The organism is Pseudomonas brassicacearum, from assembly GCF_003732225.1.
Lineage (GTDB): Bacteria > Pseudomonadota > Gammaproteobacteria > Pseudomonadales > Pseudomonadaceae > Aquipseudomonas > Aquipseudomonas brassicacearum_E.
Genome location: NZ_MOBJ01000010.1, coordinates 115,344 through 170,869 on the forward strand (window position 1 = coordinate 115,344; position 55,526 = coordinate 170,869).

General features: G+C 58.8%; 53 protein-coding genes and 3 pseudogenes (2 of these 56 cut by a window edge). 29 read left to right on the forward strand and 27 right to left on the reverse strand.

The window, feature by feature from the left end; all coding sequences use genetic code 11:
• Positions 1-1,288, reverse strand: partial view of a NorM family multidrug efflux MATE transporter gene (locus BK659_RS17145; RefSeq protein WP_123426328.1) — the 5' portion only. Its footprint begins 110 nt before the window's first position; 1,288 of the gene's 1,398 nt are visible here — the first part of the coding sequence; the start codon lies at positions 1,286-1,288; its stop codon lies beyond the left edge, outside the window.
• A 158-nt stretch (positions 1,289-1,446) separates the two neighbouring features.
• Between BK659_RS17145 and BK659_RS17150 the strand changes: the two genes are divergently transcribed.
• Positions 1,447-2,367, forward strand: a complete 921-nt coding sequence (locus BK659_RS17150) for a LysR substrate-binding domain-containing protein (protein WP_123426193.1) — start codon at positions 1,447-1,449, stop codon at positions 2,365-2,367.
• A 153-nt stretch (positions 2,368-2,520) separates the two neighbouring features.
• Entirely contained in the window at positions 2,521-3,735 is a 1,215-nt protein-coding gene (locus BK659_RS17155; protein ID WP_123426194.1) for an aldose 1-epimerase family protein, read from the forward strand.
• Between the two features lie 108 nt (positions 3,736-3,843).
• Here BK659_RS17155 and BK659_RS17160 read toward each other — a convergent pair whose 3' ends face one another.
• Together BK659_RS17160 and BK659_RS17165 are read right to left on the reverse strand one after the other, a co-directional pair.
• On the reverse strand, positions 3,844-5,313 hold the full coding sequence (locus BK659_RS17160; RefSeq protein ID WP_148050441.1) for a DUF2235 domain-containing protein: 1,470 nt from the start codon (positions 5,311-5,313) through the stop codon (positions 3,844-3,846).
• A 114-nt stretch (positions 5,314-5,427) separates the two neighbouring features.
• Positions 5,428-6,138: pseudogene (locus BK659_RS17165) on the reverse strand (ATP-binding protein); the annotation flags it as partial.
• A 256-nt stretch (positions 6,139-6,394) separates the two neighbouring features.
• Here BK659_RS17165 and tcmP point away from each other — a divergent pair.
• From tcmP to BK659_RS17180, 3 genes are all read left to right on the forward strand, one after another.
• On the forward strand, positions 6,395-7,552 hold the full coding sequence (gene tcmP / locus BK659_RS17170; RefSeq protein ID WP_123426196.1) for a three-Cys-motif partner protein TcmP: 1,158 nt from the start codon (positions 6,395-6,397) through the stop codon (positions 7,550-7,552).
• A gap of 240 nt (positions 7,553-7,792) precedes the next feature.
• A complete protein-coding gene (locus BK659_RS17175) occupies positions 7,793-8,536 on the forward strand; it encodes a phage Gp37/Gp68 family protein (RefSeq protein WP_123426197.1) in 744 nt (247 codons plus the stop codon).
• A 17-nt stretch (positions 8,537-8,553) separates the two neighbouring features.
• Entirely contained in the window at positions 8,554-9,870 is a 1,317-nt protein-coding gene (locus tag BK659_RS17180; RefSeq protein WP_123426198.1) for a three-Cys-motif partner protein TcmP, read from the forward strand.
• A 206-nt stretch (positions 9,871-10,076) separates the two neighbouring features.
• Here the strand turns inward: BK659_RS17180 and BK659_RS17185 are convergent, their stop codons facing one another.
• The 3 genes and pseudogenes from BK659_RS17185 to BK659_RS17195 form a co-directional block, all read right to left on the reverse strand.
• A complete protein-coding gene (locus tag BK659_RS17185; protein WP_123426199.1) occupies positions 10,077-11,567 on the reverse strand; it encodes a YifB family Mg chelatase-like AAA ATPase in 1,491 nt (496 codons plus the stop codon).
• A gap of 480 nt (positions 11,568-12,047) precedes the next feature.
• Positions 12,048-12,305, reverse strand: a pseudogene (locus BK659_RS28040) (BRO-N domain-containing protein); the annotation flags it as partial.
• Between the two features lie 379 nt (positions 12,306-12,684).
• A complete protein-coding gene (locus BK659_RS17195; RefSeq protein WP_010465113.1) occupies positions 12,685-12,945 on the reverse strand; it encodes an accessory factor UbiK family protein in 261 nt (86 codons plus the stop codon).
• A 414-nt stretch (positions 12,946-13,359) separates the two neighbouring features.
• Here BK659_RS17195 and glnK point away from each other — a divergent pair, with 414 nt between their 5' ends.
• The 4 genes from glnK (at position 13,360) to sutA (ending at position 16,137) form a co-directional block, all read left to right on the forward strand.
• Entirely contained in the window at positions 13,360-13,698 is a 339-nt protein-coding gene (gene glnK, locus BK659_RS17200; protein WP_002555808.1) for a P-II family nitrogen regulator, read from the forward strand.
• A 33-nt stretch (positions 13,699-13,731) separates the two neighbouring features.
• Positions 13,732-15,069, forward strand: a complete 1,338-nt coding sequence (locus tag BK659_RS17205; protein WP_123426200.1) for an ammonium transporter — start codon at positions 13,732-13,734, stop codon at positions 15,067-15,069.
• Positions 15,070-15,282: 213 nt separating this feature from the next.
• On the forward strand, positions 15,283-15,708 hold the full coding sequence (locus BK659_RS17210) for a secondary thiamine-phosphate synthase enzyme YjbQ (RefSeq protein WP_123426201.1): 426 nt from the start codon (positions 15,283-15,285) through the stop codon (positions 15,706-15,708).
• A 102-nt stretch (positions 15,709-15,810) separates the two neighbouring features.
• The gene (gene sutA / locus BK659_RS17215; protein WP_019694242.1) at positions 15,811-16,137 is read left to right on the forward strand and encodes a transcriptional regulator SutA; all 327 of its coding nucleotides are present in this window, start codon (positions 15,811-15,813) and stop codon (positions 16,135-16,137) included.
• A 147-nt stretch (positions 16,138-16,284) separates the two neighbouring features.
• On the opposite strand, the gene BK659_RS17220 is transcribed toward sutA, so the two are convergent.
• From BK659_RS17220 to lptM, 6 genes are read right to left on the reverse strand one after another with little or no spacing between them, the layout of a single operon-like run.
• Positions 16,285-16,992, reverse strand: a complete 708-nt coding sequence (locus tag BK659_RS17220) for an HAD family hydrolase (RefSeq protein ID WP_123426202.1) — start codon at positions 16,990-16,992, stop codon at positions 16,285-16,287.
• Positions 16,989-17,888, reverse strand: a complete 900-nt coding sequence (gene xerC, locus BK659_RS17225) for a tyrosine recombinase XerC (RefSeq protein WP_123426203.1) — start codon at positions 17,886-17,888, stop codon at positions 16,989-16,991. Before xerC ends, BK659_RS17220 begins: the two co-directional genes overlap by 4 nt.
• A 2-nt stretch (positions 17,889-17,890) precedes the next feature.
• Positions 17,891-18,616: a DUF484 family protein gene (locus BK659_RS17230; protein ID WP_123426204.1), complete on the reverse strand. Its 726-nt coding sequence runs from the start codon at positions 18,614-18,616 to the stop codon at positions 17,891-17,893.
• A 13-nt stretch (positions 18,617-18,629) separates the two neighbouring features.
• On the reverse strand, positions 18,630-19,460 hold the full coding sequence (gene dapF, locus BK659_RS17235; RefSeq protein WP_071552818.1) for a diaminopimelate epimerase: 831 nt from the start codon (positions 19,458-19,460) through the stop codon (positions 18,630-18,632).
• A gap of 4 nt (positions 19,461-19,464) precedes the next feature.
• Entirely contained in the window at positions 19,465-20,712 is a 1,248-nt protein-coding gene (lysA, locus tag BK659_RS17240) for a diaminopimelate decarboxylase (RefSeq protein ID WP_123426205.1), read from the reverse strand.
• A gap of 9 nt (positions 20,713-20,721) precedes the next feature.
• Positions 20,722-20,895: an LPS translocon maturation chaperone LptM gene (gene lptM, locus BK659_RS17245; protein WP_123426206.1), complete on the reverse strand. Its 174-nt coding sequence runs from the start codon at positions 20,893-20,895 to the stop codon at positions 20,722-20,724.
• Between the two features lie 238 nt (positions 20,896-21,133).
• Here lptM and cyaY point away from each other — a divergent pair, with 238 nt between their 5' ends.
• The 3 genes from cyaY to rnk all read left to right on the forward strand — a co-directional run bounded on the left by cyaY (position 21,134) and on the right by rnk (position 22,357).
• Positions 21,134-21,466: an iron donor protein CyaY gene (gene cyaY / locus BK659_RS17250; RefSeq protein ID WP_019694235.1), complete on the forward strand. Its 333-nt coding sequence runs from the start codon at positions 21,134-21,136 to the stop codon at positions 21,464-21,466.
• A gap of 4 nt (positions 21,467-21,470) precedes the next feature.
• A complete protein-coding gene (locus BK659_RS17255) occupies positions 21,471-21,695 on the forward strand; it encodes a DUF1289 domain-containing protein (RefSeq protein WP_123426207.1) in 225 nt (74 codons plus the stop codon).
• A gap of 251 nt (positions 21,696-21,946) precedes the next feature.
• Entirely contained in the window at positions 21,947-22,357 is a 411-nt protein-coding gene (gene rnk, locus BK659_RS17260) for a nucleoside diphosphate kinase regulator (RefSeq protein WP_123426208.1), read from the forward strand.
• Positions 22,358-22,364: 7 nt separating this feature from the next.
• Here rnk and BK659_RS17265 read toward each other — a convergent pair whose 3' ends face one another.
• From BK659_RS17265 to BK659_RS17275, 3 genes are all read right to left on the reverse strand, one after another.
• Positions 22,365-25,214: a class I adenylate cyclase gene (locus BK659_RS17265; RefSeq protein WP_123426209.1), complete on the reverse strand. Its 2,850-nt coding sequence runs from the start codon at positions 25,212-25,214 to the stop codon at positions 22,365-22,367.
• A 187-nt stretch (positions 25,215-25,401) separates the two neighbouring features.
• On the reverse strand, positions 25,402-25,647 hold the full coding sequence (locus tag BK659_RS17270) for a TIGR02647 family protein (RefSeq protein WP_030129110.1): 246 nt from the start codon (positions 25,645-25,647) through the stop codon (positions 25,402-25,404).
• 216 nt (positions 25,648-25,863) lie between these two features.
• Positions 25,864-26,148, reverse strand: coding sequence for a hypothetical protein (locus tag BK659_RS17275; protein WP_123426210.1), 285 nt, complete (start codon positions 26,146-26,148; stop codon positions 25,864-25,866).
• 125 nt (positions 26,149-26,273) lie between these two features.
• Here BK659_RS17275 and BK659_RS17280 point away from each other — a divergent pair, with 125 nt between their 5' ends.
• Complete coding sequence (locus tag BK659_RS17280) at positions 26,274-26,933, forward strand: glutathione S-transferase family protein (protein ID WP_123426211.1); 660 nt, start codon at positions 26,274-26,276, stop codon at positions 26,931-26,933.
• A gap of 82 nt (positions 26,934-27,015) precedes the next feature.
• Here BK659_RS17280 and argH read toward each other — a convergent pair whose 3' ends face one another.
• Positions 27,016-28,410 (reverse strand): argininosuccinate lyase, encoded by a 1,395-nt coding sequence (gene argH / locus BK659_RS17285; RefSeq protein ID WP_123426212.1) that lies wholly within the window; start codon positions 28,408-28,410, stop codon positions 27,016-27,018.
• A gap of 136 nt (positions 28,411-28,546) precedes the next feature.
• Here argH and BK659_RS28045 point away from each other — a divergent pair.
• The 8 genes and pseudogenes from BK659_RS28045 to rsd form a co-directional block, all read left to right on the forward strand.
• Positions 28,547-28,919: pseudogene (locus BK659_RS28045) on the forward strand (sensor histidine kinase); the annotation flags it as partial.
• Positions 28,916-29,662: a LytR/AlgR family response regulator transcription factor gene (locus tag BK659_RS17290; protein WP_123426213.1), complete on the forward strand. Its 747-nt coding sequence runs from the start codon at positions 28,916-28,918 to the stop codon at positions 29,660-29,662. The pseudogene BK659_RS28045 and the gene BK659_RS17290, both read left to right, overlap by 4 nt.
• Before the next feature lie 138 nt (positions 29,663-29,800).
• The gene (gene hemC / locus BK659_RS17295) at positions 29,801-30,742 is read left to right on the forward strand and encodes a hydroxymethylbilane synthase (RefSeq protein ID WP_123426214.1); all 942 of its coding nucleotides are present in this window, start codon (positions 29,801-29,803) and stop codon (positions 30,740-30,742) included.
• Entirely contained in the window at positions 30,739-31,503 is a 765-nt protein-coding gene (locus tag BK659_RS17300) for a uroporphyrinogen-III synthase (protein ID WP_123426215.1), read from the forward strand. The genes hemC and BK659_RS17300 overlap by 4 nt, the downstream gene beginning before the upstream one ends.
• 16 nt (positions 31,504-31,519) lie before the next feature.
• The gene (locus BK659_RS17305; protein ID WP_123426216.1) at positions 31,520-32,656 is read left to right on the forward strand and encodes a uroporphyrinogen-III C-methyltransferase; all 1,137 of its coding nucleotides are present in this window, start codon (positions 31,520-31,522) and stop codon (positions 32,654-32,656) included.
• Positions 32,653-33,891 carry a heme biosynthesis protein HemY gene (locus tag BK659_RS17310; RefSeq protein WP_123426217.1) on the forward strand — a complete coding sequence of 413 codons (1,239 nt, stop codon included), beginning with the start codon at positions 32,653-32,655 and terminating at the stop codon, positions 33,889-33,891. The genes BK659_RS17305 and BK659_RS17310 overlap by 4 nt, the downstream gene beginning before the upstream one ends.
• Before the next feature lie 230 nt (positions 33,892-34,121).
• A complete protein-coding gene (locus BK659_RS17315; protein ID WP_123426218.1) occupies positions 34,122-34,673 on the forward strand; it encodes a disulfide bond formation protein B in 552 nt (183 codons plus the stop codon).
• A gap of 177 nt (positions 34,674-34,850) precedes the next feature.
• Positions 34,851-35,309 carry a sigma D regulator gene (rsd, locus tag BK659_RS17320; protein ID WP_123426219.1) on the forward strand — a complete coding sequence of 153 codons (459 nt, stop codon included), beginning with the start codon at positions 34,851-34,853 and terminating at the stop codon, positions 35,307-35,309.
• A gap of 69 nt (positions 35,310-35,378) precedes the next feature.
• On the opposite strand, the gene BK659_RS17325 is transcribed toward rsd, so the two are convergent.
• Positions 35,379-36,044, reverse strand: coding sequence for an FKBP-type peptidyl-prolyl cis-trans isomerase (locus tag BK659_RS17325; RefSeq protein WP_123426220.1), 666 nt, complete (start codon positions 36,042-36,044; stop codon positions 35,379-35,381).
• Positions 36,045-36,236: 192 nt separating this feature from the next.
• Here BK659_RS17325 and BK659_RS17330 point away from each other — a divergent pair, with 192 nt between their 5' ends.
• A complete protein-coding gene (locus tag BK659_RS17330) occupies positions 36,237-37,325 on the forward strand; it encodes an AlgP family protein (protein WP_123426221.1) in 1,089 nt (362 codons plus the stop codon).
• On the opposite strand, the gene BK659_RS17335 is transcribed toward BK659_RS17330, so the two are convergent.
• Positions 37,322-37,786, reverse strand: coding sequence for a TIGR02444 family protein (locus BK659_RS17335; RefSeq protein WP_123426222.1), 465 nt, complete (start codon positions 37,784-37,786; stop codon positions 37,322-37,324). The two genes, BK659_RS17330 and BK659_RS17335, sit on opposite strands and share 4 nt — an antisense overlap.
• A 50-nt stretch (positions 37,787-37,836) precedes the next feature.
• On the opposite strand from BK659_RS17335, the gene BK659_RS17340 reads away from it, so the two are divergent.
• Both BK659_RS17340 and BK659_RS17345 read left to right on the forward strand, forming a co-directional pair.
• Positions 37,837-39,747, forward strand: coding sequence for an ATP-binding cassette domain-containing protein (locus tag BK659_RS17340; protein WP_123426223.1), 1,911 nt, complete (start codon positions 37,837-37,839; stop codon positions 39,745-39,747).
• Positions 39,748-39,933: 186 nt separating this feature from the next.
• Positions 39,934-40,566, forward strand: coding sequence for a LysE family transporter (locus BK659_RS17345; protein ID WP_103317873.1), 633 nt, complete (start codon positions 39,934-39,936; stop codon positions 40,564-40,566).
• Positions 40,567-40,629: 63 nt separating this feature from the next.
• Here the strand turns inward: BK659_RS17345 and BK659_RS17350 are convergent, their stop codons facing one another.
• The 4 genes from BK659_RS17350 to BK659_RS17365 are packed head-to-tail and all read right to left on the reverse strand — an operon-like array spanning position 40,630 to position 43,782.
• On the reverse strand, positions 40,630-41,373 hold the full coding sequence (locus tag BK659_RS17350) for a penicillin-binding protein activator LpoB (protein ID WP_123426224.1): 744 nt from the start codon (positions 41,371-41,373) through the stop codon (positions 40,630-40,632).
• 3 nt (positions 41,374-41,376) lie between these two features.
• Positions 41,377-41,964 (reverse strand): penicillin-binding protein activator LpoB, encoded by a 588-nt coding sequence (gene lpoB / locus BK659_RS17355; RefSeq protein WP_071552841.1) that lies wholly within the window; start codon positions 41,962-41,964, stop codon positions 41,377-41,379.
• A 35-nt stretch (positions 41,965-41,999) separates the two neighbouring features.
• On the reverse strand, positions 42,000-42,371 hold the full coding sequence (locus BK659_RS17360) for a YcfL family putative periplasmic lipoprotein (RefSeq protein WP_123426225.1): 372 nt from the start codon (positions 42,369-42,371) through the stop codon (positions 42,000-42,002).
• A gap of 13 nt (positions 42,372-42,384) precedes the next feature.
• Positions 42,385-43,782, reverse strand: a complete 1,398-nt coding sequence (locus BK659_RS17365; RefSeq protein WP_123426226.1) for a COG3014 family protein — start codon at positions 43,780-43,782, stop codon at positions 42,385-42,387.
• A gap of 308 nt (positions 43,783-44,090) precedes the next feature.
• Here BK659_RS17365 and BK659_RS17370 point away from each other — a divergent pair, with 308 nt between their 5' ends.
• Positions 44,091-45,989, forward strand: coding sequence for an FTR1 family protein (locus tag BK659_RS17370; RefSeq protein ID WP_123426227.1), 1,899 nt, complete (start codon positions 44,091-44,093; stop codon positions 45,987-45,989).
• A 105-nt stretch (positions 45,990-46,094) separates the two neighbouring features.
• Positions 46,095-46,550, forward strand: coding sequence for a YaiI/YqxD family protein (locus BK659_RS17375; RefSeq protein ID WP_123426228.1), 456 nt, complete (start codon positions 46,095-46,097; stop codon positions 46,548-46,550).
• 117 nt (positions 46,551-46,667) lie between these two features.
• Here BK659_RS17375 and elbB read toward each other — a convergent pair whose 3' ends face one another.
• Positions 46,668-47,336, reverse strand: coding sequence for an isoprenoid biosynthesis glyoxalase ElbB (gene elbB, locus BK659_RS17380; RefSeq protein ID WP_123426229.1), 669 nt, complete (start codon positions 47,334-47,336; stop codon positions 46,668-46,670).
• A 114-nt stretch (positions 47,337-47,450) separates the two neighbouring features.
• Between elbB and BK659_RS17385 the strand changes: the two genes are divergently transcribed.
• A complete protein-coding gene (locus BK659_RS17385; protein WP_123426230.1) occupies positions 47,451-48,686 on the forward strand; it encodes a sterol desaturase family protein in 1,236 nt (411 codons plus the stop codon).
• Here BK659_RS17385 and BK659_RS17390 read toward each other — a convergent pair.
• Entirely contained in the window at positions 48,667-49,299 is a 633-nt protein-coding gene (locus BK659_RS17390; protein ID WP_123426231.1) for a DedA family protein, read from the reverse strand. The genes BK659_RS17385 and BK659_RS17390 overlap by 20 nt on opposite strands.
• A gap of 207 nt (positions 49,300-49,506) precedes the next feature.
• Between BK659_RS17390 and hemB the strand changes: the two genes are divergently transcribed.
• Together hemB and ppk1 are read left to right on the forward strand one after the other, a co-directional pair.
• A complete protein-coding gene (hemB, locus tag BK659_RS17395; RefSeq protein WP_123426232.1) occupies positions 49,507-50,520 on the forward strand; it encodes a porphobilinogen synthase in 1,014 nt (337 codons plus the stop codon).
• Positions 50,521-50,538: 18 nt separating this feature from the next.
• The gene (gene ppk1, locus BK659_RS17400; protein ID WP_123426233.1) at positions 50,539-52,761 is read left to right on the forward strand and encodes a polyphosphate kinase 1; all 2,223 of its coding nucleotides are present in this window, start codon (positions 50,539-50,541) and stop codon (positions 52,759-52,761) included.
• Between the two features lie 192 nt (positions 52,762-52,953).
• Here the strand turns inward: ppk1 and ppx are convergent, their stop codons facing one another.
• From ppx to BK659_RS17415, 3 genes are all read right to left on the reverse strand, one after another.
• Entirely contained in the window at positions 52,954-54,456 is a 1,503-nt protein-coding gene (ppx, locus tag BK659_RS17405) for an exopolyphosphatase (protein ID WP_123426234.1), read from the reverse strand.
• A gap of 198 nt (positions 54,457-54,654) precedes the next feature.
• Positions 54,655-55,392, reverse strand: a complete 738-nt coding sequence (locus BK659_RS17410) for an amino acid ABC transporter ATP-binding protein (RefSeq protein ID WP_123426235.1) — start codon at positions 55,390-55,392, stop codon at positions 54,655-54,657.
• A protein-coding gene (locus tag BK659_RS17415) for an amino acid ABC transporter permease (protein ID WP_123426236.1) crosses the window boundary here: on the reverse strand, positions 55,379-55,526 show its end. It continues 503 nt past the right edge of the window; only the last 148 of its 651 coding nucleotides appear in the window; its start codon lies beyond the right edge, outside the window; the stop codon is at positions 55,379-55,381. The genes BK659_RS17410 and BK659_RS17415 overlap by 14 nt, the downstream gene beginning before the upstream one ends.

The following is a 55,526-nucleotide window of genomic DNA, read 5'->3' on the forward strand; positions in this document are numbered from 1 at the left end:
GCCCCAGCGCCAGACCCCACCAGACGCCGGTCGGCCCCCAATTGAGGTGGAAAGCCATCCACCACGCAGCCGGTGCGCCGATCAGCCAATAGCAGGCGAGGCCGACCAGGAAAGTGGTCTTGGCGTCCTTAAGCCCACGAATACAGCCCATGGCGATGGTTTGCGTGCCGTCGAAAAATTCGAACCATGCCGCCACCATCAACAGGCTCACCGCAAGGTTGATCACCTCGCGAAACGCCGGGTCGTTTTGGTCCAGGAATAGCCCCACCAGTTGATTGGGCAGCAGCCAGAAGACCATGGCAAACCCGAGCATCGCCGCGCCACCAAAGGCAATCCCGACCCGCCCGGCCAAGCGTGCATCGAGCAATTGCCCGGCACCGTAATGCTGGCCGATGCGCATGGTGATCGCATACGACAATCCCGCCGGAATCATGAACGCCACCGAGACGATTTGCAGGGCGATCTGATGCGCCGCCAATTGCGTGCTGCCCATGGTGCCCATGCACAACGCAGCGAATGCAAACAGGCCGACCTCTACCGCGTAGGTGCCGCCAATCGGCAGGCCCAGACGCCACAGTTCGCGCAGGTACTGGCGATTGGGCCGTGACAGGCCTTTGCGCAGCGGAAACGCGTCATAAGCCGGGTGCCGGCGAATATGCCAGGCCAGGCCCAGTGCCATGCAGTTGGCGACGATGGCCGTGACCAGGCCGATCCCCATCAAACCCATTTTCGGCAGGCCGAACATACCGGTGATCAACGCATAGTTGAGCAGGAAATTGGCCACGGTCCCGATAAGGCTGATGACCATCACCGGCGTCGTCCGGCCGATGGCGCTGGTAAAGCCGCGCAAGGCCATGAAACTCAGGTAGCCGGGCAGGGCGAACGGCAGAATCAACAGGAACTGGCCGGCCGCGTGTACGTTGCTTTCGGTCTGGCCGAACAGCAGCAACACCGGTTTGAGGTTCCACAACAGCAAACCCGCCACCAAGGCCATCAACCACGCCAGCCAGAGCCCGGCCTGGGTCAGCCGCGTGGCGCCTTCGATGTCGCCGGCACCCTGACGGATCGCCACCAGCGTGCCGACCGCGGCAATCACGCCGAGGCAGAAAATCGACACGAACGAATAGCTCGCCGCGCCCAGACCGCCACCGGCCAATGCCTCCGGACTGAGCCTGGCCATCATCAAGGTATCGGTGAGGATCATCAGCATGTGCGCCAACTGTGAGGCAATCAACGGCCCCGCCAGCCGCAGGATGGCCCAGAGTTCGGTACGTGCTGGATGCTGCATGATCATCACGCTCATTTAGTCAGACAAATCGGGAAGGGTTGATTCTCGGCGCTCGCAAGCGTTTGCACAAAGGGATAAAAACGATTGCTCGCATGATTAAAACTCATGCTAGAGAGTTTCTGATAAGGTTTCAGGGTCGCGCTATAGGAGCTTTCCTGATGTCTCGTCGTCTTCCTCCGCTTTATGCCCTTCGCGCTTTCGAGGCCGCGGCGCGGCACAGTTCGTTTACCCGTGCGGCTGAAGAACTGTCGATTACCCAAAGTGCCGTCAGCCGACATGTGCGTACGCTGGAGGAGCATTTTGCCTGTCGGCTGTTTCAGCGCAGCGGGCGTAATCTGCAACTGACCGAGGCCGCGCGTTTGCTGCTGCCGGGCGTGCGTGAAGGCTTTGGCGCGCTGGAGCGGGCCTGCAATACCCTGCGCGCCGAAGATGACGTCTTGCGCATGAAAGCCCCTTCGACCCTGACCATGCGCTGGCTGCTGGCGCGACTCAGCCGCTTCCGGCATTTGCAGCCGGGCAACGAGGTGCAGCTGACCAGCGCCTGGATGGACGTCGATTCGGTGGACTTCAATCACGAACCGTTTGATTGCGCCGTGTTGCTGAGCAACGGGCACTTTCCACCGGACTGGGAAGCCAGTTATCTGTTCCCGGAGCTGCTGATCCCGGTCGGTTCGCCGAATCTGTTGAATGATCAGCCGTGGGATGTCGAGCGGCTGGCCAGCACTGAATTGCTCCACCCGACTCCCGACCGGCGTGACTGGCGCAGTTGGCTGGAGCGCATGGGCCTGTCCGAGCAGGTATCGCTCAAGGGCGGGCAGGTGTTCGATACGCTGGAACTGGGGATGATCGCCGCCGCCCGAGGTTACGGGGTGTCGATGGGCGACTTGCTGATGGTGGCCGAAGATGTGGCTCAGGGGCGTCTGAGTTTGCCGTGGCCAACCGCCGTTGCGAGCGGTCTGAATTATTACCTGGTCTGGCCGAAAACCCGCCCTGGCGGTGAACGTTTGCGCCGCCTCAGCGATTTTCTCCAGGGCGAGGTCCAGGCCATGGAATTGCCGGATGTCGAGCGCCTCGGCTGAATCAATATGGTCGCCACAATGGCGGCGTTGCTAGCTGCTGATCGAGTGGGAGTGAGCCAAGTGATGGTTTGCGGTAGTTATGCCGTTTTTAAGCTTGCTGAAACGTTTCATCAGCGCTATAAAAACTGCACAACTCCAAGAAAGGCGCTTCTCATGATCCCGCTCAAACTGCTCGTCACTCTCGGCGCAATGACTGCTGCCTCCCACGTCATGGCTTGGGATTACGTGCTGCTCGACACCGACAAGGCTGCCCAGAACCAGCAGATCACCAGCCAGCAGCTCGGTGTTAAAACCGACAAACCCTTCTCCGTGACCCTGCGCACCCTGCACGGCGGTCGGCAGGAGGGCGTTAGCATCGTCGACATTGATAACGGCACGATGAAACTCTCGGTGGTGCCGACCCGTGGGATGAACGTCCTGCAGGCGTCGGTAGGTAATGTGCGCATGGGTTGGGATTCGCCGGTCAAGGATGTGGTCAATCCATCCTTCATCGAACTCAACGGCCGCGGCGGACTGGGCTGGCTGGAAGGCTTCAACGAACTGGTCGCGCGCTGTGGCTACGAATGGGTCGGCCATCCCGGCATGGACAACGGCGAACTGCTGACTCTTCATGGGCGCGCCGCCAACATCCCGGCCAGCAAAGTCACTTTGCACATCGATGAAAAGCCACCCTATGCCATCAGCCTGCGCGGCGAGCTGAAAGAACAGGCGTTCAAGAAAGTCGACTTCTCGGTGATGACTGAACTGGTCACCGAACCCGGCAGCGTGCGCTTCGCCCTCAACGACACCCTGACCAACAACGGCGACTATCCGAAGGAATACCAGGCGCTCTACCACAGCAACTTCAGCACCCCGTTCCTGGAACAGGGCGCCCGCTTCGCCGCGCCGGTGAAACAGGTGTCACCGTTCAATGACAAGGCCAAAGGGGATTTGCCCGACTGGCAAACCTACCGCGCGCCGACCAAGGACTACGACGAGACGGTTTACAACGTCGTGCCGTATGCCGATACCAAGGGCGACACGCTGGCGGTGCTGCATAACAAGGCGGGCAACCTCGGGGTGTCGGTTGGCTTTAACACCTGGCAATTGCCGGTGTTCTCCCTGTGGAAAAACACTGATACCCAAGGGCAGGGGTATGTCACGGGGCTGGAGCCGGGGACGAGTTTTTCCTACAACCGCCGGTATCAGCGGCCACTGAACCTGGTGCCGATGATTGCGGCCAAGGAACAGAAGCAGTTCCAGATCAGCTACAGCTTGCTGGCGGATAAAGCGGCTGTGGATAAAGCGTTGGCGCGGGTGAGCGAGATTCAGGGGACGCGGGAGACTGAGGTGCGGCAAGCGCCGTTGGTGGATCTCACAGATAAATAGGTAAGGGACTGATAGATTTAGTGATTCGGTTGTTGGCGAGGGTGCGGCAAACCGATGTGCGCAGAACCGCTTTTAAACGGTCTCTGCGCCAGCTTTAACGGCCAGTGGTTATCGGAAAGACGAACAGCCCACAAACTCATTGACTTTGGTTATCTTTGTGAGCGGAAAGTCGATGCTATCGACCCATACATTATCGACAAAAAAATTGTAGCGCCTGCCAGTTTTGATATTCATGTACGTCACGTCAACGCTGGTCTCATTGCGCTTGATTTTTTTAGCAACCTGCTTGGGGAGTATCAGAGTATTTTTTCCACCAGCAACATATTCAAATTTGAATACTGTTTCGCCCTTGTTATTTTTTTCAAGAAACGAAACGGAAGAACGTAGTGTGTCCGAGACGCTCATTAATTTCAGGTTTTCATCACCAAGTTTTCGAGCTTTAAAACCAAATGTTGGATATTCCGTCGTGCTGGTAACCCACCATTGATTATTGTTGCGCTCGGCCAATCGATTGTTGCTGTCCCTGATATCCCGATACTCCGATGGCTCTAGCTCCGCGGAAGTGACGGACCTAGTTTTCCTTACGATTTTAGGCACCGTACCCGCGCCGGAAATTTGCAGCAGTTTGTCGAGAAGGCCACGTGAGTCATGCTTACCGTCAAGCATGGGGTTATTCGAATTTTCAAAACATCTGTCGGACGTGAAACCCAGCTGCGCCAGTAGGATGTCGTTCATCATTCTGTACGAGTCCCCTACACCTCCGAGGTAGGACATGCCTATGTCGGAATGAGCTCCTGGTAAATAAATAGTTTTGATTCGTGATACATAATAATCAGCCGTATTGTCCAGCGCAGTGACGGCATCTACGTCCACAGGAAACAGGCCGCGTGGTTCATCCATCGCCACGAAATGCAGCGAGTAATTTACGCTTTTCGGTAAACCAAGTTTCATCCTGCGGCCGATGTTGGTAGAAACCGTGTCGTACAGTAACGTATAAAATCGCAGTTTGGGTGGCTGATGACCATCCACACCCGGATACCGGTGAGCCCACTCTTCATCAACGATGTTCATGAAGTGCCGGGCGCTTGCCGCTCCCCTGCTGAAGCCAGTCACAAACACTCGTAACTCAACTTCTGGGGTTGTCTGTATGATTTCATCGGTCTTGGAAAACAGATCTCCTTTTGCCTCTTCGGCGATTTTTTCCATACTCAGACCCAACGCGGCATCCAGGTTGTCTACGTCTTTTGCCTGCATCCCCACACCACGGTAATAGTGACGCGGCCCGGAAGTCTTTCCTGCGATATAAGCAACAATGGTTGGTCGTTCGTCGCTGGGTACTCTGTTTAAATCGTTTAATGTTCCGTCAAAAGCGAAGCTAATAATCTTTGAAGGCGGTGAGTCGCCAGCTTCCGGCTGGATGTTAGGCGCGACCATGTCTCTTTGCGCTTTGTCGATCAGACCTGTATCTGTCGGGGCTATGGGGATTTGCGTGCTGCCAGAGAAGAATTGGGCTGTGCTGCAACCGGTAAGCCCTGCTATGAAAACTAGTGATGCTCTAAAAAGCCATTTTGATAACATGTTCTTCCCTGAGAGTCAGACGAATAGACTTGATGGCCATTATTATGCCTTCAAAAAAAGGCCGACGGCTGTCTTCTTTAATAGGATTTTTTTTGATGGAGTGGGCGTCGAATATCATGGGCGATATTGCAATGCCTCAGCCAAGTGCTCCCGACTGGTTCGATCGAGCTGTTGAAGGTCCGCTAGGGGGCGCGCGACCTTGAACAGTCGGGGGGCCGCTCGTAGTGACAAGGTTAATCGTTCGCGCGCGGTTTCCAGCCAGTTTTCGTCGGCTGTGGATAACGTGCATTGTCGGCGCAAACCCGGCAGGTCGAGGAAGGCATTGGCACAGCCTTGGCGTTGTTGCTGGCGGTCCCGGGCTTTGGCGACGATGAGCGCCGCGCTGGCTGTGTCATCGCCAACTTGCTGCGCGGGGTTGAGCGCGGAGGCTTCGCGGGCGACGGTCAGGTGCAAGTCGATACGGTCAAGCAGCGGTCTGGAGAGCTTGTTGCGGTAGCGCTGGATCTGACCCGGTGAGCAACGACATCGACCGCTGGGTTCGCCAAGATATCCACAGGGGCAGGGTTTCATTGCAGCGACCAAATGGAAGTGTGCAGGGAAACGCACACGGTTGCGGGCTCGGGATATGACGATCTAGCCAGACTCCAGCGGCTCTCTCAATACTTCCAGAACCTTGCGATCAAATTCCGGGAGCTTATCGAGGAGCAGCGCGTCATGGTTGGCGAGAGTGATTTCACCGGGATGTGGTTTCGAGCCTCTGTAGGTTTCGGAAATAAATGCGATTGAGTTAGCTGATAGCCCGAGCTCTTCGGGAGGTCTGTACGGAATTAGATGCGACTAATTGTGCAAATAGCTGCGAGCAAGTCCATTTCTATACGCAATTGATGCGAATGTCCTCGGTGCTCCCAGTTCAGTTATGACCTACAGGAAAATCCCTTTGAAGGCTCAACTCGCAGTGCCACAAGACGGTCGGTAGGTGGGACACAAAAAAGAAGGTCGCCCACCATATGGGTTCTCCTATTCGCGCAGTGGGTTTTCTAGGGTAGTGTTCGCTCCAGGGCACAAACAAGGGAGCAATATTTTGCCTATACCAAAGGAATACCACGGTCGCGAACAGGCGTACGTTAAACATACAATTTTGCAGACGTACCTTCAGCGCCTGTTCATGATTATTGGGCGCAAGGAGTCCGTCATCAACTATGTTGATTGCTTCGCCGGCCCTTGGTCTGAGGAGTCAGACGATCTAAAGGATACGTCTATTGGAATCTCCCTTCGTCAGATGAAGGAGTGTGCGGACGCACTAAAAAGTCAGTTTGGAAAAGATATAAAATTCCGAGCGCTATACATTGAGAAAGATAAAAAAGCATTTGGAAAGCTCGATAGCTTTTTAGCTGGGAAGAAACACGTACCCGTTGAAGCCTCATGCATTTATGGTGACTACACCACAAAAATTGACGAGATCGTTCGATGGGCATCAGGAAACTTTACCTTTTTCTTTATTGACCCAAAAGGTTGGAAGACGGTTGTAAGTGCGCCTGTACTGGCTCCGCTCCTGGCTCTGAATAAGGTCGAGTTTCTGATTAACTTAATGTACGATTTTTTTAATCGTGCACTGTCAATGAAACCACATCAGTCCGATGTTGAGGCGTTGTTAGGAAGGCGTATCGATCTAACGGGGTCAGAAACCTCATCCGAGCGTCAGGCTCTTGTGATTTCTCAGTATCGAAAAGTTGTCGGCGAGCTATACGGCGGAAAAACAACGTATGTCTCTGTTGAACGCCCAGGCATGGAGCGCGTGCTGTATTTTCTCGTATACCTGACTCGTCACCCTCTCGGAATTATTGTATTTAAACAAGCTGCCGAACAAATGGAGATGGTACAGCGTGTTAGCCATTTCGAAGCCAGGTTAAGGGCGCAGATAAATAAATCGCCCATAGGTGATCTCTTTGGTTCGGATCAGGATATTTTTACTGTTGATAAGCCAGAGGATAATCGGCTGGCAGCTAGAGACTTCTTATTAAGCAGGCTTTCTTCTACTCCTCTTCTGATTGATTTTGAATGTTGGTCTGACTTTCTGGAGCAAACAGACTTGTATCCTACGGATCTGCAACTGGCTTTTAAGGAGCTAGCGAAGGAAGGGCGAATTAAGAATCTAGACGCCGATGTTAGCAGGCGAAGTAAATACCCAGTTAAGCCCAACTGGTCTCGGAAAAGCGAACGCTGGTCAATTACTGGCTGACCGCTTTTGGAGCGGATTGGCGATAATTAAGGTATTTTTACTGCAAAAATACGCTGGCAAGGTTGTCAACGAGTCAGCGTCACCATGGCACCTTCCGAATTTGTTTATGGCTACGATTTTCCCTGACTATATGAGTCGAGAGGACAACAATAGGGTGAACTCGGTGAGTCTCATACGATGGCAATTTGACGTGCTTTGTAGCATCTTACTAATATCGCGCACGAAAGGAGTGGCAGTGCAATGAGTACCCAAACGAGCATTGAGTGGACCGAGATGACTTGGAACCCGGTGGTGGGGTGCACCAAGGTGTCGCCGGGCTGCAAACACTGCTACGCGGAGAACATGGCCCACCGCCTGCAGGCTATGGGCACGCCTGGCTATGAGAATGGCTTTCGCCTGAGCTTACGTCCGGAGAAGCTCCAGGAACCGCTGCAGCGTAAGAAGCCGACTATTTATTTCGTTAACTCGATGTCCGATCTGTTCCACGAACAGGTGCCTGACGCGTACATCGACCAAGTTTTCGACGTTATCCGGCTGGCTTCCCAGCATACCTTCCAGATTTTGACCAAGCGCGCCGAACGACTTGCCGACTATTTCAGTACTCGGGCTACACCAGACAACGCTTGGTTGGGCGTGTCTGTGGAGGATCAAGCCTACGGCGTGCCGCGTATTGATTGCCTGCGCAGGGTCGATGCGACTATTCGTTTTCTCTCGGCTGAGCCTCTTCTGGAAGACTTGGGTGAGATAGACCTCACTGACATTCATTGGGTGATAGTCGGCGGCGAGTCAGGTGCGAAGGCCCGTCCTATGCAGCAGGAATGGGTCGACAACATACACCGTCAGTGCGATGCGTCCGGCTCGGCGTTCTTCTTCAAACAGTGGGGAGGCTGGGGTGCTGACGGGGTAAAACGCTCCAAGAAAGCCAATGGTCGCCTCTTGAACGGCCAGACCTGGGATGAGATTCCCTTGTTAAACCTAGCCTGAGCTAGAAAGGATTTCGAGTGGCCAAGGAAGAAAAGTACAAGTGGGATCTCTCGGCTGGAATCTATCCACGTATAGATCCTCATAGCAAAATTAAACACCAGATTATTCAGGACTACATTCGCTCTTATATCACTGTTGTCATGAGTAATCAGCAGATTCCGCGGATCGGCATAAATATTGTTGATGGCTTTTGTGGTGGTGGTATTTATAAAGATGATGGCGGGCGTGGTGATCACTTCGGATCACCCATTATTGCTTTGGATGCGGTTCGGGAGACTGTCGCTGAAATCAATATCCAGAGAAATATGCCGCGGGAGGTGCTCGCGCAGAATTTTTTCATCGATATAAAAAAGGACAATATCGATTACTTGAATGCTGTACTCGCTACTAAGGGCCATGGGCACCGCTTGGGCAGTGATATTTTTACGCTGAAATCAAGGTTCACTGATGCACTTCCTAGCGTTATTAAGAAAATTCAGGAATTTAAGTTCTCAGAGCGATCTTTATTTTTACTCGATCAATATGCTTATAAGGATGTTCCGTTTTCGAGTATCCGGACGATCTTTAAGAGCCTAGCCAATGCGGAAGTGTTGTTGACGTTCAACGTGGATAGCTTGATTGACTACCTGTCGGAGCGTGAAGAAAATAAGAAGGCGCTGCAAAATATTGATCTTGAAAAATACATTCCTTGGGAGAAATTACGCTCGCTCAAGGCGACGATGCGGCATGAGTGGCAGCATCTTATTCAACGCTTTCTGGCTGAGGGTATTTTAAAAGAAAGTGGCGCTGACTTTATGACCGTTTTCTTTATTACACCTGGTGGCCATAACCCACGAACCTACTGGTTTATCCATTTGGCAAAAAGTTATCGTGCCAATGCGGTGATGAAACAAATACATTGGAAGTATGGCAATAATTTTTCGCACTCAATGACGCCTGCATTATTTGTTGGGTATGACGCCAATAAAGATATACATGTCACGGATCAATATGCGCTTGGTTTTGGGCAGGAACACCACTTTAGCGGCGTTACGGGGAAACGCATAGAGGCTGAACTTTCTGAGTTTTTACCCAAGAAAATATATGATCAGCCGCAACTATCTTTTTCTCAGATGATGATCGGCATGGCTAATAATACAATGGCCGATGAAAAAATAGTAAAGCAGTCGCTGCACGGCCCGATCATGAATGGCGATATCGAGGTTTACGATAAAGACAGTCGTACAAGGCGGCGCAAAGGAAGCAGCATCAAATCGAGCGACATTATTATTCCATCACCTCAGAGAACGATTTTTTTCATTCCCTCAGCACCTTATTTAAAGCTTGACGTATAGCCAGTTGCTTTCTGTTCTTTCCGAGCTTTTTGGGTCTTGAGTCTGTTCATGCGGGTTAAGTCGAACCATCTGTCACCTAGGAATACACTTTAGAGCTCAGGGGCGAGCTAACGTCTAGTCCTCATTCTTTACATAAATAATTTATAACCGTTTTTCGGCATAATTTTGACAGGGAGGGAGGTGTTTCATAGAAATCAAAGAGATTTCTATGACTGTGGCCGATACTGTAACGCCTCGGCCAGATGCTCGCGGGTGATGCCATCGACCTGCTCAAGGTCCGCCAGTGTTCGCGCTATCTTGAGCAGCCGATGGGCCGCCCTCAGCGACAAGGTCAATCGTTCGCACGCGGTTTCCAGCCAGGTTTCGTCGGCTGTGGATAACTTGCAGTGTCGGCGCAGGCCCGGCAAATCGAGGAAGGCATTGGCGCAGCCCTGGCGTTTGTGTTGCCGCTCCCTTGCGTCCGCGACCAGGGCTGCGGCGGTTACGGTGTCATCGCCGGGTTTTGGTGCCGGATTCAACGCCGTGACTTCGCGGGCAACCGTCAGGTGCAGATCAATTCGGTCCAGCAGCGGTCCCGACAGCTTGTTGCGATAACGCTGGATTTGGTCCGGAGAACAGCAGCAGCGTCCGCTCGGCTCGCCAAGATATCCACAGGGGCACGGGTTCATTGCGGCCACCAGTTGAAAGCGCGCGGGAAAACGTACGCGGTCACGGGCTCGGGAAATCACGATACACCCCGACTCCAACGGTTCCCTCAACACCTCCAGCACCTTGCGATCAAACTCCGGCAACTCGTCGAGGAATAGAACGCCATGGTGGGCGAGGGTGATTTCACCGGGCTGTGGTTTCGAGCCTCCGCCCACCAGTGCCGGGCCGGATGCTGAATGGTGTGGCTGGCGGAACGGTCGTTGAGGCCAATGGCTCAACGGCACACAACTGGTGACCGATTGAATCGCCGCGACTTCCAGCGCTTCGCTCTCGGCCAGTGGCGGCAGCAGCCCAGGCAAACGACTCGCCAGCAGGGTTTTCCCCGTTCCCGGTGGCCCGCTGAACAGCAGGTTATGAGCCCCCGCAGCAGCAATCAGTAATGCACGCTTGGCCGCAATCTGGCCCTGCACTTCATTTAAATCGGGGTAGGGTTTGCTGGCGTGGAGCAAACCGTTGGATACATACGGTTCTACGGGCGTGTGGCCATTGAAATGCGCGACCGCCTCCAGCAGATGATCCACTGCAATGACCTTTAATCCTGACGCCAGGCACGCTTCCTCGGCATTTGCCCGCGGCACCATCAACGATCGTCCGGCCTTGCGCGCCGCGAGTGCCGCCGGCAAGACACCACGAACCGCCCGCACCGCGCCTGACAGCGCCAGCTCTCCCAGACACTCCACATCATCCAGCGTCAGAGTCGGCACCTGCACACTGGCAGCCAGAATCCCAAGGGCGATCGCCAGATCGAAGCGTCCACCGTCCTTCGGTAAATCGGCCGGGGCGAGATTCAAGGTGATGCGCCGAGCCGGAAATTGCAGCCCGGAATTGATGATCGCACTGCGCACCCGATCCTTGCTTTCTTTCACCGCTGCCTCCGGCAAACCCACCATCGTCAGCGACGGCAAGCCGTTGGCCAGATGGACTTCTACGGTGACGGCGGGCGCTTCCACACCGACCTGGGCGCGGCTGTGGACGATGGCCAGAGACATGATCATTCCTTGAGCTGACGAGAACCGCTTCCTGCGGTGTTTTGAAGGGTAGTTGCGGCGTAGTGTTTTAGCGCGGCGGCTGAGGAGCGAAACCTTCGCAGGATGTTGCGGATGTCGGCGTATAGAGTGCGAGAGCGAAAAAAAACCGCCGTTTAGGCTAATGCCAGTCAGTTAAGAGAAATGCACAGCACTTTGACGTAATCCGGAGATGTTCGGCGCGTGCAGGATCGCCAAGATCGCGGCCTGCGGCAGCTCCTACGCCGAACAGTTGAATCCGTACGCAAATCCGTAGGAGCTGCCGCAGGCTGCGATCTTTTGGGGTAACCAACGCTTAACTGACTGGCATTAGCCATTTAGGCAGTTTCTTTGGATGGAGGACTCAAGCTCGTATACCTGCAAGCAGGCCAGTCGGCTCAAGTTCTTTGCCGCGAGTTGCACCGACTTCAAGGAATCGGCGCTGACTGGCAGAAACGTTGTCGGTTAAAGCGATTGCAGCATTCTCGAAGCCCGCTTCCACCACGGGGCATTGACCACACTTCGTGGCCGCTTCCCCTCCGGCAACATGTGTGGAACATCTTGCAACCGGATCCACGGCTGGTTGTTCCAGTGCAGCAAGCTCAGCGACATTCCTGGCCAGTTCAGCAGGCTCAGTATCGGGCGTTCGGTTGTGGCGGGTTGTTGGGCATCTCTGAGGGCTGGGACCACGTCGTGGGTCAGCCATTCCCGTAGGCCCCGGTAAGTCTGGATTTACCGGGGTTCCCGTCTCGGGCTGACCATCTCATTAGAGTGGCAGCTATACGCGGGTTGGCGAACCGGAGCAAAAGGAACCCGGCAGACCCGAAGATCTCCCACGCACAGCCGCCATGACTCGAGTCGACGGACAAAAAGAGCCCGCCATCGGATGGTCGTCGTGCACCTTAAGCTTTCCAGGTCGCCAAACCCAGTGGTGAACATTCAGCTGACGTGAGCTTAGGAACCGGGGCTTGGTGGTGCAATCGGAAAGCAGTGGTGGTTTTTGTAGGACTCAGCCTGGAAGTGGAGCTGAATCCGGAAATAGCAGGAGGGTCGTGCCGACCCTAATCGCGAGCAAGCTCGCTCCCACAGGGGATTTGTGGGGTCATTCAGCCGGTGGATTCAGCTTCGCTTCCAACTCGGCGACTTTTGCCTCAAGGCTCTCAAGGCGTGCCCGGGTGCGCGCCAGGACGACCATCTGGCTGTCGAATTCTTCTCTGCTCACTAGATCAAGCTTGCTGAAGCCGCTTTGCAGCAGGGCTTTGAACTGGCTTTCGATTTCGCTTTTTGGCAGCGGGGTTTCGCCGCTGAACAGGCGGGAGGCGGTGCCGCTCAGGGCATCGAGGAAGTCTTTGGGCGCGAGCATGGGAAATGTCCTGGAAACAATGGCCGGCAGTGTATCACGCAGTGTCTATAGTCAATGGCGCGGGCACGGGTGCACGCTTTTCGCGCATGTTGCCGGGCGTTGTCGCACCGTTGTTGTGCGTATTGGTGGTGGCGATTGGGCATTGGCGCCCGCGGTATCGACCAAGTGATTGAAATCAGTGGTTTTTCACGAGATGGCAAGCTTTCTGCTTAGTCCCTTGTGACCCATGCACTGATGCAGTCGCTGTGACGAATGCAGTGTGGCAGGCGGAGCGGGGAGTTTCGTCAGGAGCGGTTAACTGGCGTCAGTCGGAAGAGTAGGGCCGACGATGCGTTACAAAGCCAGGCACTGCGCTTAGACTTGAGTCGGGTTTGTTTTCCTGGGGCAAGTCCACCAATTCGGGAGAGAGTTTTCATGAAGCTAGTCACTGCCATCATCAAGCCGTTCAAACTGGATGACGTACGCGAGTCGTTGTCCGAAATCGGCGTGCAGGGCATTACCGTTACTGAGGTCAAAGGCTTCGGTCGGCAGAAGGGTCACACCGAGCTGTATCGCGGCGCGGAGTACGTGGTCGATTTCCTGCCCAAGGTGAAGATTGATGTCGCCATTGACGACAAGGATCTTGACCGGGTTATCGAGGCGATAACCAAGGCGGCCAACACCGGCAAGATTGGTGACGGCAAGATCTTCGTAGTCAATCTGGAACAGGCTATTCGCATCCGTACCGGCGAAACCGATACCGACGCAATCTAAGCCGCCAAACCCAACGCCCCAGGAGAAAACAAAATGACTCTGCGTAAATTCGCAGGGCTAGGAGCCCTGTTGTCCATCGTAATGCCCGGCCTGGCCATGGCGGCAGATCCGGTGGCTCCTCCAGTCCTCAATTCCGGCGATACCGCCTGGATGTTGACCTCTACTGCCCTCGTGCTGTTCATGACGATTCCGGGCCTCGCGCTGTTCTACGGCGGCATGGTTCGCTCCAAAAACGTTCTTTCGTTGATGATGCAGTGCTTCGCCATTACCGGCCTGGTCACCATCCTGTGGTTCCTTTATGGCTACAGCATGGCGTTTGACACGACTGGCATGGAAGCAAACGTCGTCAACCTCAATTCCTTTGTCGGCAGCTTCGCCAAGGCGTTCCTCGCCGGCATCACGCCCGCCAGTATTACTGGCCCTACGGCGCTGTTTCCCGAGGCAGTGTTTGTCACCTATCAGATGACCTTCGCGATCATCACCCCGGCGCTGATCGTCGGTGCCTTCGCCGAGCGGATGAAGTTCTCCGCAATGCTGGTGTTCATGGGCCTCTGGTTCACCGTGGTTTACGCGCCGATCGCGCACATGGTCTGGAGCGGTCCGGGTTCGCTGTTGGGCGACTGGGGCGTGCTCGACTTCGCGGGCGGCACCGTGGTCCACATCAACGCCGGTGTCGCAGGTCTGGTGGCGTGCCTGGTACTGGGCAAGCGCAAAGGCTTCCCGACCACGCCGATGGCTCCGCACAACCTCGGTTACACCCTGATGGGCGCCGCGATGTTGTGGGTCGGCTGGTTCGGTTTCAACGCCGGTTCCGCTTCAGCCGCCAACGGCACTGCCGGTATGGCCATGCTGGTGACTCAGATCGCTACCGCCGCAGCGGCCCTGGGCTGGATGTTCGCCGAGTGGCTGACCCATGGCAAACCTAGCGCACTGGGTATCGCTTCGGGCGTGGTTGCCGGTCTGGTTGCGATCACTCCGGCTGCGGGCACCGTTGGCCCGATGGGGTCGCTGATCATCGGTCTGGCAGCGGGCGTGGTGTGCTTCTTCTGTGCCACGACGCTGAAACGCAAACTGGGTTACGACGATTCCCTCGACGCCTTCGGCGTACACGGTATCGGCGGTATCCTCGGCGCGATTCTCACAGGTGTATTCGCGGCTCCGTCGCTGGGTGGCTTCGGCACCGTGACCGACATCGCGGCACAAGTCTGGATTCAGTGCAAAGGCGTGGGTTTCACGGTGATCTACACCGCGATAGCCACCTTCATCATTCTCAAGGTGCTGGACGCCGTCATGGGTCTGCGCATTTCCGAGGAAGAAGAGTCGGTGGGCATCGATCTGGCACTTCACAACGAGCGCGGCTACAACATGTAAGCAAGCGCATAAAAATTTGCCCGGCTTGCCGGGCATTTTTTTGTCTGGATTTTGTCTCTGAAAGTACGGCTGAAAGGTTTTTTCGTACACGTTTAGTGGTGTTTGTGGCGAGCGTTTTTCCGCGGCCAATGGCTTACATGATTGAAGGAATATTAGGGCCTTTGTTTTTTCCCAGAGCGCGCTAGAATGCGCCCCGAACGTGCGGAGAACTGTATGTGGCAACAGACTCTGATAACCCTGCAGGCACGGCCCCGGGGTTTTCATCTGGTAACGGACGAGTTACTCGCTGGCCTGCCTGAAATCAAGGCATGTCGGGTCGGTCTGTTGCATCTGTGGCTGCAGCATACCTCGGCGTCGTTGACCATCAACGAGAACGCCGATCCGGCGGTACGTCGCGACTTCGAACGGTTTTTCAATCGGCTGATCCCACAAGGAACAGCCGGCTATGAGCATAACGACGAAGGCCTGGACGACCTCCCGGCGCACTTCAAGGCCAGTTTGCTAGGCTGTCAGTTGAGTTTGCCGATAATGGCGGGCCGATTGGCGTTAGGTAGCTGGCAAGGTGTTTATCTGGGCGAACACCGCGATCATGGCGGTGCTCGCAAAGTCCTCGCCACCGTGCACGGTGAAGAGGCATAAACCGCTGGTTACCAGTGGATGTTGATTTTTTTCCGGCGGTCGTCGACAGACGACGAAGCTGGGCTATAACTAATCTGCTTTTCGCAAGTCATGAGGTAGAACATGAGCGACGATGATCTGGAAAACGACGACCTCGAAGTAGGCGACGAAGACGAGACCGAAGAAGGCCTGGAAGCAGCGGCGGAAGACGTTGCTGACGACGATGGCGGTGATGACACGCCGGTCCCGACCGCCAAAGGCAAGGCCAAGGCTGCGGTGTCGGTAGACGAGCTGCCGAGTGTCGAAGCCAAGAACAAAGAGCGTGATGCTCTGGCACGCGCGATGGAAGAGTTCCTTGCCAAAGGCGGCAAGGTTCAGGAAGTCGAGGCCAACGTGGTGGCGGATCCGCCAAAGAAGCCTGATAACAAGTACGGCAGCCGGCCTATCTAAGCGCCTGCTACGTGCTTGCTGAAAAAGCCCGCCGTCGCTGCGGGCTTTTTCATGGGTGAAACAAAAATCAAAAGATCGCAGCCTTCGGCAGCTCCTACGCCGATCAATGTAGGAACTGCCGCAGGCTGCGATCTTTTCAGGCACCACTCAAATCTTGGCCGTGTTCCACCGCGCCAGCAACGCTGGCAGCTCGGTCAAACTGCGAATCTCGGCATCTGGCGCCTTGTCGGCTTCCCACACCTTGCCCGCCGGGTTGAACCAGATCGCCCGCAACCCTGCCTGCTGAGCGCCGGCAATGTCATCGCCCGGATGATCGCCGATATGCACCGCGCTTTCTGCGGTCGCACCGCCGCGTTTCAGGGCTTCGTGGAACAGTCGGGCATCGGGTTTGGCGATGCCGATATCCTCAGCGCACAGGATGAACTTGAAGTAATCCGCCAGCCCCAGCCGCCGCACATCCGCATTGCCGTTGGTGACCACGCCCAAGGCGTAATGATTGGCCAGAATCTCCAGGGTCGGTTGCACCTCGGGGAAGATTTCCAGCTGATGCCGAGCATGCAAAAACACTTCGAAGCCTTGATCCGCCAGTTCGATAGCGTGCTCATGGGCGTAACCGGCTTCTTCCAGGGCATGGAACAGCACCCGGCGACGCAGGGCGCTGATGCGGTGCTTGAGGTTTGGTTCGTGACTCAATACCCGCTCACGAATGCTCCACAAGTGATCTACCGGCAAGGCACCGAGGTTCGGCGTGTGCTCGGCCAGCCACTGGCGCAGCACCGCTTCAGCGCTGTTGATCACTGGGGCGGTGTCCCACAGGGTGTCGTCGAGGTCGAAGGTGATCAGTTGGATTGTCATTGCTCATCGCCTTTGATGCGTTTGGCCCGTGGATGGGCGCTGTCGTAGACCGTGGCCAAATGCTGGAAGTCCAGGTGGGTATAGATCTGCGTGGTTTTGATGTCCGAGTGGCCGAGCAATTCCTGCACCGCGCGCAGGTCTTGCGAGGACTCCAGCAAGTGGCTGGCAAAGGAGTGTCGCAGCATGTGCGGGTGCAGGTTTTGCCCCAGTTCGCGCTCGCCGACGGCTTTGACCCGTGCCTGAACGGCCCGTGAGCCGAGGCGTCGGCCCTTCTGGCTGACGAATACCGCATCGTCCGCCGGGTTCGCCATGGCCCGTAGCGGCAGCCACAATTCCAGGGCTTCGCGGGCCTTCTTGCCGACCGGCAGCACTCGGGTCTTGCTGCCCTTGCCGAGCACTTGCACCAGACCATCCGCCAGATCCAGCTGTTCAAGGTTGAGCCCGGTCAGCTCCGACAGACGCAAGCCGGACGAGTAAAACAGTTCAAGAATCGCCTGGTCGCGGCGGGCCATGAAGTCGTCTTCAACGGCGCCATCGAGCAGTTGCAGCGCACGGTCGGTGTCGAGGGTTTTCGGCAGTCGGCGCTCGCCTTTGGGGGGCGCCAGGCCGTTGGCCGGATCGTGGTCGCAGAGGCCTTCGCGGTTCAGGTAGTTATAAAGCCCGCGTACCGCCGAGAGCAGCCGCGCCAGGCTGCGCGAGGATTGCCCTTGCGAGTGCAAGCGGGCGATCAGGCTGCGCAGGCGCTGGATGTCCAGCGAGGCCCAGCTGTCGATGTTCTGTTTCTTGCAGTGCGCCAGGACCTTGTTCAGGTCGCGCCGGTAGGCTTCAAGCGTGTGAGGCGACACCTGACGCTCACTGCGCAGGTGCTCGCAGTAGGCGTCCAGTTGTCGTTCCATGGTCAGCGTACCGAGCGTAGCGAAGTGTTGACCCGTGGCAGCACGCGGCCCATGACTTCAGCGATGTAGCTGAGGAACAACGTGCCCACCGAACTTTTATAGTGCTGCGGATCGCGACTGGCGATCGCCAGGACGCCATGCAGGCCTTGATGACTGATGGTGACCACCGCAGTGGAACCGATCTGCTTGCGCTGTTCTTCGCCAAACAGGAAGTCCAGCTCGTGTTCGCGCAGGCTGCCGCTGACGCATTTGTTTTCCGACAGCAAGCCACCAATCGCCTTTTGCGCTTCGGCGCCGGTCACCCAGCGGCCGACCGGCAAGGGCTCGTCGCTGAACAGGATCAGGCTGACAAAGGGCACCTGGAAGTCCTGGCGCAGGCTGTCTTCGACGCTGATGACCACGTCGTCCAGGCTGCTGGCGTCCATCAAGGCGAGTGTCAGGCGGCGGGTCTTGTCGAACAGCCGATCGTTGTCGCGGGCGACATCCATCAGTTGCGAGAGGCGATGGCGCATTTCGATGTTGCGTTCGCGCAGGATTTTCATCTGGCGTTCGACCAGCGAAATGGTGTCGCCGCGCTGGTGCGGAATGCGCAGCGCCGGGAGCAATTCTTCATGCTCGACGAAGAAATCCGGATGAGCCTCCAGGTACGCGGCAATCGCCGCCGCCTCCAGGCTTTCGGAAGGGGATTCGTCGGGCTGTGGGGCTGGAACCTGAGGCTGATCAGTCATGTATTTCGCTCACTCAAAGACGCACTTGTCCTTCGTATACGCGCACTGCCGGGCCGGTCATCATCACCGGTTGGCCAGGGCCTGCCCACTCAATGGACAAGCGCCCGCCGGGCAGGTCGATCAATAGCGGCGAATCCATCCACCCCTGGCTGATCGCGGCCACTGCGGCAGCGCAGGCACCGGTCCCGCAGGCCTGGGTTTCCCCGGCGCCGCGTTCCCAGACGCGCAACTGCGCACGGCTCCGGTCGATGACCTGGAGAAAACCGACATTGACCCGTGCCGGGAAGCGCGGGTGGTTTTCGATCTTCGGTCCCAGCTCATGCACCGGTGCGTTGTTGATGTCACTGACCCGCACTACGGCGTGGGGGTTACCCATGGATACTGCGGCGAGCTCGACAGTTTGACCATCGACTTCGACCTGATAACTCAAGGCCTGAGCCGGCGCCTGGAACGGAATGTCAGCCGGCACCAGGCGCGGTGCGCCCATGTTGACGCCGATCTGGCCGTCGCTGCGGATATCCAGTTCAATAATGCCGCTTTTGGTCTCGACGCGAATCTGCCGCTTGGCGGTCAGGCGCTTGTCCAGAACGAAGCGCGCGAAGCAGCGCGCACCGTTGCCGCATTGCTCCACTTCGGAACCATCGGCGTTGAAAATCCGGTAACGGAAATCCACGTCCGGGTTGCTCGGCGCTTCGACGATCAGCAACTGGTCGAAACCGACACCGGTATGCCGGTCGCCCCATTGTTTGGCGTGCTTGGGCAGAATATGCGCGTGCTGGCTGACCAGGTCGAGGACCATGAAGTCGTTGCCCAGGCCATGCATCTTGGTAAAACGCAGCAGCATGGGTTTACTCCGGCAGCAGGCTTTCGCCAGCAAACAACTCGGCTACCGTCTCGCGGCGACGCACTTCAACGGCCTGATCACCGTCCACCAGCACTTCGGCGGCGCGGCCGCGAGTGTTGTAGTTGGAGCTCATGACAAACCCGTAGGCGCCGGCCGAATGCACGGCGAGCAAATCGCCTTCTTCCAGCGCCAGCTGACGATCCTTGGCGAGGAAGTCGCCGGTTTCGCAGATCGGTCCGACGATGTCGTAGGCGCGCGCCGGGGTTGCACGCGGGCGCACGGCCGTGACGTCCATCCAGGCCTGATACAGCGCTGGGCGGATCAGGTCGTTCATGGCCGCGTCGACGATGGCGAAGTCTTTGTGTTCGGTGTGCTTGAGGTACTCGACCTGGGTCAGCAACACGCCAGCGTTGGCGACGATGAAGCGGCCCGGTTCGAACACCAGCGTCAGGTCGCGGCCGTCGATGCGTTCGCGAACGGCTTTGATGTAATCGGCAGCCAATGGCGGCTCTTCATCGCGATAACGCACGCCCAAACCACCACCGAGGTCGATGTGGCGCAGGTAGATCCCGCAATCGCTCAGACGGTCGATCAGCGCCAGCAGGCGGTCGAGGGCATCGATGAAGGGCGGCAGCGTCGTCAGTTGCGAACCGATGTGGCAATCGACACCGACCACTTCCAGGTTCGGCAGTTGTGCGGCGCGGACGTACACGTCTTCGGCGTCGGCAATGGCGATGCCGAACTTGTTTTCCTTGAGACCGGTAGAAATGTACGGGTGCGTACCGGCATCGACGTCCGGGTTGACCCGCAGCGAGATCGGCGCGCGAACGCCAAGTTCGGCAGCGACGACTTGCAGGCGTTCGAGTTCGTCGGTGGACTCGACGTTGAAGCAGTGCACGCCGACTTCCAGGGCGCGACGCATGTCGTCACGGGTCTTGCCGACGCCGGAGAAAACGATCTTGTCAGGCTGGCCACCGGCGGCCAGAACACGTTCCAGCTCACCACGGGAGACGATGTCGAAACCAGCGCCCAAACGCGCCAGGACATTCAGTACGCCCAGGTTGGAGTTGGCCTTGACCGCAAAGCAGACCAGGTGCGGCGTGCCGGCCAGGGCGTCGGCGAACGCCAGGTACTGGGCTTCGATGTGTGCACGGGAGTAGACGTAGGTGGGTGTGCCAAAGCGCTCGGCGATGGCGGACAGGGCAACACCTTCCGCGAACAGCTCCCCGTCACGGTAGTTAAAAGCGTCCATGATGTTCCCTTAGTAAGTGCTGGTACCGGTGCTGTGCTGGTGCGCTTTGGACTGCGACGACTTCGCCTGTTCTTCAGGGGATTTGCTGTCATCGGGCAGATACAGCGGACCTTTTTGACCACAGGCAGTGACAAGGCAGGCAACCGCGACGAGCGCAGCAAGGGAAGAGATCAGGCGCTTCATGGCGAAATCCTTGAAAATGCGTTAATTGCGCCGGAGTATACCGGCCACCCGGCAGCTTGCCTATGCGACGGACCACCCGTCTGGCGGGCCTTTGCCCGGGCAAGCGATCAAGCGGCGCAAGGCGTGCCGATATTTTCTACTCTTGTCCGATGCCTGGTCGGTATCCTTTGCAATCGCTGGGGCTCGGCCGTATCTTGCGGCGCTTGAGCGTGAGTAGACACTTTTTGAGGTTCCTGCAATGAGTTTGACTGAAGCCCGTTTCCACGACCTGGTCGATGCCACCCAGCAAACGCTGGAGGATATTTTCGATGAGAGTGGCCTGGATGTTGATCTGGAAAGCTCGGCCGGTGTGCTCACCGTCAAGTTCGAAAGCGGCAGCCAGTTGATCTTCAGTCGCCAGGAGCCGCTGCGTCAGCTGTGGCTGGCGGCCGTGTCTGGCGGCTTCCACTTCGACTATGACGAAGAAAGCGAACGCTGGATGTGTGACAAGAGCGAAGAGCAGCTCGGCGAGATGCTTGAGCGCATTGTCGGCGAGCAGGCCGGCGCCAAGCTTGATTTCGAAGGGCTGTGATCTTGTGACCGAGGCAGCGCCCGCCCGTCCGCCGAAGCCGCTGTACAGCAACGTCAGCACGGCGGTGCCGTCGCCGTGCACCAGTGTCTGTCGGCTGGACGAGCAGAAAGTCTGCCTGGGTTGTTTTCGCCATGTCGAAGATATCCGCGAATGGCGCTCGGCCGACGATGATCGACGCCGGGTGATTTGCGCCCAGGCTCAACAGCGCAAGAACTCAAGCCACCCGTAGGAGCTGCCGCAGGCTGCGATCTTTTGATCTTGCCCTTTACAGACGTCTGCACCAATCGCGACGCGCCGGAAAGATCGCAGCCTTCGGCAGCTCCTACAGGGATCGTGCGGGCTGTCCGGTGCTGGCTTGTATATTTTTTGAGCTGTGATAGTGTCCGGATACGCCTCAACTCATCGAGGCTCGTGAAAACCCCGCCTATTTCTGGCGGGGTTTTGCTTTTGTCGTGCAGAAAAAAGGAGTCTGCCTCAATCATGACCGCACCTTCCATCATCCTTACCCGCCTGGACGTGCAACGTCTGGAGCGTTTGATCGACAGCCTGGATGACTCGCTGCCAGGTGTTATCGCGCTGCAAACCGAACTGGATCGCGCCGACACGCTGGTCGGTCACGATGAAGTGCCAGCCGATGTCGTGACCATGAACTCGCGTGTGCATTGCCGTGAGGAAAGCAGCGGCAAGGACTATCACCTGACCCTGGTTTATCCACAGGACGCCAATGCCGACGAAGGCAGGATTTCCATTCTTGCGCCGGTAGGCAGCGCCTTGCTCGGTTTGAAGGTTGGCCAGCACATCGATTGGCCGGCACCCGGCGGCAAGACCCTGAAGCTCACACTGCTTGAGGTTGAGTCGCAGCCAAAGAATGGCGGTGACTGCTCATTCTGACAATACCTCAGACCTGTTCGAGCGCCTTGTTCAATGCGCGCTCCAGGTCTGCCTTGTAGCGCAGGTAAAGATTGCTTGAGCTCTGACCATCACCGAGCAGGCCGGACAGGTCCAGGTCGGTGATGTAGCAGCGATACTGTTGCGCCTCTCGACGCTGCCCGACGATCTCCTGCGCAACCACGGCAAATAGCTGGTCGCCATGCTCCAGCTCGGAAAACTCTCGCTGATTGCAATACAAGGTGACCTGTCCTTGGCCCGGTACGGCTTTGCCGATAATCGCCTGGACGTCGTAGAACGGCTTGTTCACCGGAGTCTGCGGCGCCGGCCGTGGTTCGACCCGGCGTGCACGGTTGGTGCCCGACGGCAGCAGTTGGTAGTACAGGGTTTCCAGCACCGTCATCGGTTGAGCGGCATCCATCGGCAGCAGCGCGTCACGGCGATACAGGATCGATTGCAGGAAACGTTGCAGTGGCACCAGCAGGCTTTGTTCGTCGTGATACGGCTGGCGCTGTTGCCACAGGGCATTGAATTCATCCAGCACGTACAACTCGGCGTGGGCATCGTTGATGCGGTAAAACACCTGAATGCAGTCGGGCTGGCCCATCGGCAGGATCAGCGCCAGGTCGTGATCCGCCAGCGCCATCGGGTCCAGTTGCAGCGGGCTATAGCGTGTCAGGTCTTCACTCAGGTAATCGAGCAGCGCCGGCAGGCTGGCCAGCGCGACATGCTTGACCTGGCCGGGCACCAGTTCCAGCACGTGGTAATGCTGCTGGACCTGAATCAGGTAGCGATGATTGAGCTGGCTGAGCAGCAGGTTCTGCGCGGTATCGAGGACTTCTTCGACACGTTGGGCGATGAATTGCGCACGGTTATGGCAGAAACAGCGCACTCGCAGTCGAGGTTGCTGCGGGCCGCCCGGCAGGTTGTTGAGGTAATCGCGCAGGCAATCGAGCAGGGCGTGGGCGCCGTCATAGCGGCTGACCAGCACTTCGTTCCAGCTGTTGAGCGTGACCTGGTCGAGGGTCAGCACCAGATTTTCGCGGACCCCGGCGTAGCTCAGCGAGTCTGTGCGCTCGGTGGTCATCAGAATGTTCAGGTCGCGGTGATGCTTGAGCGGGTCGACGCCAACGTTCACCAGAATCAGCACCTCGCTCGGCACGCTGGCGCGCAGCAGCTGTTCTTCGCTGACGCTGGTCAGGGGCAGGGCGATGGTCTGTTGCAGGCTGCCCAGCAGGTTGAACAGCTCGAACTCACTCAGGTCGCTGCTGCCGGGGTGTAAGGCCAGGCGCGTGCTGCTGTCGATAACGCCGTTGCGGTGGCACCAGGTCAGGAGTTCCAGCAGTTCGCGGCTGCGCTTGATCGGCGCGAAATGCTCCCATTCCTGCGCGGACAGGTTGCCATTGTACAAACCCCAATGGGTCTGCCCGGATTCTTTCTTGTTCGCTGACTGGACGAGTGTCAGTGTGTCTTCAGCCAGGTCTGGCGCAATGCCCGGGTTGATGAACTCGATCTTGTCGGCCTTGCGTTCGAAAGCGGCATACAGCCTGCGACCCAGCACATTGAGGTCGCGCTTGTTGATCAGGCTGACGCTCTGCTCGGTACGGGCGAATTGGGTCAGGAAGCGGTAGCTGTAGTTCAGCTCGTTGACCAGTGCGCGGCGCTCGGAACTGACCTGACGGACCTTCCATTGACTACGGCTGTCGAGCATCGCCAATTGCCGATGATCCCAGCCCCATTCTTGAGCCAGCCGCTCCAGCAGCAACCGCTGCCAGCTTTTGCTGCGCTGGCCGCTGTTGCCGGTCAGCTTGCGATTGACCTTGAGGTACAAGGCGCGCCGAACCAGCTCCAGCCGTTCTGGCTCGCCTCGGGTCGTGAGGTACTCCTCGATGCGCCGATAGACCACGATGTACGGGTCGAGCTCATCCAGATCGAGGCGGTTGGCGAACACTGCGTGCTTGAAGCGCAGGCTCAGGCATTCGACCTTCGGGTGTTCGCTGGCGTAGACCTCGGTCAGCAGCAGTTTGAGCACCGATTTGTAGGGTGATTCGATGCCTTTGAACAACTGCCAGAGCCCGGCCCCGATGAATTCGCCGGGCGGAATGTGTGCCAGGTGGCCGAGATCGAGGGTTTCGTCGGCGCGGATAAAGCGCTTGGATAGCAGCGTATGGGTGTACTGATCGTAACCGGCCTCTTCGTATACCGGCACCAGCCACCAGATCGGCGTGCGCCCGGCGAGCCAGATGGCGGTGCGATAGAACTCATCGAGCAGCAAGTAATGCTGGGTAGTGCCGCAGTTGTCGGAGCTCAATTGGCTGTCGCGTTCGCCGCGGACGAAACGTTGCGGGTCGATCAGAAAGAAATGCGCCTCGGCGCCCTGACTGGCGGCCCAGACTTCCAGCAACTGGCACTTTTTACGCAGCTCAGTGAGTTCGTTTTCGCTCAAGTCCGAGGCATGACAGACCCACACGTCCATGTCGCTCTGATCGGCCTGAGCGAGGGTGCCGAGGCTGCCCATCAGGAACAAACCATGAATCGGTCGCGGCGGATTGCCGTGGCGGGGCTTGTAGGAGAATGAGCGGGTCAGGCGTTGCGCTTCGGCAAGCGCCGTGGCGTCAGGCTCGAAATTTGACAGCCCGGCCGGCGTGCTGCCCGAGACGTAACCCGGCAATAGCGGGTGATTGACGTGGAAGAACAGCGGCAACAAGGTCAAAACCCCTTGCTGGCGGGGCGACAACCCTTCCATGGCGCGGGCCAACCGGCCGTCATTGAGCTTCAGAAAGCGCGCGCGCAACTGGCTGAGAACCTTGCGATCGATTCCTTCGTCCAGATCGGGGCGAATTTCATGGGTGCGGGTCATGTCAGCTCAAACCGGCTCGCAGTGCTCGAACGAGGGAAAGTCTCAGGGCGGTGGGCAGTTTACAGCCTGACGCTCAGGACTTTTAAGCTGATTTTTGGTTTCTGGCGTCAAATTTCTTTCGATGGGCGACAGTCTGCCCGCGGAAATCCCGTAGCAGGGGTTTCCGTGGGCGATAGGGCGGCAACGGTCAGGCGGTTTCTTGGACAGACAGAATGGTCAGAACTGTCTGAACATTCTGTGCAGCGTCACGGCCCAGGCTGGTCAGATAACCGCCATCGGGCTGGGTGATCAGCTCTTTGTCGAACAGACGTTGTGCGGCGGCAATGGCTTTCGGGGCAGCGGTCTGATGGATTTTCAAACCTTCCTGGGAACTGTCCAGGTTGAAGAGTGCAAGGATTTCCAGTTCGGCAACCAGCTCAGGGGTAAGCGACATAAGGACTCCAGACTTTCTAGGAATTAGACGATAGCGTCCCTAAGGTGAACGCACTCGGGCGAGCTGTCCAGTGTCGGCTGAGGGCTTTTCGCCGCTGGCGGAGTGCCGCGATAGTCGTGGGGTGTTGTTGGGGGGCGAAAAGATCGCAGCCTTCGGCAGCTCCTACGGAGTACACCGCTCGTCGTAGGAGCTGCCGAAGGCTGCGATCTTTTGATTTTATTTCTTTTCTGGCGGCAGCTCTGGCAGTGCGCGCAGCGCAGTTTCATACCATTCGGTATTGAATGCGCGGTCTTCTTCGAGGATTGCGTCGATTTCAACGGCCAAAACGTGGGCCATCAATTGCAGGATTTCTTCACGCTCGTAACCGACCAGGGTCAGTTTGTTGAACGTCGCCTTGGCTGCTGGCGGGTTGTCGCTTTCGATCTGGTTTTCGATCGCTTCGATCAGGGTGGTTTCGGCGAACTCTTCTTCGTCGTTATCGATATCGGCTGGCTCGCTCATGGCAGGCTCCTCAAGAATAGGTCGCCAGTTTACCTGCATTCAGCCGTGTGATGCTGCTGGCGAGAGTGCTCCCGACGTTCTATAACAGTCGCTGCCAACCCCCTGCACGGCCTGGAGGCCATGTGATGCTCAAACTTTATGGATTTTCCGTCAGCAACTACTACAACATGGTCAAACACGCGTTGCTGGAGAAGGGCCTGCCCTTTGAGGAAGTAGCGTTTTACGCCGGTCAAAGCCCTGAAGCGCTGGCCATCAGCCCGCGCGGCAAGGTTCCGGTGCTGGGTGTCGAACAGGGTTTCATCAACGAGACCAGCGTGATTCTTCAGTACCTCGAAGACACGCAATCGGGTCCTGCGCTGCTGCCCAAAACAGCCTTCGAGCGGGCTCAGGTTCTGGCGCTGGCCAAGGAAATCGAGCTGTACATCGAGCTGCCGGCTCGCGCCTGTTTCGCTGAGGCCTTTTTCGGCATGCCGGTGCCGGAAGCGATCAAGGAAAAAGCCAAGGCCGAGCTGCTGCTGGGGGTTGCGTCGCTGGGACGTCACGGCAAGTTCGCGCCGTATGTGGCGGGCGAGACGCTGAGCGTGGCGGATCTGTACTTCCTGTACAGCGTCAGCATTGCCTGCGCGGTCGGCAAAAAGCTCTTCGATCTGGATCTGTTGGCCGAGCTGCCGGCGGCCAGGGCATTGCTTGAGCAGCTGGAACAAACACCGCATGCCAAGCGGATTGCGGCGGACAAGGAAGCGGCGATGCCAGGGTTTTTGGCGATGATCGCTTCCAGGAAATAAAAAAGATCGCAGCCTGCGGCAGCTCCTACACCGACTCGCGTAGGAGCTGCCGCAGGCTGCGATCTTTTGGGACCGCGAAAGCTTAGCGGCTGGCCAGCAACGCCTGGCCGCGAACCACAGCTGCCTTCACCTGCACCGGCGCGGTGCCGCCGATGTGGTTACGGGCATTCACCGAGCCTTCCAGAGTCAGAACGGCAAACACGTCCTGCTCGATCTGATCGCTGAATTTGCGCAGTTCTTCCAGGCTCATCTCTGCCAGATCCTTGCCGCTTTCCACGCCGTACTTCACGGCGTGACCGACGATTTCGTGGCAGTCACGGAACGGCAGGCCGCGGCGCACCAGGTAGTCGGCCAGATCGGTAGCCGTGGAGAAACCGCGTAGCGCCGCTTCACGCATGATGGCGTGTTTTGGCTTGATCGCCGGGATCATGTCGGCAAAGGCCCGCAGCGAGTCGCGCAAGGTGTCGGCGGCGTCGAACAACGGCTCTTTGTCTTCCTGGTTGTCCTTGTTGTAGGCCAGTGGCTGGCCTTTCATCAGGGTCAGCAGGCCCATCAGCGCACCGAACACCCGGCCGCTTTTGCCGCGCACCAGTTCCGGGACGTCAGGGTTTTTCTTTTGCGGCATGATCGAGCTGCCGGTGCAGAAGCGGTCAGGCAGATCGATGAACTGGAACTGCGCGCTGGTCCACAACACCAGCTCTTCGGAGAAGCGCGACAGGTGCATCATCGCGATGCTCGCTGCCGAGCAGAACTCGATGGCGAAGTCGCGATCCGAGACGTTGTCCAGCGAGTTGCCGCCAACAGCGTCGAAGCCCAGCAATTGGGCAGTCAGTTCGCGGTCGATCGGGTACGTGGTACCGGCCAGTGCGGCGCTGCCGAGCGGCATGCGGTTGGTGCGCTTGCGGCAATCGACCAGGCGCTCGTAGTCGCGGCTGAGCATTTCGAACCAGGCCAGCATGTGGTGACCGAAAGTCACCGGCTGTGCGGTTTGCAGGTGGGTGAAGCCGGGCATGATGGTGCCGGATTCGCGCTCTGCCTGTTCCAGCAGACCTTTTTGCAAGCGGGTGATTTCGCTCAGGATCAGGTCGATCTCGTCACGCAGCCACAGGCGGATATCGGTCGCCACCTGGTCGTTGCGGCTGCGGCCGGTGTGCAGTTTCTTGCCGGTGACGCCGATGCGGTCGGTCAGACGCGCTTCGATGTTCATGTGCACGTCTTCGAGATCGATGCGCCAGTCGAAGGTGCCGGCCTCGATTTCGCTCTGGATGGTCTTCAGGCCGTCGATGATGCTGTCGCGCTCGGCATCGGTCAGCACGCCGACCTTGGCCAGCATGGTGGCGTGGGCGACGGAGCCCATGATGTCGTGACGATAGAGGCGCTGGTCGAAAGTGACGGAGGCGGTGAAGCGGGCGACGAAGGCGTCGACGGGCTCACTGAAGCGGCCGCCCCAGGACTGATTGGTCTTGTCAGTGCTCATGAATTCGCTCGTGATCGGCTGAAGGAAAATGGCGTAAAACCTGCCGCGGATAATAACAGGGTTGCCAATCCTGTCGGTGACACTGGTCGATACGTTTTTTTCTTATTTGACCGGCCATACTCAAAGGGCCGCCTCTGCGATTACGCAACGATATTTGTCAAATGAGCACTTTCGTCGTGGCAAACGTCTACAGTTGGACTTGAGGGTCAGCGCAATTGCCGATCGTCTGGTGGGCCTCATCCGCATTGCTGCAAAGCGCGCTACGGCCAGCGTCGAAGCCGACTATAAAAGAAGGGGTGTTCATATTGTGTATCAGCAAACCCTATGGTGACGCCACGCCGCGGCAGGCTTCGAACGGAACTGCGCAGGCACCGGTAAATATTGCAACCCGACGTGCGGCACTTTTTGGCGCTCGCGCTAGTCTTAGCGTGGATCGCGGTGACGGACGTCACTTCACCTGTCTACGCTATCCTTGTGCGAGACTCACGCAGGAATCCAGCGCAATATGAATGTCCTGATCGTTGATGACGAACCCCAAGCCCGCGAGCGCCTGAGCCGTATGGTCGGCGAGCTCGAGGGATACAGTGTCCTGGAGCCCAGCGCCACCAATGGCGATGAGGCGTTGACCCTGATCGACAGCCTGAAGCCCGATATCGTGCTGCTCGACATCCGCATGTCTGGCCTCGACGGTTTGCAAGTCGCTGCAAGGTTGTGCGAACGCGAGACGCCACCGGCGGTGGTGTTTTGTACGGCCCAGGATGAATTTGCCATAGACGCCTTGCAAACCAGCGAGGTGGGTTACCTGGTCAAACCGGTGCGTTCGGAGCTGCTGCTCGATGCCTTGAAAAAAGCCGAGCGTCCCAACCGCGTTCAGCTCGCGGCGCTGACCCGGCCAGCGGCAGAAAGCGGCAGTGGCCCACGCAGCCATATCAGTGCGCGAACCCGCAAAGGCATCGAGCTGATCCCGTTGGCTCAAGTCGTCTATTTTATCGCCGACCACAAATACGTGACCTTGCGCCACGAAGCGGGCGAGGTGTTGCTGGACGAGCCGTTGAAAGCCCTCGAAGATGAATTTGGCGACCGCTTTGTGCGTATTCACCGCAATGCGCTGGTGGCACGCGAGCGTATCGAGCGGTTACAACGCACGCCGCTTGGGCACTTCCAGCTGTTTCTCAAGGGGCTTAACGGTGACGCGCTGATTGTCAGTCGACGTCATGTCGCGGGTGTGCGCAAAATGATGCAACAGCTTTAGCCTGCTGTTTGCGCACGGATTTCACTCCCCTTTGCCGGGCAGGTGAGGCCAGGGAGGCTGCGCTGTTTCTGATACAAGTCAAAGCGGATTTGGCTGAGCTGTTATTATCCGCCGTATCTATTCAGTACGGATTGATCCATGTCCCCTCGCGAAATCCGCATCGCTACCCGCAAAAGTGCCTTGGCCTTGTGGCAGGCCGAATACGTCAAAGCCCGTCTGGAGCAGGCTCACCCTGGCCTGCTCGTGACGCTGGTGCCTATGGTCAGTCGCGGTGACAAGTTGCTCGACTCGCCATTGTCGAAAATCGGCGGCAAGGGCCTGTTCGTCAAAGAACTGGAAACCGCGTTGCTCGACAATGAAGCCGACATTGCCGTGCACTCGATGAAAGACGTGCCGATGGACTTCCCTGAAGGTCTGGGTCTGTTTTGCATCTGCGAGCGCGAAGATCCGCGTGATGCCTTTGTTTCCAACACCTATGCCAGCCTCGACGAACTGCCTCAGGGCAGCGTGGTCGGCACCTCGAGCCTGCGTCGCCAGGCGCAGTTGCTGACCCGTCGACCGGACCTGCAAATCCGCTTCCTGCGCGGCAACGTCAACACCCGCCTGGCCAAGCTCGATGCCGGAGAGTACGACGCGATCATCCTCGCGGCAGCCGGTTTGATTCGCCTGGGCTTCGAAGATCGCATCGCCTCTTCGATCAGCGTCGATGACAGTCTTCCAGCCGGTGGTCAGGGCGCGGTCGGTATCGAGTGCCGCAGCGCTGACACTGAAATTCACACACTGCTTGCCCCTCTGCATCACCAGGACACCGCCACCCGCGTCACTGCCGAACGTGCGCTGAACAAGCACTTGAACGGCGGCTGTCAGGTACCGATCGCCTGCTATGCGGTGCTCGAAGGCGAGCAGATCTGGCTGCGTGGTCTGGTGGGTGATCCGAAGGGTGGCCTGCTGCTGACTGCCGAGGCTCGTGCGCCACGCAGTGATGCCGAAGCTCTGGGTGTGCAAGTTGCCGAAGACCTTCTTGGCCAGGGCGCCAACGACATTCTGAAGGCGGTCTATGGCGAGGCGGGTCACGAGTGACGGGTTGGCGCCTGCTGTTGACGCGTCCCGCGGATGATTCGGCGGCGCTGACCCGTGTTCTGGCCGAAGAGGGGATTTTCAGCAGCAGTTTGCCGCTTTTGGAAATAGAGCCGATTCCTGTCTCTGAGACAATGCGCGAAGTGATTCAGGGTATGGATCGCTATTGCGCAGTGATCGTGGTCAGCAAGCCGGCCGCCCGAATCGGTGTGGATCTGGTCGACCGGTACTGGCCGCAATCACCGCGCTTGAAGTGGTTCAGCGTGGGTGCGGCGACCGCGCAGGTCCTCCTGGATCACGGGTTGGACGTCAGCTTCCCGGTGGATGGCGATGACAGCGAATCCTTGCTTGAGCTTCCGTTGTTGCGCGAGGCTATCGCCCGGCCCGACGCCCGTGTGTTGATCATGCGCGGCGAGGGTGGGCGTGAACTGCTCGCAGAGCGTTTACGCGAGCAAGGTGCTAGTGTCGATTATCTGGAGTTGTACCGTCGCGGCTTGCCGCGGTATGTCGAGGGCGCGTTGCCTGAGCGGATTCAATCGGAACACCTGAACGGTCTGGTGGTCAGCAGTGGACAGGGTTTTGAGCACCTGTACCAATTGGCGGGCAGTGCCTGGCCTGAGTTGGCGCGGTTGCCATTGTTTGTTCCAAGCCCTCGGGTGGCCGAGATGGCGCGGGCCGCAGGGGCCCAAACAGTTGTGGATTGTCGTGGCGCCAGTGCCACGGCTTTGCTAACGGCGTTGCGGGAAACCCGGCCCGTTTTCTAATGCAAAGGATGGATACGTGAGCGAAACAGCCTTGCCTAAAGATGACGTCCAGCCTGCGCTCGATGCGTCGGTTGAAACTGTGAAGAGTCCTGAGCCGCGTCGTGGCAACGGGCTGGTGATCCTGGCATTGCTGCTGGGTGCCGCGGGTGTTGCCGCTGGCGGTTGGGGGATCTGGCAGGTGCGCAGCCTGCAAACCAACAATCAGCAACAGCTGGGGCAGTTGCAGGCCCTGAATGATCAGGCGCAAAGCCTCAAGCTCAATGAGCAGCGCCTGACAGCCCGACTTGAGCAATTACCTCCCGCCGATGAACTGGAAGACCGCAGACGCCTGGTGACCCAGTTGCAGGGCGATCAGCAGCGCTTGAATCAGCGTCTGGAAACGGTTCTGGGCGCCAGCCGCAAGGATTGGCGATTGGCCGAGGCCGAGCATTTGCTGCGTCTGGCCAGTTTGCGTCTGTCTGCCTTGCAGGACATCAGCAGCGCTCAGGCGCTGGTGCAAGGTGCTGATGAAATCCTGCGCGAGCAGAATGATCCGGGATCTTTCGCTGCCCGCGAGCAGATTGCGAAGAGTCTTGCGGCACTGCGCAGTACCGAGCAACCGGATCGCACCGGGTTGTTCCTGCAACTGGGAGCCCTGCGCGATCAAGTGGTCGAACTCAGCGAACTGGCCCCCGAGTTTCATGAGCGCGATTCTCTATCGAGCCTGACCTCCGATGGCGATGGAGCCAGTCGCTGGGCGCAATGGTGGGACCAGATCTCGCGCTACATCCGGATTGATTTCAACGCCGATAAAAACATTCGTCCATTGCTCGCCGGGCAAAGCCTGAGTCAGGTCCGCCTGGCTTTGAGCCTGGCGCTTGAGCAAGCGCAATGGGCTGCGCTCAACGGCCAGGCGCCGGTGTATACCCAGGCGCTGGTTGAGGCGCGGGATGTGCTCAAGGGCAGCTTCAATCAGGATAATCCGCAAAGCAAAGTGATGCTCGAGCGGGTTGTCGAATTGAGCAAACAACCGGTAACGGTCATCACGCCTGACCTGACGACCACCCTGAGCACGGTGCAGGTATACCTGGAGCGCCGTAATGTCAGTGCAGAGGACTCGGTGAAAGCCGTCGCCAAGCCTGCTGCGAGCGCCACGCCGGGGACCAGCCCATGAAGCGACTTTATGTGATTGTGTTTTTGGTCATCGCTGCCGCCGGGGCCCTGGGGTTGGCGATTGCTCAGCACTCTGGTTATGTGCTGATCGCTTACAGGACCTTTCGCTATGAGTCGAGCCTGTGGGCGACCCTGCTGCTGGTGGCGGTGATCTGGCTGGTGCTATGGGGCATCAAGATGCTGATCGAGTTGGTGACCACCTCCAGTGGTGTGGTCAACCCCTGGTCGAACCGCAACCGCAGTCGTCGTGTACAAGTGGCGATCGAGCACGGTCAGTTGGACCTCGCTGAAGGTCGGTGGGCCAGCGCCCAGCGTCATTTGTATCGCGCCGCTGAAGCCGAACGCCAGCCGCTGCTCTATTACCTGGGGGCCGCGCGAGCGGCGAACGAGCAGGGTCACTATGACGAAAGTGACAGCTTGCTGGAGCGTGCGCTGGAGCGTCAGCCTCAGGCCGAGTTGGCGATTGCCTTGAGTCACGCGCAGTTGCAGACCGACCGTGGCGATACCGAAGGTGCGCTGACAACACTGCAGGCCATGCACGAGCGTCATCCTCACAGCGTTCAGGTCTTGCGTCAGTTGCAACGTTTGCTGCAGCAGCGCGGCGACTGGTCGGCGGTCATCCGTCTGTTACCGGAATTGCGCAAGGACAAGGTTTTGCCGGCCAGCGAGCTGGCGGAGCTGGAGCGTCGGGCATGGGGTGAAAACCTCACCTTGGCCGCTCGCCGGGAGGAAGACGGCGCCGTGGGTTTGCAGGCGCTCAATCGCGCCTGGCAACAGCTGACGTCCGCTCAGCGCCAGGAACCGCAGCTGGTGCTTGCCTATGCCGAACAATTGCGGCAACTGGGCGCTGAGGTCGAGGCAGAGGAAGTTCTGCGCGGGGCGCTCAAGCGTAAATATGACAGCCATCTGGCGCGACTGTATGGCTTGCTGCGTGGCAGCGACCCAGCGCGGCAACTGCAAACGGCCGAGGGTTGGTTGAAGGACCATCCTGGTGACCCAAGCTTGCTGCTGACGTTGGGGCGGTTGTGTTTGCAAAGCAGCCTGTGGGGCAAGGCGCGGGACTATCTGGAAAGCAGCCTGCGGGTTCAGCGTAACCCCGAGGCCTGTGCCGAGCTCGCCCGCCTGCTGGCTCAGCTGGGTGATACCGAGCGTAGTAATCAGCTCTTCCAGGAAGGCCTGGGTCTGCTGGACAAACGCCTGCTGGCTTCGCCTTTGCCGGTGCCTGCGCGCGCGTAAAATGCGCGGCGGCCGGGTCGCCCAGGCAGGCGATCCGGCCATTGGCAAATCGAGAATTCTTCCCTGTCATGCTGGCTATAGGCAGAGTCTTACAAGAGACTACATTTGATCCTGTCTCTTCTGTCGGGAATTCCCTACACCTGTGGCGAAGTGTCCACGCTGCCTTGCCTTGAAAGGCCAGAGGGCTTTCCTCTACCGTAACTGCCTGTCTCTTCTGTTACGGATAAGCCATGTCTTTGGCCAGCACACGCTCATTGTTTTTCATGGCCTTCATCGCGGGAGCCCTGGCCTTGGGCGCTTCGTACTATCTCGAATACGCCATCGGGCTCAAGCCGTGTGGGCTGTGCCTGTTGCAGCGGCTTTTTTTGGCCCTGTTCACGACTGTCTGCCTGGTTGCCGCGCTGCACGGGCCCAGGCGTCTGGGCTGTTTACTGTATTGGTTGCTCAGCCTGTTCAGCAGCCTGGCGGGGATTGTTACGGCGTGGCGTCAGGTGGTATTGCAAAGCGATCCGGCTCAACAGGTGTCGGAGTGCTCTACCAGCCTGGAAGGTCTGTTCGCAGACATGCCCTGGCTGTGCGTTGTGAAACGGGTATTCAGCGGAACCGCTGACTGCGCGGAAATTTCCTGGACGCTGTTCGACCTGAGTATCCCTGAATGGAGTTTGTTGTTTTTTGTCGGAATGACGATTCTCGGGGCTTATCAGATCTTGCGGCTGGTCTGGTACGCGTATCAGCGACCGCCCAGCGGCGAGTCGTCGCATGGGGACCGGGTGGGTGATTAAACACTTGTATGAACTTTATCTCCTGCGTACCTTGAAGGTGTTGTCGTGCGGGCATAATCTGGCCCGCACGTATCATTGGAATTATGTTGCTCGATGATGCTCTGCCTGGCCAAATCTTGATCTTCAAGTCTTGCGGCGAGTGCGGGCGGCATTACCCATAAGGGAAGAGAGATCACCATGCTCGAAAGTTGTCAGAATGCTCAGGAACGCTGGGGTGGAGTGCATCTGCTGATCGATCGTTGGTTGCAGGAGCGTCACGAACTGGTTCGAGCCTATGATGCTCTCGGCGCCAAGCCTGAGGCTCTGGGCGAGAATCGCAAACCGTTGCAGGAGTTCTGTGGTGTCCTGGTCGATTACGTCTCTGCCGGCCACTTCGAAATCTACGAACAGCTGACGGGCGAAGCCAAGGCATTCGGTGACACGCGCGGGCTTGAATTGGCCGAAACCATTTATCCGCGCATTGATGTGATCACCGAGAAGCTGCTGGCTTTCAACGATCTCTGCGATCAAGGCAAGTGCGTTGCGGAGAAATTCAAGGAGCTCGGTGGTCTGTTGCACGAGCGCTTCGAACTGGAAGATTGCCTGATCGAAGTGCTGCACACGGCTCACAAGGAAGAAACTCCAGAGCAAGCCTGAGTTCTCACGTGTTGTAAAAGATCCCTTGAACGGTGCGCTCTGCGCGCCGTTTTTCGTTTGGGCGATTGCTCAGCCAGTCGCGCCGAGCAGTTCGATTTCAAACACCAGAGGCGTGAACGGCGCGATCAGGTCCCCTGCGCCATCGGCTCCGTAGGCTTGCGCGGATGGAATCACCAGGCGCCATTTCGCACCTACTGGCATCTGTTGCAACGCACTGCGCCAGCCACTGATCACACTGTCGAGGCTGAACCACTGCGCCTGAGTGTTCTGATCGAACACCGTGCCGTCGGGCAGCTTGCCGATGTAGCGAACCTGCACCTTGCCACTGGGTCCGGCCTTGGCGCCGTTACCTGCGACCAGTTCGGTCAGCAGGATGCCATCTGCCAGTTCGCGAACCCCGGGTTTTGCCTTCTCGGCTGTCAGGAAGCGTTGTTCCTTGTCCAGGGCTACTTCGCTTTGCGGTATCGCTGGCTGCTCGGCAATTTGCGCTTCGTGCTCGGCCAGGATTTTTTCGATCTGCTGATCTTTCAGCGCCAGTGGCTTGCCTTGATAGGCCTGCTGCAAGCCTTCGACCAGTGCCTGAATTTGCAGATCTGGAACCTCTTGGCGCAGACGTTCACCCAGACTTGCACCCAGGCTGTAAGCGAGATCGTGGGCGTCATTTTCCGTGGCTTTTTCCGCAGCATGAGCCAACGAAAAAAACACGCACAAGGGTAAAAAAAGGTAACGCGACATGGGCGCTCTCCAGCCTGAGATGCGCAGGATTATGCCAGTGAGAATGCCGTGAGCGGTGAACTGCTTTGAGGTGTCTGCAGAACATTTTAAAATTGGTGCAACGCACAGCAATCGATACTGTCAACATGCCCTAGCGGCGGTAGCAGCAGAGGTCTAGTATGAGCCGCATTCACGTCAGCCAGGAGGTAAATCATGTCGGCCAATAAGAAGCCTGTAAATACTCCGTTGCACTTACTCCATCAGCTTTCGGGCAGCTTGCTCGAGCATTTGGAAAACGCTTGTTCCCAAGCCTTGGCTGATGCTGAAAAACTGCTCGCCAAACTGGAAAAGCAGCGCGGAAAAGCACAGGAAAAATTGCACAAATCTCGCACCAAATTGCAGGACGCTGCGGCGGCCGGCAAAGCCAAGGCACAAGCCAAGGCCAAAGATGCGGTACAAGAACTTGAAGATCTGCTTGATGCGCTCAAGGATCGTCAGTCCGAAACTCGCGGCTACATTCTGCAACTCAAGCGCGATGCCCAGGAAAGCCTGAAACTGGCCCAGGGTATTGGTCGCGTGAAAGAGGCCGTCGGCAAAACGCTGACCCTGCGTTCGGCCAAGCCAGCCGCCGCTGCTGGCGCCGCGAAAAAACCAGCTGCCAAACCGGCAGCCGCCAAGGCACCGGCCAAGGCTCCAGCGAAAGCAGCCGCCAAACCTGCGACAAAACCTGCAGTGAAAAAACCAGTCGCAGCCAGCGCGGCTAAACCGGCCGCTGCCAAAGCCGCTGCCAAACCTGCTGCCGCTAAACCAGCAGCAAAGCCAGCTGCTAAAACTGCCGCCGCCAAACCAGCAGTAGCGAAAGCCACCGCGGCCAAACCTGCTGCCAAACCAGCAGCAAAAACCGCAGCGGCCAAACCGGCTGCCAAGCCAGCCGCTAAACCGGTAGCTGCAAAACCTGCCGCCAAGCCAGCGGCCAAACCCGCAGCTGCCAAAGCGCCGGCCAAGCCTGCCGCTAAACCAGCAGCCGCTGCCAAGCCTGCAGTGTCCAGTGCTGCCAAACCTGCTGCCGCCAAACCGGTTGCTGCAAAACCAGCCGCCAAGCCTGCGGTGAAAAAGCCAGTCGTGGCCAAACCTGCTGCCGCCAAACCAGCGGCTGCAAAACCGGCAACCGCACCAGCGGCCGCCAAGCCTGCGACGTCTGCACCGGCTGCTGCACCTGCGCCAGCCGCGAGCACGCCAGCCGCTTCGCCTGCACCGGCAGCTGCTGCAAGCACTACCAGCACCCCGACCAGCGCTTCCTAAGTGCCGGTCACCGCGACGCGCAGCTGATGCAGCGCGTCGCGGTTCAGGTTGGCGGCGCCCGCCGCCAATCCTTCCAGCCACACGGCCAGGTCTTTGGCTTGACCCTGCGGCCATGTTTGCGCCGCATTCTCCAGACGCAACAACAGTTGCCGCTCCGCTTCCAGCTCCAGAGCTTTGACTTGCGCTCGTAACGTGTTCAGTTCTTCGTCGGCGAGGGCTGCGGCCTTCCACTGCGTACGCAGTTGTCGAAGCGGTTGCACGACTTCCGTATGCCACGGGCCGGCCAGGTGCTGGAGTTGTTGCAGGCGTTGCGCATTGCATCGCACGCCGTGCTGTCCGAGCCAGGCTGCGCACAACAGCAGGCAAACGTTGGCCCCGGCTGCTTGCAGCTTCAGGCAGGCGTCTTCAACACCCGGTCGGGTGTAGAGGGTGAGGGAAAAGCTCCACAGGTCAGAGGACATAGTGCTACTCGCGCCAGTTGCGAGCGAAGCTGGTAGACTCCGCCGCCATTATGATTCGACTTCAGAACCTGACTTTACAACGTGGCCCGCAACGTCTGCTAGAAGACGCCGAGCTGACCCTGCACGCCGGTCACAAAGCCGGCCTGATCGGTGCCAACGGCGCCGGCAAATCGAGCCTGTTCGCCTTGCTTCTGGGTGACCTGCACCCGGACTCGGGTGACTGCTTCTTGCCGGCCGACTGGCGCATCGCCCACATGCGCCAAGAGATCGACACCCTCGATCGCATCGCGGTCGACTATGTGCTTGATGGTGACCTGCGTCTGCGCGAGGTGCAACGCGACCTCGCCGCAGCCGAAGCGGCCCATGACGGTGCTGCTCAGGCCCGTCTGCACGCAGAGCTCGACAGCGCCGATGGCTACACCGCCGACGCCCGGGCGCGCAAGTTGCTCGCAGGCCTGGGCTTCACCAATGAACAGATGGATCGGCAGGTCGGAGATTTCTCCGGTGGTTGGCGGATGCGTCTGAACCTGGCGCAGGCGCTGATGTGCCCGTCGGACCTGTTGTTGCTCGACGAACCGACCAACCACTTGGACCTCGACGCGATTATCTGGCTGGAAGAGTGGCTCAAGAGCTACCCCGGCACCTTGCTGCTGATTTCCCACGACCGCGACTTCCTCGACGCCGTGGTCGATCACGTGGCTCACGTCGATCAGCGCAAAATTACCCTCTATCGCGGTGGCTACTCGGCGTTCGAACGTGCCCGCGCCGAACGTCTGGCCCAGCAGCAACAGGCCTACGAGAAGCAACAGGCGCAACGTGCGCACATGGAAAGCTACATCGCCCGCTTCAAGGCCCAGGCCACCAAGGCCCGTCAGGCCCAGAGCCGGATCAAGGCGCTGGAGCGGATGGAAGAGTTGTCCGCCGCCCACGTCGATTCGCCGTTCGACTTCGTCTTCCGCGAGTCGGCGAAGATTTCCAGCCCGTTGATCGACCTCTCCGACGCCCGTCTGGGTTATGGCGAGCGAACCGTGCTGGAGAAGGTCAAGCTGCAACTGACGCCAGGTGCGCGGATCGGCTTGCTCGGCCCCAACGGTGCGGGTAAATCGACGCTGATCAAAAACCTCGCCGGTGAACTCGAGCCATTGTCCGGCCGACTGACCCGTGGCGAGAACACGGTCGTCGGTTACTTCGCCCAGCATCAGCTGGACTCGCTGGATTCCAAGGCCAGCCCGTTGCTGCACTTGCAGCGTCTGGCGCCGACCGAGCGTGAGCAGACCCTGCGCGACTTCCTCGGTGGTTTCGACTTCCGTGGTGCGCGGATCGACGAGCCGGTGCTGAATTTCTCCGGCGGCGAAAAGGCCCGACTGGCACTGGCGTTGATTGCCTGGGACCGGCCGAACCTGTTGCTGCTCGACGAACCGACCAACCACCTGGACCTGGAAATGCGCCTGGCGCTGACCATGGCCCTGCAAGAATTCAGTGGCGCAGTGCTGGTGGTCTCCCACGATCGTCATCTGCTGAAAAGCACCACGGATAACTTCTTCCTGGTGGCCGATGGCAAGGTCGAAGAGTTCGACGGCGATCTGGAAGACTACGCCCGCTGGCTGGTCGATTATCGCCAGCGCAATGCGCCGGTGAACAACTCGCCGGTCAATCCGGACAAGACCGACAAGAAAGCCCAGCGTCAGGCCGCTGCTGCGTTGCGGCAGCAACTGGCACCGCACAAGCGCGAAGCCGACAAGCTCGAAGCCGAGTTGGGCAAGTTGCACGAGAAGCTGGCGAAGATCGAAACCAGCCTCGGCGACAGCGCCGTCTACGAAGCCGCCCGCAAGGACGAGCTGCGCGATCTGCTGGCCGAACAGGCCAAGCTGAAAGTTCGCGAAGCCGAGCTTGAAGAAACCTGGATGGAAGCCCTGGAGCTGCTCGAAAGCATGCAGGCAGAGCTGGAAGCGCTGTCCTGATAGAGGCCAGCCAGCGCTCGGTACGACGCTGGCGCGGCAACGACGTGTTGTCGAGCGGCTTCGAAAAGTAGCCGGACTGCCGGTAACGCTGGTCGGCAGGGCGATTTTTCTGCAAAAAATCGATAGTCATTCACAAGCCAGCACATTAGCTTAGACGTCTATAACGAGTCTGAGTCGAGGTGTGCGATGGTGCTTGAGACATGGCTGGCGTTTTTTGCCGCCTGTTGGGTGATCAGTCTTTCCCCGGGCGCCGGCGCCATTGCGTCGATGTCCTGCGGTTTGCAGTACGGTTTCTGGCGTGGCTACTGGAACGCCCTTGGCCTGCAGCTGGGGCTGGCGATGCAGATTGCGATTGTCGCCGCCGGTGTGGGCGCAATTCTCGCCACGTCGGCCACGGCCTTCTACGCGATCAAATGGTTTGGCGTGGCTTATCTAGTGTATCTGGCGGTCAAGCAATGGCGCGCACTGCCCAGCAACATGAGCGATGACGCGGCCATTCGGCAGATTGGCAAACCGCTGGCGCTGGTATTTCGCGGTTTCCTGGTGAATGTCAGCAACCCCAAGGCGCTGGTGTTCATGCTCGCGGTGCTGCCGCAGTTCATCGACCCGCATGCGCCACTGGTGGCGCAGTACCTGATTCTTGGCGTGACCATGATCTGTGTCGATCTGATCGTGATGGCCGGCTACACCGGCCTCGCTTCCAAGGTTCTGCGACTGCTGCGCACACCCAAGCAACAACGACGGATGAACCGCACGTTTGCCGGGCTGTTCATTGGTGCTGCCGGGCTGCTGGCGACCATTCGTAGAGCTGCGGTGTAAAACCCGCAAGGCACAAAAAAGGCGACCTCAAGAGGTCGCCTTTTTCGTTCCCGCATGGATGACTCAGCGCAGAATGACCGGCGCCGTATCACGTGGCAGGTTATTGCGCAGTGGTGCTTGCCCCGGCTGTTGCTGAGTGCCGCGACCGAGTTGTTCGCCCAACTGACGGGCCACGTCCTCGCCCAGCGACTTGGACACGTCACGCACCACCCGTGGGCGGTTCAGCGAAACCTTGACGTCTTCGCCGTTCACCAGCTTGGTGTCCTGGCCGTCACCCATGGCGGTGAATGCCGACGTGATTTCAAACGTCCGGGTGTTGATCAGGCTGAAGTCCGCCACCAGGCTCAGGCCGAGAATCGCCGAGTAGCTGTCGGTGTTGGCCAGCGAGGTGATGTCGCGGGTGAAGTCGATGTCCGACAGGGTGCCGAACAACACATAGTCGGCGCCCTTGTAGTTACCGGCCTTGATCCGTTTGATCACGTCGTAGACGTCTTCCTTGGACTTGGCAGTGTACGGCGTGCCTTGCACCAGCTGGAACATCCCGGACTTGAGAATCTCGCCCTTGATGTCGCCGCTGAACTTGCGAAGCTCGCCTTGCTCGATGTAGCTGCTGCTGGCCTCGATCTCGTTGTAGCTCGACGAGCCACTGGCGTGATACATGCCCGCCTGCATATTGCTCTGTGCGGAGACGATGTGGATGTACTGCTCCACCCGCTCTTGGTAGGCGAGGTCGGTGACCGCGATTTTCGGGGCCGCCTGCGCGCCAAACGCGCAGGCCAGGGCCATGATGCCAATCCATGCACGCATTGCTTAACGCTCCGTGGTTTTGCGGATCTCTTTCTCGTCCATCCACTCGGCCAGACCGCTTTCAACGTCGATCAGTTGCAGGCTGAACTTGTAGAAAACGTCTTTGTAATCGCTGCTGCGCTTGACGATCGAGCTGATCGAGCCTTCAAGACGGTATTTGGCAGCGACCATATTGCCGGTCTTGGCCACGGTGCCTTTCTTGTACAGGCCGCTCTGGTTTTGCAGTTTGAGCTGGTCGACCTGGCTCTGCATCGCGGTGTTATCGCTGGCAAAACGGGCGGTGCCGGACTTCATCAGTTGAGTCTTGATGCTGGTGGTGATTTCGCGGGTATCGATGTATTCGCTGGTCTTGTTCTTCACGTCGTAGACCTGTACGACCGGGCGGCCTTGCAAGATGCCGGATTGGGCCAGGGAACGGGTCATGGATTCCGCAATCATCTGCAGGTCAGTGGAACCGAACTCGTTGGTCACCAGCTCAACAGCCTTGCTGTCGCCGTAACCGATGTTTTTCCCGCCCAGAACCGGCGAGTTGTTGGCGCAGCCGCTGGCCAGAAGGGCGACCACGGCGAGGAACGAAAAGCGTACAAACATGGGAATGTCTCTCTGTCACGAAATAGGGGGAGTGCTTAAGGGGTTTTGACTTCAAGGCGGAAGTCAGTGGCCTTGGGCACCGGCGCAATGGCCGGCAGGAACGTGGCCTGCGCGGCATACAGGTTCAGGGTTTTCCAGCTTTCTTCATCGGCCACCGGGAAGCCGTCGTCGCCCAGCCAGACGAAGCGGTAGTACATCGTCATGTTCGTGTGGCTGGTGTTGTTCAGCGCGACCTTGACGGTCAGGAAGCCGTTTTCACGGGCGACCCGCATCGCGCCAATCGCGATGTTTTTGAACTTGTTCATCACCACGACTTTGCTCTCGGCACTGCCAGGCGCAGGTGGCGGCGGGGTGGCGCAACCGGCCAGCAGAGCCAGGGCGGCAACAGCAATCAGTTTGAAACGCATGGAGAAGCTCCGCTTAAGGTTGTTTGACGCTGGCCACGACTTGCGGGGTGGTGCTTGGGATCACGTGGGCGGCGACGCCACTGGCGAACACCTGATTGCCCACCGTACGCAGGCTGATCACCTGGTAACGCTGATCGACCTTGACGGTGATTCGCGAACCGCCCAGAGCGTTCGGCAGGCTCAGTTGGTGCTCGCCTTTGGCCAGGCGCAGGCGCACAACCTGGGTGTTGTCGGGCAGGGTGCGCCAGGTGCGGGTATCCGCCCCTTCCATCACCGCCGACGTGATGCCTACGGCCAGACCGGCCAGAGGGTTGGTTTCGTTGATCTTCTTTTGCGCCACGGCGCGAGTCACGGCTCGTACAGTGGTGCGCAGAATGATCCCGGGCATATCGTCACGCAGGGCGCGGCGGGACATGGCGGTGGTGCTGTTGAGCTGGGTCAGGTTCTGTTGCTGGCCGTCGACACCGATCTGCGCATACGTCACGGTCGAGGTGTCAGGCTTGATTACCGGGAACGACAGCGGGGTGATCACCACGTTATTGCTGATTGGCAGTGGCAAGGGAATGCGAATGGAATCACGACTCGGCGCAAGGCCGCTTTGCACGACGATCAGGATGTCGCTTTCTTCGTTTTTGCCGGCCGGCTTGTCCAGGTTGAGCAGCGCTTGTTCGAGCAACGGAGTGTTGGGGCGCAGTTCGGCGGCTTTGCGATAACCCGGCGCGGCCAGGTCTTTTTCACCCAGGGCTTCGTAGACGAAACCGGCCAGGTAATGACTGAACGCACTCTGATAGCTGTTCTTCAGGCCGACCACGTCAGGCGCGTCGAGGCTCGCCACCGGGTAACCCTTCAGGTCCTTGTATTGAGTCTTGACGCCTTGCTTCTCGGCTTCGTCTTCGCGCTTGAGGTATTCCTTGTCCCGCAGTTCGGCGATCACCGCTTCGCGTTCGTGGGTCTTCTTGATTTCGGTGCGGGCACCGTCGAAATCGTTCACTGCCAGCAGGTTCAAGGCCATTTGCGTGGTCAGCATGACTTTTTCGTAGTCATACCCTTCGTAGCGGCGGACCTTGTCATTGACCAGAAAGCTGCCGAACTGAGCCAGGTACTTGTCGGTGTCCAGCTTGACCGACTCTTCCCAGGTACCGACGACCTGGTCCGCGCTTCTCCAGGCGGTCTGGCTGCCGGTCAGGTCGCCCTTGGCGCGCAGCAGTTCACCTTTCTCGAAGTAATAGAGCAGGTCTTTGTTTTCACCGGTGTTGTTTTTTTCCAGCAGCGTCAGTGCGGCGTCGACGTTACCGCTGGCCAACTGCTGGTTGGTTTCTTGCAGTTCTGTGTCGTAGCTGCGAAAGGCCGAACAACCGGCAAGCAAAGTGACTGCGCTGAGCGCGATCGAGGTGAGGGCGCGGGATGCCATGGGTACTTCTTCCCTGAGTTTAAACAGCCGAGCGTGCTGGTCGGGCTGGGTGAACCAATCGACAGGGAAGATGGCTATCCATGCCAATTCCTCATAAAAAGAGGAGCTTAAATACCCGATCGCAATAACGAGGGCGCGGCATTATAAGCGCGGATACTGGCCATGTAATGGCTTTTTAATTTCATTTTTTCTTTGGGTGCCACCATGTGGGAGGTGTCTGAATCCACGAACAATGGACGACAAAGCTTGAGCGGAAAGCATTGAGAGTGAACAATGTGTTACTTCGTATTATCAATTGAGATTCATTCATGACTGCCCCGTCCCGTTTCCTGGCCTGGCTAGTGTTCCCTTTGTTTGCCCTGTGTAGTTTCAACCTGCTGGCCGACACGGTGGAAGGTGCGCCACAGGCACTGCATTTGCTCGATTACATTGGTGCCGATTATCCGGCGACTGTGGAGGCGGGACAGGTCATCGATGATGGCGAATACCGCGAGCAGCTGGAGTTTCTCGGTGTCTTGCAGGGGCTGATCGTTGCGCTACCGGCAAAACCCGAGCGCGCGGAGCTTGAGCAGGGTGTGAGCAATCTGCGTAACGCTGTAACCCTGCGTCAAGACGGTGCGGAGGTGGCCCGTCTGGCGCGGCAACTGGGCGCGAAACTGGCAGTGGCCTATGAAGTCAGTCAGGCACCGATCATTACGCCGGACCCCACACGCGGTGCGCCGTTGTATGCCCAGCATTGCTCGGTGTGCCATGGCGACGCCGGTGCCGGTGATGGTCCCGCAGGTGTCGGCCTGACGCCGCCACCCGCCAATCTGCGCGATGCCACGCGGCTGGACCGCCTGAGCCTGTACGCGATCTACAGCACGTTGGGGCAGGGTATCGAGGGCACTGACATGCCGGCCTTCGCCGATCAACTCGACGAGCGTCAGCGCTGGGATCTGGCGACCTATATCGCCGCGTTCAGCGCCGATCCGACTGCGGCGAAAAGCGAAAAGAACTTCAACCTCGCCGACCTGGCCCGACAGACCCCGGCTGAAGTGCTGACGGCCGAAGGCCCTCAGGCAGCTGCTACGTTCCGCGCCCAGCGTGCGCAGCCGCCGCAAGTCAAACGCGGTCCGGCGCAGTTGCTCGATTACACCGCGGCGACCCTCGACAAGAGCATCGCCGCGTACCGTGCCGGCGCGCACGATCAGGCCTATGACCTGTCGGTGGCGGCGTATCTGGAGGGCTTCGAACTGGTCGAAAGCTCGCTGGATAACGTCAACGCCGTGGTGCGCAAAGACACTGAAAAATCCCTGATGGCTTACCGTCAGTCGTTGCAGGACGGGCTGCCGATCGAGCAAGCCGAGCAACGTCTGGCGTTTGCCAAGGCCAAGTTGAAAGAGTCAGCCGACCTGCTGGGCAGCGATGGATTGAGCTGGTCGTTGAGCTACGTATCGGGTCTGCTGATTCTGTTGCGCGAAGGATTGGAAGCGATTCTGGTACTGGCTGCGGTGCTGGCATTCCTGCGCAACACCGGTCAACAGTCGGCAATTCGCAGCGTCAACATCGGCTGGGGCTTGGCGCTGATAGCGGGTCTGGCGACCTGGGCGCTGGCGGCGTATGTGATCGATGTCAGTGGTGCCCAACGTGAGTTGCTCGAAGGCTGCACCGCGCTGTTCGCCAGTGTCATGGTGCTCTGGCTCGGGGTCTGGATGCACGACCGTCGTCACGCGGCCGCCTGGCAGGACTACATCAAGAGCAGCCTGGTCAGCGGCGGGGGGCGTTTCGGTTTTGCGGCGCTGGCATTTTTCTCGGTCTATCGCGAGCTGTTCGAAGTGGTGCTGTTTTACGAGACCCTGTGGCTGCAAGCCGGCCCGGCCGGGCATAACGCGGTACTGGCGGGTGGCGCCACGGCGTTGGTGTTGTTGGTCGGTCTGGCCTGGGTGATCCTGCGCGGCTCGGCGAAACTGCCGTTGGCGCTGTTCTTCGGGATCAACGCCGGTTTGCTCTGCGCGTTGTCGGTGGTGTTCGCCGGGCATGGCGTCAAAGCCTTGCAGGAGGCCGGGATCTTTGGCACTCGTCCGGTGGCATTCTTTGACTTCGACTGGCTGGGGATTCACGCTGATGCCTATTCGCTGAGCGCGCAGGCGGTGGCGATTCTGGCGATTGTCGTGCTGTACAGTCGCAGTCGTATGGCCGAGAAGCGGCGGGTTCAAGCCTCTTAACAGCATTCGCTGCGCTCACAATCGCGAGCAAGCTCGCTCCCACAGGATTGCGTATAACCTGTGGGAGCGAGCTTGCTCGCGATGTTTTTGAAAGGGAAATACACAATGCGTGTCTGGATCGATGCCGACGCCTGCCCTCGGGCGGCGAAGGACCTGGTGGTGAAGTTCGCCCTCAAGCGCCAGTTCGAAGTGGTGCTGGTGGCCGGGCAGCCGCAGATCAAGCCGAGCCTGGCCCTGGTGAAACTGATCGTGGTGCCGAGCGGTCCGGACGCGGCCGACGATTACCTGGTTGAACATGCGCTGCCCGGTGATCTGGTGATTTGCAGTGACGTGCCGCTGGCTGATCGGCTGGTGAAGAAGGGTGTGGCGGCGCTTGATCCGCGCGGCAAGGAATTCGATGCGCAGAACATGGGCGATCGGTTGGCGGTGCGTAACCTGTTCACCGATCTGCGCGAGCAGGGCCAGATGAGCGGTGGTCCCGCGCCGTTTGGCGATCGGGAGAAGCAGGCGTTCGCCAATGCGCTGGACCGGATCATCACCCGGCTGACCCGAAAACCCTGAGCTTGGCGGTGAACCCTGTGGGAGCGAGCTTGCTCGCGATAGGGCCAGCACATCCAACATTAATGTCGACGGTCAGGTCGCTATCGCGAGCAAGCTCGCTCCCACATTTAAACCGTGTTACGCATCATTCTCGTGAGTCAGCTCCAGCACCCGATCAACCAGCTTGTTGATCCCCGAGGCTGCTTCGCTGATCGACTGAGCGAGCATATAAGCCGGGGTGCTCACCAGTTTGCGGGCCTTGTCCTCAATGATGTCGCCGACCGCGCAGTCTGCGTGGGTAGCGCCCATTTTGGTCATTGCAGCGGCAGTGTCGGTGTCGTTGCCGATGGTGCAGGTCACGCCCGGGCCATAGATCTTCGCCGCCAGCGCCGGCGAGATACAGATCAGGCCAACCGGCTTGCCGGCTTCGGCAAAGGCTTCGGCCAGCGCCAGGACTTCTGGCTGAAGGCTGCAACCGGCGCCTTCGATGGCGAAGTTGGACAGGTTCTTCGCGGCGCCAAAACCGCCGGGCACGATCAACGCGTCGAAGTCTTCGGCGTTGGCTTCACGCAGGTCTTTTACGTGTCCACGGGCGATGCGCGCCGACTCCACCAGCACGTTGCGCGACTCGGGCATTTCTTCGCCCGTCAGGTGGTTGATCACGTGCAATTGCGCGATATCAGGGGCGAAGCACTGGACCTGCGCGCCGCGTTGGTCAAGGCGTAGCAGGGTGATCACGCTTTCATGGATCTCGGCGCCGTCATAGACGCCACAGCCGGAAAGTATCACTGCAACTTTTTTGCTCATGGGTTCTTCTCCAGATTCATGGCGTTAAATGTCCACTAATTTGTCACTCGTTGCCATAGGGTTATTTCGCGTCTACACCTAATCTTTTGGCAACAATTGTGATCAGGTCGCGTCATGGACTTCATTCTGTATGCGGTGCCGTTTTTCTTTGTGTTGATTGCCGTCGAGCTGTTGGCGGACCGCTGGCGCGGGGTGAGTAATTATCGCCTGGCCGATGCGATCAACAGCCTCAGCACCGGCGTGCTGTCGACCACCACCGGCCTGTTGACCAAAGGCGTGGGGCTGCTGACGTACGCCTTTGCGCTGAAACATCTGGCGTTGTTCGAGCTGTCGGCCGAGAGCGTTTGGGTCTGGGTGTTCGCCTTTGTCCTTTACGACTTCTGCTACTACTGGCTGCACCGCATGGGGCATGAGCGCAACATCCTCTGGGCGGCGCATTCGGTGCACCATCAAAGCGAGGACTACAACCTCTCCACGGCATTGCGCCAGACCAGCACCGGGTTCCTGCTGAGCTGGATTTTCTACCTGCCGATGGCGGTGCTCGGTGTGCCGCTGCTGGTGTTCGTCAGCGTCGCGGCGCTGAACCTGCTGTATCAATTCTGGGTCCACACCAAACACATTCCCAAGCTCGGCTGGTTCGAATGGTTCTTCGTCACGCCGTCCAACCATCGGGCTCACCACGCGCAGAACGCGCTGTACATGGATCGCAACTACGGTGGGGTGTTCATTGTCTGGGACCGGTTGTTTGGCTCGTTCCAGGAGGAGGACGACAACGAGCCGGTGATTTTTGGCGTGACCACGCCGCTGGCGAGCTGGAATCCGTTGTGGGCGAACCTGCAGTTCTATGCGCAGTTGTGGGCCGATGCTCGACGCGCCGAGAGCCTGTGGGACAAGCTGCGGATCTGGTTCATGCGCACTGGCTGGCGTCCGGCGGACGTGGCGGCGAAGTACCCGATGAACAAGCCCGACCTGAGTCAGTTCCGTAAATTCGAGGTGCCGCTGGACGGTCGCCAGCAGCTGTATATCGCACTGCAATTTTGCGTGTACATCGCGCTGGGCAGCTACCTGATGAATCTTGCGCAAAGCCTGTCGACCGCGGCCCTGGTGTTGGGCTGGGGCGCGGTGGCGCTGGGTTTGTTTGTGTTGGGCGTGGCCCTGGAGAATCGCCCGCAGGCGTTGAAGCTGGAACTGCTACGGCTGGTGTTGAACCTGCCGCTGGTGTGGCTGGCGCCGCTGGTCGGGCTATGGCCGGCCAGCGCGGTGGGCTGGGTCGGCCTGCTCAGTTACAGCCTGGTCAGCGGTATCGGCCTCTACTGCTGCAGAAACCGTTTCACTCGACTGGCGTCGTAGGTTCGTTGGCGCGGGCCTTTTCGTTGGTCTTGGCCTGCTCGTCGGCGTAGATCTGCTTGGCCAGGCGGGCATTCTTGAAGCGCCGACGCAGCCACAGGCAGAGGCCCAGCACCAGCAGGGCGCCGAGAACCCACAACTCGTACTTCTTGACGCTGCCGAGCATGCCTTCGAGCACTGCGCCAAAGTGGTAAGCGGCGGCCGCCAGGGCGCTGGCCCATATCGCCGCACCAATACCATTGAGTATCAGGTAGCGTCCTGGCGGATAACCCGACAGGCCGATGGCCACGGGCATCACTGTGCGCAGGCCGTAGACGAAGCGAAAGCTCAGGACCCAGATGTCCGGGTGCTTGCGGATATGCTCAAGCGCCCGATCACCCATCAATTGCCAGCGTGGTTTGCGCGCCAGCAGTTTGCGGCCGTGTTTGCGCCCCAGGAAGTACCACAGCTGATCGCCGGCATAACTGCCGAAGAACGCCACGACCACCACCAGGTTGATGTCCATGTATCCGCGGAACGCGAGGAAGCCTGCGAGTACCAGAATGGTTTCGCCTTCGAAGAACGTGCCGAGGAAAAGGGCAAAGTAGCCGAAGTCATGCAGAAATTGTTGGAGCATTGTCTGGGTGCTGGCGAAATGAACGCGCAGCCTAACCCTTCAGACACATTCAGGAAAGTGTCGAAATGTGTCTCGACGTGAACATTTCCTACAAGGACAATGGTTGCGACTACAGGTCACAGGGGTGCACATAACTGTCATACGTTAGTCATAATGGCCGCTTATAACTGTCACGCTCGCCCGCCAGCGCGGGCTCAGGAGTCTGTCGTGAGCTTTACCCCCGCCAACCGTTTGTTTCCTGCAACCCGCCTGCGTCGCAACCGTCGTGATGAATTTTCGCGCCGTCTGGTCCGCGAAAACGTCCTGACCACCAATGACCTGATTCTCCCGGTCTTTGTGCTGGACGGTGAAAACCGTCGCGAAGCGGTCGCCTCGATGCCGGGCGTCGAACGTCTGACCATCGACCTGTTGCTCGAAGAAGCGGCCCAGTGGGTCGAGCTGGGTATTCCCGCCGTGGCGCTGTTCCCGGTCACTCCGCCCGAGCTCAAATCCCTCGACGCCGCTGAAGCCTGGAACCCCGAGGGCATAGCCCAACGAGCCACCCGCGCCCTGCGTGCACGCTTCCCGGAACTGGGGGTGATTACCGACGTGGCGCTGGACCCGTTCACCACCCACGGTCAGGACGGTATTCTGGATGAAGAAGGCTATGTGCAGAACGACATCACTGTCGATGCACTGGTCAAGCAGGCGTTGTCCCATGCGGCTGCCGGTGCGCAGGTGGTGGCTCCGTCGGACATGATGGACGGCCGCATCCAGGCGATCCGTGAAGCGCTGGAACTGGCCGATCACGTCAATGTGCGGATCATGGCTTACTCGGCCAAGTACGCCAGTGCCTATTACGGCCCGTTCCGCGATGCGGTCGGTTCGGCGCTGAACCTGGGCAAGGCGAACAAGGCGTCCTATCAAATGGACCCGGCCAACGGCAACGAAGCGTTGCACGAGGTGGCCAGCGACTTGTCAGAAGGCGCGGATATGGTCATGGTCAAGCCAGGCATGCCGTACCTGGATATCCTTTATCGCGTCAAAGAAGAATTTAAAGTGCCGACCTTTGTCTATCAGGTCAGCGGTGAATACGCGATGCACATGGCAGCGATCCAGAATGGCTGGTTGAGCGAAGGGGTTATTCTTGAATCCCTGACCGCCTTTAAACGTGCTGGCGCTGATGGCATCCTGACTTACTTTGCCGTACGTGCCGCTCAATTGTTACGAGAGCAACAATAGCCCTCCCAGGAACACTCGATGAATACCGAAGGATTCACTGAAGTTGCCGTAAACGAAGCTCAACCTGTGGTTGAGCCAGTCGTCGAAACCCCGTTGGAGCTGGAGCCTGCTCCACCCGCGGTAGTAGTCGACGCTGTGCCGGCGACGCCTGCGATCGCGATTCCTGGTCTGGATGACAGCAGCCTGTATATCCATCGCGAGCTGTCGCAACTGCAGTTCAACATCCGCGTACTGGAGCAGGCGCTGGATGAGTCCTATCCCTTGCTGGAGCGGCTGAAGTTTTTGCTGATCTTCTCCAGCAACCTGGACGAGTTCTTCGAGATTCGTGTAGCAGGGCTTAAAAAGCAGATCACCTTCGCCCGTGAACAGGCCGGTGCTGATGGTCTGCAACCGCATCAGGCGTTGGCGCGCATCAGCGATCTGGTGCACGGCCACGTCGATCGCCAATACGCGATCCTCAACGACATTCTGTTGCCGGAACTGGAAAAACATCAGGTCCGCTTCATCCGTCGTCGCTACTGGACCACCAAGCTCAAGACCTGGGTACGCCGCTATTTCCGCGACGAGATCGCGCCGATCATCACCCCGATCGGTCTCGATCCGACGCACCCGTTCCCGTTGCTGGTGAACAAGAGCCTGAACTTCATCGTCGAACTCGAAGGTATCGATGCGTTCGGTCGCGATTCCGGTCTGGCGATTATCCCGGCACCGCGTCTGCTGCCGCGCGTCATCAAGGTGCCGGAAGAGGTGGGTGGCACGGGTGACAACTACGTGTTCCTGTCGTCGATGATCCACGCACACGCCGATGACCTGTTCCAGGGCATGAAGGTCAAGGGCTGCTACCAGTTCCGGCTGACCCGAAACGCCGACCTGGCAGTCGACACCGAAGACGTCGAAGACCTGGCCCGCGCCCTGCGCGGTGAGCTGTTCTCCCGTCGCTACGGTGACGCGGTGCGTCTGGAAGTGGCGGACACCTGCCCGAAACACCTGGCCGACTACCTGCTCAAGCAGTTCAACCTGCAAGAGACCGAACTGTATCGGGTCAACGGTCCGGTCAACCTGACGCGGCTGTTCAGCATCACCGGCCTGGACAGTCACCCAGAGCTGCAATACACGCCGTTCACCCCGCAGATCCCGAAACTGCTGCAAAACAGCGAGAACATTTTCAGCGTGATCAGCAAGCAGGACATCCTGCTGCTGCACCCGTTCGAGTCGTTCACCCCGGTGGTCGACCTGCTGCGCCAGGCTGCCAAGGACCCGCACGTATTGGCGGTCCGTCAGACCCTGTACCGCAGCGGTGCCAACTCGGAAATCGTCGATGCCCTGGTCGACGCGGCGCGTAACGGCAAGGAAGTTACCGCGGTGATCGAATTGCGCGCGCGGTTCGATGAAGAGTCCAACCTGCAACTGGCCAGCCGTCTGCAAGCCGCTGGCGCGGTGGTGATCTACGGTGTGGTGGGCTTCAAGACCCACGCCAAGATGATGCTGATTCTGCGCCGCGAGGCTGGCGAGATTGTCCGTTACGCCCACTTGGGCACCGGCAACTACCACGCGGCCAACGCCCGTCTGTACACCGACTACAGCTTGCTGACCTCCGATGACGCCTTGTGCGAAGACGTCGGCAAACTGTTCAGCCAGTTGATCGGCATGGGTAAAACCCTGCGCATGAAGAAACTGCTGCACGCGCCGTTCACGTTGAAGAAGGGCATGCTCGACATGATTGCCCGCGAGACCCAGTTCGCCCTCGACGGCAAACCGGCGCACATCATCGCCAAGTTCAACTCGCTGACCGACCCGAAGGTCATCCGCGCGCTGTACAAGGCCAGCCAGTCAGGGGTGCGGATCGATCTGGTGATACGTGGCATGTGCTGCCTGCGGCCGGGTATCGCCGGGGTTTCGCACAACATCCATGTGCGCTCGATCATTGGCCGCTTCCTGGAGCACACGCGGGTCTTCTACTTCCTCAACGGCGGCGAAGAGCAGATGTTCCTGTCGAGTGCCGACTGGATGGAGCGCAACCTCGATAAACGCGTCGAGACCTGCTTCCCGGTCGAGGGCAAGAAGCTGATTACCCGGGTCAAAAAAGAGCTGGAGCTTTACCTCACCGATAACACCCACAGCTGGAGCCTGCAGTCGGACGGTCGTTACATCCGTAACACGCCGACCGGCAACCAGAACCCACGCAGTGCCCAGGCAACCTTGCTGGAGCGTTTGGGCAGCCCGATTCTGACCGTCAATTGAGGTCCGGGGACACCTCACGCAAAGGCCATGGAAGGCCAATGTCGAAATAGCGCAGCCTAAATGTGGGAGCAGCCGGTCGACGCTCGATTGCTCGCGATGACGGAATGACATTCAACATTCATGTTGACTGCTGCACCGCTATCGCGAGCAAGCTCGCTCCCACATTGGTTTTGCTGTGTGTAATCGAGCGGATTAGCGCACGTTGAGGCTGAAGTTGACGCGGGTCAGCCATTCCGCTTCCAGCGCGAAGTCCGCCTGCGTCAGCTGGTTTTCGTCCAGCCAGTTCTCCGGGAACAATACATCCAGGCTGTCGCCGTTGGCCTGCAACGTGACCTGCGGCATCTTTTGGGTGCCACGGATGTGATGGAACAGAATCGCGAAGCGCAGCAACACGCAGAGGCGAATCAGCTTGATGCCTTCATCGCCGAACTCGGCAAACTTGTCCTTGGGAATGTTGCGGCGGTGGCCGCGCACCAATAGCGCCAGCATCAGTTGGTCTTCACGAGAGAAACCGGCCAGATCGGAGTGTTCGATCAGGTAGGCACCGTGCTTGTGGAATTGATAGTGGGCGATGTCCAGCCCGACTTCGTGGACCTTGGCCGCCCAGCCCAGCAGTTCGCGCCAGACTCCGTCATTCAGATCCCAGTCGTCGGCCACCTGGTCGAACGCGTGAAGCGCTTTGCGTTCGACGCGGTCGGCCTGTTCCACGTCGACGTGGTAACGCTCCATGAGCGAGCTGAGGGTGCGTTCGCGGACGTCTTCGTGGTGATGACGGCCCATCAGGTCGTAGAGCACGCCTTCACGCAGAGCGCCCTCACAGTGATCCATGCGTTGCAATTCGAGTGCGTCGAAGATCGCTTCGAGAATCGCCAGGCCGGCCGGGAAAATCGCCCGGCGATCAGGTTTTATGCCTTCGAAATCGATTTTTTCGACGTCGCCGAGCTTGATCAGCTTGCGCTTGAGCCAGGACAGACCCTCGGCGTTGACCTCGCCAGCGCCATGGCCGCCAGCCTTCAGCGCCAGACCGATGGCGCGGATGGTGCCCGAGGAGCCGATGGCTTCATCCCAGGTCAGGCGGTGCAGGGCGTGTTCAATGCTCATGATCTCCAGCCGCGCTGCGGTGTAGGCCTGGGCGTAGCGGGCCGGGGTGATCTTGCCGTCGCGGAAATAGCGCTGGGTGTAGCTCACGCAGCCCATTTGCAGGCTTTCGCGCAGCAGCGGTTCGAAGCGCTGGCCGATGATGAATTCGGTACTGCCGCCGCCGATGTCGGCCACCAGACGCTTGCCTGGGGTGTCGGCGAGGGTGTGGGAGACGCCAAGGTAGATCAAACGTGCTTCTTCACGACCGGAAATGACTTCCACCGGGTGGCCGAGGATTTCTTCGGCGCGACGGATGAATTCGCCGCGGTTGCGCGCCTCGCGCAGGGCGTTGGTCCCGACGATCCGCACGGCGCCCTGTGGCATACCGTTGATCAGCTGGGCAAAGCGCTTCAGACAATCGAGCCCGCGCTGCATGGATTCTTCGGTGAGTTGGCGTTCTTCATCGATCCCGGCGGCCAGTTGAACCTTCTCGCCAAGCCGCTCGAGAATACGGATCTCATTGTGGTAGGCCTTGGCCACGACCATATGAAAGCTGTTCGAGCCCAGGTCGATAGCGGCGATCAGGGACAGATTCTTGGCTTGGGATTGAGGCATGGTTTAGAGGTCTCGGTCGATAACCCGACCATCGTGCCACGATCAACCGCTGCCGCCAACGCGTAGGTGACCGCTTCGCGGTCAATCGCGAGCAAGCTCGCTCCCACATTGGTTTTGTGTTGCCCGCAGGACTGAAGCCAACAAAGAATCCTGTGGGAGCGAGCTTGCTCGCGATGGCGGCCCGGCAGGCGCCAAAAATTAGCCCGCCGCCTCAACCGTGCCAATGAAATTCGCCAGTTCCGCCGTCTGCGGATTGGCAAACAACACTTTAGGATCGCCCACCTCATGCACTTTGCCCTGATGCATGAACACCAGTTTGTCCCCAACTTCCCGGGCGAAGCGCATTTCGTGGGTGACCATGATCAGCGTCATCCCGTCCCTGGCCAGTTGCCGGACCACGCTCAGCACCTCGTTGACCAGCTCCGGGTCGAGCGCCGAGGTGATTTCGTCGCACAGCAGCACTTTCGGAGACATCGCCAAGGCCCGTGCGATCGCGACCCGCTGTTGCTGGCCGCCGGACAGCCGATCGGGGAACGCATCGAACTTTTCCGCGAGCCCGACCCGTTCCAGCATCTCTTGTGCCAGCTCTTTAGCCTTGGCTTTGGAAGCTTTCTGCACCACTTGCGGCGCGAGCATGACGTTTTCACCCACCGTCAGGTGTGGGAACAGGTTGAACTGCTGAAACACCATGCCGACCTTCTGCCTGAGGCTGCGCAAGTCGGCGCGGGCGGCGTCGAGGTATTCGCCGTCGACTTCGATCACCCCGTCGTTGATCGACTCCAGGCCGTTCAAGGTGCGCAGCAGGGTCGATTTACCCGAGCCGCTGCGACCGATGATCGCCACCACCTGGCCTTCGTCGATGCTCAGGTCGATGCCTTTGAGCACATGGTGATCGCCGTAATATTTATGCAGGGCGGAAATTCTAAGCAGAGGCATGCAGTCTCCTTTCCAGGTAGCGGGCACTGAGGGACAACGGGTAGCAGAGCAGGAAGTAACCGAGCGCGACCAGGCCGTAGACCATGAAGGGTTCGAAGGTTGCGTTGGCGAGCATGCCGCCGGTTTTGGTGAGT

What these genes read in the sequence shown, in the direction of transcription:
- BK659_RS17330 (WP_123426221.1), top strand. Translation starts at nt 36,237, where the DNA reads ATGTCGGCCAATAAGAAGCCTGTAAATACTCCGTTGCACTTACTCCAT.
- BK659_RS17370 (WP_123426227.1), top strand. Translation starts at nt 44,091, where the DNA reads ATGACTGCCCCGTCCCGTTTCCTGGCCTGGCTAGTGTTCCCTTTGTTT.
- elbB (WP_123426229.1), bottom strand. Translation starts at nt 47,336, where the DNA reads ATGAGCAAAAAAGTTGCAGTGATACTTTCCGGCTGTGGCGTCTATGAC.
- BK659_RS17310 (WP_123426217.1), top strand. Translation starts at nt 32,653, where the DNA reads ATGAAGCGACTTTATGTGATTGTGTTTTTGGTCATCGCTGCCGCCGGG.
- BK659_RS17385 (WP_123426230.1), top strand. Translation starts at nt 47,451, where the DNA reads ATGGACTTCATTCTGTATGCGGTGCCGTTTTTCTTTGTGTTGATTGCC.
- BK659_RS17315 (WP_123426218.1), top strand. Translation starts at nt 34,122, where the DNA reads ATGTCTTTGGCCAGCACACGCTCATTGTTTTTCATGGCCTTCATCGCG.
- BK659_RS17155 (WP_123426194.1), top strand. Translation starts at nt 2,521, where the DNA reads ATGATCCCGCTCAAACTGCTCGTCACTCTCGGCGCAATGACTGCTGCC.
- BK659_RS17160 (WP_148050441.1), bottom strand. Translation starts at nt 5,313, where the DNA reads ATGTTATCAAAATGGCTTTTTAGAGCATCACTAGTTTTCATAGCAGGG.
- BK659_RS17230 (WP_123426204.1), bottom strand. Translation starts at nt 18,616, where the DNA reads ATGACTGATCAGCCTCAGGTTCCAGCCCCACAGCCCGACGAATCCCCT.
- BK659_RS17205 (WP_123426200.1), top strand. Translation starts at nt 13,732, where the DNA reads ATGACTCTGCGTAAATTCGCAGGGCTAGGAGCCCTGTTGTCCATCGTA.
- BK659_RS17220 (WP_123426202.1), bottom strand. Translation starts at nt 16,992, where the DNA reads ATGACAATCCAACTGATCACCTTCGACCTCGACGACACCCTGTGGGAC.
- rsd (WP_123426219.1), top strand. Translation starts at nt 34,851, where the DNA reads ATGCTCGAAAGTTGTCAGAATGCTCAGGAACGCTGGGGTGGAGTGCAT.
- BK659_RS17175 (WP_123426197.1), top strand. Translation starts at nt 7,793, where the DNA reads ATGAGTACCCAAACGAGCATTGAGTGGACCGAGATGACTTGGAACCCG.
- hemC (WP_123426214.1), top strand. Translation starts at nt 29,801, where the DNA reads ATGTCCCCTCGCGAAATCCGCATCGCTACCCGCAAAAGTGCCTTGGCC.
- BK659_RS17210 (WP_123426201.1), top strand. Translation starts at nt 15,283, where the DNA reads ATGTGGCAACAGACTCTGATAACCCTGCAGGCACGGCCCCGGGGTTTT.
- BK659_RS17345 (WP_103317873.1), top strand. Translation starts at nt 39,934, where the DNA reads ATGGTGCTTGAGACATGGCTGGCGTTTTTTGCCGCCTGTTGGGTGATC.
- BK659_RS17390 (WP_123426231.1), bottom strand. Translation starts at nt 49,299, where the DNA reads ATGCTCCAACAATTTCTGCATGACTTCGGCTACTTTGCCCTTTTCCTC.
- ppk1 (WP_123426233.1), top strand. Translation starts at nt 50,539, where the DNA reads ATGAATACCGAAGGATTCACTGAAGTTGCCGTAAACGAAGCTCAACCT.
- BK659_RS17375 (WP_123426228.1), top strand. Translation starts at nt 46,095, where the DNA reads ATGCGTGTCTGGATCGATGCCGACGCCTGCCCTCGGGCGGCGAAGGAC.
- lptM (WP_123426206.1), bottom strand. Translation starts at nt 20,895, where the DNA reads ATGAAGCGCCTGATCTCTTCCCTTGCTGCGCTCGTCGCGGTTGCCTGC.
- BK659_RS17340 (WP_123426223.1), top strand. Translation starts at nt 37,837, where the DNA reads ATGATTCGACTTCAGAACCTGACTTTACAACGTGGCCCGCAACGTCTG.
- BK659_RS17410 (WP_123426235.1), bottom strand. Translation starts at nt 55,392, where the DNA reads ATGCCTCTGCTTAGAATTTCCGCCCTGCATAAATATTACGGCGATCAC.
- ppx (WP_123426234.1), bottom strand. Translation starts at nt 54,456, where the DNA reads ATGCCTCAATCCCAAGCCAAGAATCTGTCCCTGATCGCCGCTATCGAC.
- lpoB (WP_071552841.1), bottom strand. Translation starts at nt 41,964, where the DNA reads ATGTTTGTACGCTTTTCGTTCCTCGCCGTGGTCGCCCTTCTGGCCAGC.
- glnK (WP_002555808.1), top strand. Translation starts at nt 13,360, where the DNA reads ATGAAGCTAGTCACTGCCATCATCAAGCCGTTCAAACTGGATGACGTA.
- sutA (WP_019694242.1), top strand. Translation starts at nt 15,811, where the DNA reads ATGAGCGACGATGATCTGGAAAACGACGACCTCGAAGTAGGCGACGAA.
- cyaY (WP_019694235.1), top strand. Translation starts at nt 21,134, where the DNA reads ATGAGTTTGACTGAAGCCCGTTTCCACGACCTGGTCGATGCCACCCAG.
- BK659_RS17335 (WP_123426222.1), bottom strand. Translation starts at nt 37,786, where the DNA reads ATGTCCTCTGACCTGTGGAGCTTTTCCCTCACCCTCTACACCCGACCG.
- lysA (WP_123426205.1), bottom strand. Translation starts at nt 20,712, where the DNA reads ATGGACGCTTTTAACTACCGTGACGGGGAGCTGTTCGCGGAAGGTGTT.
- BK659_RS17350 (WP_123426224.1), bottom strand. Translation starts at nt 41,373, where the DNA reads ATGCGTGCATGGATTGGCATCATGGCCCTGGCCTGCGCGTTTGGCGCG.
- BK659_RS17185 (WP_123426199.1), bottom strand. Translation starts at nt 11,567, where the DNA reads ATGTCTCTGGCCATCGTCCACAGCCGCGCCCAGGTCGGTGTGGAAGCG.
- BK659_RS17195 (WP_010465113.1), bottom strand. Translation starts at nt 12,945, where the DNA reads ATGCTCGCGCCCAAAGACTTCCTCGATGCCCTGAGCGGCACCGCCTCC.
- BK659_RS17280 (WP_123426211.1), top strand. Translation starts at nt 26,274, where the DNA reads ATGCTCAAACTTTATGGATTTTCCGTCAGCAACTACTACAACATGGTC.
- BK659_RS17290 (WP_123426213.1), top strand. Translation starts at nt 28,916, where the DNA reads ATGAATGTCCTGATCGTTGATGACGAACCCCAAGCCCGCGAGCGCCTG.
- BK659_RS17150 (WP_123426193.1), top strand. Translation starts at nt 1,447, where the DNA reads ATGTCTCGTCGTCTTCCTCCGCTTTATGCCCTTCGCGCTTTCGAGGCC.
- xerC (WP_123426203.1), bottom strand. Translation starts at nt 17,888, where the DNA reads ATGGAACGACAACTGGACGCCTACTGCGAGCACCTGCGCAGTGAGCGT.
- BK659_RS17360 (WP_123426225.1), bottom strand. Translation starts at nt 42,371, where the DNA reads ATGCGTTTCAAACTGATTGCTGTTGCCGCCCTGGCTCTGCTGGCCGGT.
- BK659_RS17275 (WP_123426210.1), bottom strand. Translation starts at nt 26,148, where the DNA reads ATGAGCGAGCCAGCCGATATCGATAACGACGAAGAAGAGTTCGCCGAA.
- dapF (WP_071552818.1), bottom strand. Translation starts at nt 19,460, where the DNA reads ATGCTGCTGCGTTTTACCAAGATGCATGGCCTGGGCAACGACTTCATG.
- argH (WP_123426212.1), bottom strand. Translation starts at nt 28,410, where the DNA reads ATGAGCACTGACAAGACCAATCAGTCCTGGGGCGGCCGCTTCAGTGAG.
- BK659_RS17325 (WP_123426220.1), bottom strand. Translation starts at nt 36,044, where the DNA reads ATGTCGCGTTACCTTTTTTTACCCTTGTGCGTGTTTTTTTCGTTGGCT.
- rnk (WP_123426208.1), top strand. Translation starts at nt 21,947, where the DNA reads ATGACCGCACCTTCCATCATCCTTACCCGCCTGGACGTGCAACGTCTG.
- BK659_RS17265 (WP_123426209.1), bottom strand. Translation starts at nt 25,214, where the DNA reads ATGACCCGCACCCATGAAATTCGCCCCGATCTGGACGAAGGAATCGAT.
- BK659_RS17270 (WP_030129110.1), bottom strand. Translation starts at nt 25,647, where the DNA reads ATGTCGCTTACCCCTGAGCTGGTTGCCGAACTGGAAATCCTTGCACTC.
- BK659_RS17365 (WP_123426226.1), bottom strand. Translation starts at nt 43,782, where the DNA reads ATGGCATCCCGCGCCCTCACCTCGATCGCGCTCAGCGCAGTCACTTTG.